Source organism: Sphingopyxis macrogoltabida, assembly GCF_001307295.1.
GTDB classification, from domain to species: domain Bacteria; phylum Pseudomonadota; class Alphaproteobacteria; order Sphingomonadales; family Sphingomonadaceae; genus Sphingopyxis; species Sphingopyxis macrogoltabida_B.
The window spans coordinates 855,246-912,916 of record NZ_CP012700.1 but is presented as its reverse complement, the minus strand read 5'-3'; the positions used below and the strand labels follow the sequence as shown (position 1 = coordinate 912,916).

Annotated in this window: 46 protein-coding genes (2 of these 46 cut by a window edge); 21 read left to right on the top strand and 25 right to left on the bottom strand. The window is 66.7% G+C overall.

The window, feature by feature from the left end; all coding sequences use genetic code 11:
• Positions 1–635 carry the 3' portion of an NADP-dependent isocitrate dehydrogenase gene (locus AN936_RS04205; RefSeq protein ID WP_054587037.1) on the top strand. Its footprint begins 580 nt before the window's first position, so the window shows 635 of its 1,215 coding nt (coding positions 581–1,215); its start codon lies beyond the left edge, outside the window; it ends in the stop codon at positions 633–635.
• 76 nt (positions 636–711) lie between these two features.
• Positions 712–2,493: a cation:proton antiporter gene (locus AN936_RS04200; protein WP_054587036.1), complete on the top strand. Its 1,782-nt coding sequence runs from the start codon at positions 712–714 to the stop codon at positions 2,491–2,493.
• Positions 2,494–2,520: 27 nt separating this feature from the next.
• On the opposite strand, the gene AN936_RS04195 is transcribed toward AN936_RS04200, so the two are convergent.
• The gene (locus tag AN936_RS04195; protein ID WP_054587035.1) at positions 2,521–5,493 is read right to left on the bottom strand and encodes a M16 family metallopeptidase; all 2,973 of its coding nucleotides are present in this window, start codon (positions 5,491–5,493) and stop codon (positions 2,521–2,523) included.
• Positions 5,494–5,592: 99 nt separating this feature from the next.
• Between AN936_RS04195 and AN936_RS04190 the strand changes: the two genes are divergently transcribed.
• Positions 5,593–6,450 carry a carbon-nitrogen hydrolase family protein gene (locus AN936_RS04190; protein WP_054587034.1) on the top strand — a complete coding sequence of 286 codons (858 nt, stop codon included), beginning with the start codon at positions 5,593–5,595 and terminating at the stop codon, positions 6,448–6,450.
• A 125-nt stretch (positions 6,451–6,575) separates the two neighbouring features.
• On the opposite strand, the gene AN936_RS04185 is transcribed toward AN936_RS04190, so the two are convergent.
• Both AN936_RS04185 and AN936_RS04180 read right to left on the bottom strand, forming a co-directional pair.
• A complete protein-coding gene (locus tag AN936_RS04185; protein ID WP_054587033.1) occupies positions 6,576–6,809 on the bottom strand; it encodes a hypothetical protein in 234 nt (77 codons plus the stop codon).
• A gap of 174 nt (positions 6,810–6,983) precedes the next feature.
• The gene (locus AN936_RS04180; RefSeq protein ID WP_054590100.1) at positions 6,984–7,781 is read right to left on the bottom strand and encodes an NUDIX hydrolase; all 798 of its coding nucleotides are present in this window, start codon (positions 7,779–7,781) and stop codon (positions 6,984–6,986) included.
• Positions 7,782–7,885: 104 nt separating this feature from the next.
• Here AN936_RS04180 and AN936_RS04175 point away from each other — a divergent pair, with 104 nt between their 5' ends.
• The 3 genes from AN936_RS04175 to AN936_RS25290 all read left to right on the top strand — a co-directional run bounded on the left by AN936_RS04175 (position 7,886) and on the right by AN936_RS25290 (position 11,476).
• A complete protein-coding gene (locus AN936_RS04175) occupies positions 7,886–8,542 on the top strand; it encodes a DUF4126 domain-containing protein (RefSeq protein WP_054587032.1) in 657 nt (218 codons plus the stop codon).
• 202 nt (positions 8,543–8,744) lie between these two features.
• A complete protein-coding gene (locus AN936_RS04170) occupies positions 8,745–11,156 on the top strand; it encodes an autotransporter domain-containing protein (protein WP_201782963.1) in 2,412 nt (803 codons plus the stop codon).
• Positions 11,120–11,476 carry an autotransporter domain-containing protein gene (locus AN936_RS25290; RefSeq protein WP_234715741.1) on the top strand — a complete coding sequence of 119 codons (357 nt, stop codon included), beginning with the start codon at positions 11,120–11,122 and terminating at the stop codon, positions 11,474–11,476. The genes AN936_RS04170 and AN936_RS25290 overlap by 37 nt, the downstream gene beginning before the upstream one ends.
• Before the next feature lie 3 nt (positions 11,477–11,479).
• Here AN936_RS25290 and AN936_RS04165 read toward each other — a convergent pair whose 3' ends face one another.
• The 10 genes from AN936_RS04165 to AN936_RS04120 all read right to left on the bottom strand — a co-directional run bounded on the left by AN936_RS04165 (position 11,480) and on the right by AN936_RS04120 (position 24,222).
• Positions 11,480–12,703 (bottom strand): NAD(P)/FAD-dependent oxidoreductase, encoded by a 1,224-nt coding sequence (locus AN936_RS04165; RefSeq protein WP_054587031.1) that lies wholly within the window; start codon positions 12,701–12,703, stop codon positions 11,480–11,482.
• Positions 12,704–12,846: 143 nt separating this feature from the next.
• Entirely contained in the window at positions 12,847–13,437 is a 591-nt protein-coding gene (locus AN936_RS04160; RefSeq protein WP_054587030.1) for a methylated-DNA--[protein]-cysteine S-methyltransferase, read from the bottom strand.
• Positions 13,438–13,504: 67 nt separating this feature from the next.
• A complete protein-coding gene (fahA, locus tag AN936_RS04155) occupies positions 13,505–14,815 on the bottom strand; it encodes a fumarylacetoacetase (protein WP_054587029.1) in 1,311 nt (436 codons plus the stop codon).
• 98 nt (positions 14,816–14,913) lie between these two features.
• A complete protein-coding gene (locus AN936_RS04150) occupies positions 14,914–15,804 on the bottom strand; it encodes an ROK family protein (protein WP_054587028.1) in 891 nt (296 codons plus the stop codon).
• Between the two features lie 161 nt (positions 15,805–15,965).
• Entirely contained in the window at positions 15,966–16,910 is a 945-nt protein-coding gene (locus AN936_RS04145; protein WP_054587027.1) for an alpha/beta hydrolase fold domain-containing protein, read from the bottom strand.
• A 4-nt stretch (positions 16,911–16,914) separates the two neighbouring features.
• Positions 16,915–20,142 (bottom strand): amidohydrolase family protein, encoded by a 3,228-nt coding sequence (locus tag AN936_RS04140; protein ID WP_149037587.1) that lies wholly within the window; start codon positions 20,140–20,142, stop codon positions 16,915–16,917.
• A gap of 45 nt (positions 20,143–20,187) precedes the next feature.
• The gene (gene proC, locus AN936_RS04135; protein ID WP_054587026.1) at positions 20,188–20,964 is read right to left on the bottom strand and encodes a pyrroline-5-carboxylate reductase; all 777 of its coding nucleotides are present in this window, start codon (positions 20,962–20,964) and stop codon (positions 20,188–20,190) included.
• Positions 20,964–22,232: an amidohydrolase family protein gene (locus AN936_RS04130; RefSeq protein ID WP_054587025.1), complete on the bottom strand. Its 1,269-nt coding sequence runs from the start codon at positions 22,230–22,232 to the stop codon at positions 20,964–20,966. Before AN936_RS04130 ends, proC begins: the two co-directional genes overlap by 1 nt.
• Positions 22,233–22,234: 2 nt before the next feature.
• Complete coding sequence (locus AN936_RS04125; RefSeq protein WP_234715740.1) at positions 22,235–23,620, bottom strand: amidohydrolase family protein; 1,386 nt, start codon at positions 23,618–23,620, stop codon at positions 22,235–22,237.
• The gene (locus tag AN936_RS04120) at positions 23,620–24,222 is read right to left on the bottom strand and encodes an FMN-binding negative transcriptional regulator (RefSeq protein ID WP_054587023.1); all 603 of its coding nucleotides are present in this window, start codon (positions 24,220–24,222) and stop codon (positions 23,620–23,622) included. The genes AN936_RS04125 and AN936_RS04120 overlap by 1 nt, the downstream gene beginning before the upstream one ends.
• Positions 24,223–24,451: 229 nt before the next feature.
• Here AN936_RS04120 and AN936_RS04115 point away from each other — a divergent pair, with 229 nt between their 5' ends.
• The 7 genes from AN936_RS04115 to AN936_RS04085 all read left to right on the top strand — a co-directional run bounded on the left by AN936_RS04115 (position 24,452) and on the right by AN936_RS04085 (position 34,197).
• Positions 24,452–25,894, top strand: a complete 1,443-nt coding sequence (locus tag AN936_RS04115; RefSeq protein WP_234715739.1) for a PLP-dependent aminotransferase family protein — start codon at positions 24,452–24,454, stop codon at positions 25,892–25,894.
• A 94-nt stretch (positions 25,895–25,988) separates the two neighbouring features.
• Complete coding sequence (locus AN936_RS04110) at positions 25,989–26,486, top strand: hypothetical protein (protein ID WP_054587021.1); 498 nt, start codon at positions 25,989–25,991, stop codon at positions 26,484–26,486.
• The gene (locus AN936_RS04105) at positions 26,444–28,150 is read left to right on the top strand and encodes an amidohydrolase (RefSeq protein ID WP_234715738.1); all 1,707 of its coding nucleotides are present in this window, start codon (positions 26,444–26,446) and stop codon (positions 28,148–28,150) included. The genes AN936_RS04110 and AN936_RS04105 overlap by 43 nt, the downstream gene beginning before the upstream one ends.
• 164 nt (positions 28,151–28,314) lie before the next feature.
• Positions 28,315–30,489, top strand: coding sequence for a TonB-dependent receptor (locus tag AN936_RS04100; protein ID WP_054587020.1), 2,175 nt, complete (start codon positions 28,315–28,317; stop codon positions 30,487–30,489).
• Between the two features lie 140 nt (positions 30,490–30,629).
• Positions 30,630–31,721 carry a PepSY-associated TM helix domain-containing protein gene (locus tag AN936_RS04095; RefSeq protein WP_084758165.1) on the top strand — a complete coding sequence of 364 codons (1,092 nt, stop codon included), beginning with the start codon at positions 30,630–30,632 and terminating at the stop codon, positions 31,719–31,721.
• 2 nt (positions 31,722–31,723) lie between these two features.
• Positions 31,724–33,001: a putative porin gene (locus tag AN936_RS04090; RefSeq protein WP_054587018.1), complete on the top strand. Its 1,278-nt coding sequence runs from the start codon at positions 31,724–31,726 to the stop codon at positions 32,999–33,001.
• Positions 33,001–34,197 (top strand): carbohydrate porin, encoded by a 1,197-nt coding sequence (locus tag AN936_RS04085; protein ID WP_084758164.1) that lies wholly within the window; start codon positions 33,001–33,003, stop codon positions 34,195–34,197. Before AN936_RS04090 ends, AN936_RS04085 begins: the two co-directional genes overlap by 1 nt.
• A gap of 9 nt (positions 34,198–34,206) precedes the next feature.
• Here the strand turns inward: AN936_RS04085 and AN936_RS04080 are convergent, their stop codons facing one another.
• The 4 genes from AN936_RS04080 to AN936_RS04065 all read right to left on the bottom strand — a co-directional run bounded on the left by AN936_RS04080 (position 34,207) and on the right by AN936_RS04065 (position 38,484).
• On the bottom strand, positions 34,207–36,240 hold the full coding sequence (locus AN936_RS04080) for a TonB-dependent receptor plug domain-containing protein (protein WP_054587017.1): 2,034 nt from the start codon (positions 36,238–36,240) through the stop codon (positions 34,207–34,209).
• Between the two features lie 140 nt (positions 36,241–36,380).
• Positions 36,381–37,487, bottom strand: a complete 1,107-nt coding sequence (locus AN936_RS04075) for an HlyD family secretion protein (RefSeq protein WP_054587016.1) — start codon at positions 37,485–37,487, stop codon at positions 36,381–36,383.
• Complete coding sequence (locus AN936_RS04070; RefSeq protein WP_054587015.1) at positions 37,484–37,900, bottom strand: PaaI family thioesterase; 417 nt, start codon at positions 37,898–37,900, stop codon at positions 37,484–37,486. The genes AN936_RS04075 and AN936_RS04070 overlap by 4 nt, the downstream gene beginning before the upstream one ends.
• Positions 37,897–38,484 carry a TetR/AcrR family transcriptional regulator gene (locus tag AN936_RS04065; protein ID WP_054587014.1) on the bottom strand — a complete coding sequence of 196 codons (588 nt, stop codon included), beginning with the start codon at positions 38,482–38,484 and terminating at the stop codon, positions 37,897–37,899. The genes AN936_RS04070 and AN936_RS04065 overlap by 4 nt, the downstream gene beginning before the upstream one ends.
• A 55-nt stretch (positions 38,485–38,539) precedes the next feature.
• Here AN936_RS04065 and AN936_RS04060 point away from each other — a divergent pair, with 55 nt between their 5' ends.
• From AN936_RS04060 to AN936_RS04050, 3 genes are all read left to right on the top strand, one after another.
• Positions 38,540–40,153: a DHA2 family efflux MFS transporter permease subunit gene (locus AN936_RS04060; RefSeq protein WP_054587013.1), complete on the top strand. Its 1,614-nt coding sequence runs from the start codon at positions 38,540–38,542 to the stop codon at positions 40,151–40,153.
• A gap of 98 nt (positions 40,154–40,251) precedes the next feature.
• Positions 40,252–42,024 carry a tetratricopeptide repeat protein gene (locus tag AN936_RS04055; RefSeq protein ID WP_149037586.1) on the top strand — a complete coding sequence of 591 codons (1,773 nt, stop codon included), beginning with the start codon at positions 40,252–40,254 and terminating at the stop codon, positions 42,022–42,024.
• A gap of 238 nt (positions 42,025–42,262) precedes the next feature.
• A complete protein-coding gene (locus tag AN936_RS04050) occupies positions 42,263–42,691 on the top strand; it encodes a hypothetical protein (protein ID WP_054587011.1) in 429 nt (142 codons plus the stop codon).
• A gap of 142 nt (positions 42,692–42,833) precedes the next feature.
• Here AN936_RS04050 and katG read toward each other — a convergent pair whose 3' ends face one another.
• Entirely contained in the window at positions 42,834–45,026 is a 2,193-nt protein-coding gene (gene katG / locus AN936_RS04045; protein WP_054587010.1) for a catalase/peroxidase HPI, read from the bottom strand.
• A 352-nt stretch (positions 45,027–45,378) separates the two neighbouring features.
• Between katG and AN936_RS25000 the strand changes: the two genes are divergently transcribed.
• Positions 45,379–45,534 (top strand): hypothetical protein, encoded by a 156-nt coding sequence (locus AN936_RS25000; RefSeq protein WP_156343991.1) that lies wholly within the window; start codon positions 45,379–45,381, stop codon positions 45,532–45,534.
• 271 nt (positions 45,535–45,805) lie between these two features.
• Here the strand turns inward: AN936_RS25000 and AN936_RS04040 are convergent, their stop codons facing one another.
• Positions 45,806–48,346, bottom strand: a complete 2,541-nt coding sequence (locus AN936_RS04040) for a TonB-dependent receptor (protein WP_084758163.1) — start codon at positions 48,344–48,346, stop codon at positions 45,806–45,808.
• 94 nt (positions 48,347–48,440) lie between these two features.
• Positions 48,441–48,611, bottom strand: a complete 171-nt coding sequence (locus AN936_RS23965; protein WP_084758162.1) for a YezD family protein — start codon at positions 48,609–48,611, stop codon at positions 48,441–48,443.
• A gap of 190 nt (positions 48,612–48,801) precedes the next feature.
• Here AN936_RS23965 and AN936_RS04035 point away from each other — a divergent pair, with 190 nt between their 5' ends.
• The 4 genes from AN936_RS04035 (at position 48,802) to AN936_RS04020 (ending at position 53,442) form a co-directional block, all read left to right on the top strand.
• Positions 48,802–49,806 (top strand): NAD(P)H-dependent flavin oxidoreductase, encoded by a 1,005-nt coding sequence (locus tag AN936_RS04035; RefSeq protein ID WP_054587009.1) that lies wholly within the window; start codon positions 48,802–48,804, stop codon positions 49,804–49,806.
• A 32-nt stretch (positions 49,807–49,838) separates the two neighbouring features.
• A complete protein-coding gene (locus AN936_RS04030; RefSeq protein ID WP_234715737.1) occupies positions 49,839–50,591 on the top strand; it encodes a hypothetical protein in 753 nt (250 codons plus the stop codon).
• Positions 50,592–50,656: 65 nt separating this feature from the next.
• Complete coding sequence (ptsP, locus tag AN936_RS04025) at positions 50,657–52,951, top strand: phosphoenolpyruvate--protein phosphotransferase (RefSeq protein ID WP_054587008.1); 2,295 nt, start codon at positions 50,657–50,659, stop codon at positions 52,949–52,951.
• An 80-nt stretch (positions 52,952–53,031) separates the two neighbouring features.
• The gene (locus AN936_RS04020; protein WP_054587007.1) at positions 53,032–53,442 is read left to right on the top strand and encodes a GFA family protein; all 411 of its coding nucleotides are present in this window, start codon (positions 53,032–53,034) and stop codon (positions 53,440–53,442) included.
• A 158-nt stretch (positions 53,443–53,600) separates the two neighbouring features.
• Here the strand turns inward: AN936_RS04020 and AN936_RS04015 are convergent, their stop codons facing one another.
• The 5 genes from AN936_RS04015 to ybeY form a co-directional block, all read right to left on the bottom strand.
• Positions 53,601–53,954: an MmcQ/YjbR family DNA-binding protein gene (locus AN936_RS04015; RefSeq protein ID WP_054587006.1), complete on the bottom strand. Its 354-nt coding sequence runs from the start codon at positions 53,952–53,954 to the stop codon at positions 53,601–53,603.
• Positions 53,954–55,276 carry a replication-associated recombination protein A gene (locus AN936_RS04010; RefSeq protein ID WP_084758161.1) on the bottom strand — a complete coding sequence of 441 codons (1,323 nt, stop codon included), beginning with the start codon at positions 55,274–55,276 and terminating at the stop codon, positions 53,954–53,956. The genes AN936_RS04015 and AN936_RS04010 overlap by 1 nt, the downstream gene beginning before the upstream one ends.
• A 7-nt stretch (positions 55,277–55,283) precedes the next feature.
• Complete coding sequence (locus AN936_RS04005; protein ID WP_054587005.1) at positions 55,284–56,441, bottom strand: glycosyltransferase family 4 protein; 1,158 nt, start codon at positions 56,439–56,441, stop codon at positions 55,284–55,286.
• 63 nt (positions 56,442–56,504) lie between these two features.
• Positions 56,505–57,449, bottom strand: a complete 945-nt coding sequence (locus AN936_RS04000; protein WP_054587004.1) for a hemolysin family protein — start codon at positions 57,447–57,449, stop codon at positions 56,505–56,507.
• 17 nt (positions 57,450–57,466) lie between these two features.
• On the bottom strand, positions 57,467–57,671 hold the end of the coding sequence (gene ybeY, locus AN936_RS03995) for an rRNA maturation RNase YbeY (RefSeq protein ID WP_054587003.1). It continues 302 nt past the right edge of the window; 205 of the gene's 507 nt are visible here — the last part of the coding sequence; its start codon lies off the right edge, out of view; it ends in the stop codon at positions 57,467–57,469.

Here is a 57,671-nt window from a genome sequence, read left to right as displayed (position 1 = left end):
GCCTGAACTATGGCCTCGCGCGCCAGTGGCCGGTGTATCTGTCGACCAAGAACACGATCCTGAAAGCCTATGACGGCCGCTTCAAGGACCTGTTCGAGGAAGTGTTCCAGGCCGAGTTCAAGGCGCAGTTCGATGCGCTCGGCATCGTCTACGAGCACCGCCTGATCGACGACATGGTCGCCTCGGCGCTCAAATGGTCGGGCAAGTTCGTCTGGGCCTGCAAGAATTACGACGGCGACGTCCAGTCGGACACCGTGGCGCAGGGCTTCGGCTCGCTCGGCCTGATGACCAGCGTGCTGATGACCCCCGACGGCCAGACGGTCGAATCCGAAGCCGCGCACGGCACGGTCACCCGCCACTACCGCATGCACCAGCAGGGCAAGGCGACGTCGACCAACCCGATCGCGTCGATCTTCGCCTGGACCGGCGGCCTCAAGCACCGCGGCAAGCTCGACGGCACCCCCGAAGTGGTGAAGTTCGCCGACGACCTCGAAAAGGTCTGCGTCGCCACGGTCGAAAGCGGCAAGATGACCAAGGATCTCGCGCTGCTGATCGGCCCCGACCAGAACTGGCTGACCACCGAGGGCTTCTTCGAAGCAATCGTCGAGAATCTCGAAGCCAAGATGGGCGCCTGACGGCAAACATAGTTTAGCGATTTAGTCGATATGGGCGACTAGCCAATCGGGGCCGGCCTGCATAAGGTCGGCCCTTATGGTATCGGAAACAGAAACCTCCCTCATCGGCGACGCGCTGGTGGTGCTGGGCGCTGCGGGAATCGTCATTCCCGCCTTCGCCCGCTTCCGCCTGCCGCCCGTGATCGGCTTCATCCTCGTCGGCCTGCTCGTCGGCCCGTCCGGCCTGGGATCGCTGACCGGCGATTATCCATGGCTGCGCCACGTCACCATCGGATCGGCCGAGGAAATCGCCCTGTTCGCCGAGCTGGGCATCGTGCTCCTGCTCTTTTCGATCGGGCTCGAGCTGTCGTTCCGGCGCCTGTGGCAACTGCGCAAGCTGGTGTTCGGCATCGGTGCCGCCGAACTCGGGCTGGGCGGGCTGATCCTCGGTACCGCATTGCTCCTGCTCGGCGACCTTTCACCCGCCGCCGCCTACGGCCTCGGTATCGCGCTCGCCCTCTCCTCGACCGCCCTCGTTCTACCTATTGCCGGCACCAAGTCGGCCGTAGGAAAATCGGCCTTTTCGATGCTGCTGTTCGAGGATCTGGCGCTCGTCCCGATCATCTTCATCCTCGCCGCCCTGTCGCCGACGGCGTCAGGCGACAGCGCCGAATTGCTGCTGACGACGCTCTGGCAAGGCGTCGTCGTCGTCGCCGGACTGGCGATCGGCGGCTGGTTCCTGTTGCCGAAAATCTTTGCCCAGGCCGCGCGCGCCAAGGATCCCGAACTGTTCCTCGCCGCCAGCCTGCTTGTCGTCATCGTCGCCGCGCTGGCGACGGCGGCCGTCGGCCTGTCGCCGATCGTCGGCGCGCTGCTCGCCGGCCTGATGATCGCCGAGACCGAATATCATGAAGAGGTCGAGGCGATCACCGCGCCCTTCAAGGGTCTCGCGCTCGGGGTATTCCTGATCAGCGTCGGCATGGGCCTCAACCTCAAGACGATCGCCGCGCTGTGGCCGCAACTGATCGGCGCGGTCGTCGGCGTTGTCGTGGTCAAGGCGGTCGTCACCGCCGCGTTATTACGCTTTTCGGGCGTCGTCCGGCGCGGCACCGCCGCCGAAGTCGGCCTGTTGATGGCGAGCCCGTCGGAAACCACCCTGATCGTGCTCGCGACGGCCCTGCAGGCGCAACTCATCAGCCGCGACACCGCGGAGTTCTGGCAGCTCGTCACCGCGATCGGGCTGACGATCACCCCGCTGCTGGCGCGCGTCGGCCACGATATCGCGCGGCGGATCGAGCTGCGGACCGGCGACGCGCAAAGCGAAGAAACCCCCGAAGGCCGCACCGTCATCGTCGGCTTTGGCCGCGTCGGCCACACCGTCGCCGAGCTGCTCCGCGAACATGGGCGTCCTTACGTGGCCGTCGACGCCGATATCGACACCGTCGCCGCAGCCCGGCGCGACGGCTTCGCCGTCCGCTTCGCCGACGTCGCGCGGTCCGGCAGCCTCGACAAGCTAGGCATCGAGAATGCGAAGGCGATCGTGCTGACCATGGACGATCCGGTCCAGCAGCTCAGAATGACCCGGCAGCTGCGCCAGAAATATCCCGAGCTGCCGATCATCAGCCGCGCGCGCGATGCCGACCATGCCGCGGCACTCTATCAGGCCGGCGCCTCCGACGCGGTGCCCGAAACGCTCGAAAGCTCGTTGCAGCTCGCCGAGGCGGTGCTGATCGACCTTGGCGTCGCCATGGGGCCGGTGATCGCGTCGATCCACGACGTCCGCGCCAAGATGCGGCAGGACATCATGACCAAGGGCAAGCTCGACCACGAACCGCGGATCCGCCGCACCCGGCGGCACGCGACGGGCAGCGACAGCTAGAAGTAGCCGCCCGCCGGGCGCAGCAGGTCAGCGCGAGGCGGCAACCGGCGCCGAGGCCTGCGATCCGCCCGCGGCGGCCGCCCCAGCCGCCGAGGCATCGGCCAGCGTCATCCCCTTGGGCAGGATCGCCAGCGACCATTGGCGTGCCGGCGTCAGGTAGAGCTTGGCAAGGCGCTGGATATCGGCGGCGGTCACCGCTGCGATATCGTCCTGGATCGACAGCGCCGCCGCGGCGACCCGCGGATCGCGCGTCGCGCCTTCGAGCAGGAACATCCAATAGACATTGCCCGTCGAGGCGCGCGCGACCTGCTCGCGGATCGGCCCGGCGTTGCGCGCGAGTTCGTCGGCGGTGACCGGGTTGGCGACGAGGTCGGCCGCAATATCTTTCGCGATGCCATAGAAACGGTCGATGTCCTTCGGCGCCAGCAGGCTGCCGACGAGCAGATAACCGCCGCTATTGTCGAACCCCGTCGGCCAATGGCTGTCGACGACGGGGCCATAACTGGCCCCCTGCTCGGCGCGCAGCCGGTCGAACAGGCGGTCGTTGAAGATCGCCGCCAGCACTTCCAGACCCCGCGCATCGCGCGGGCTGGCGAGGCCGCCGCTCGTCGGCCAGGCGGTCATCGCCGCGGCCTGCCCCTGCTCGCCGCGATGATAGGCAACTTCGGGCACGGTCACATGCTTGGCAAAGGCGACCTTCTGGCCGCCCGCCGGCGCCAGCGGGGCGCGCGGCGACAGGGCGCCGAACGTCTCGGCCAAGATCTTGCGATAATCGATCGACGCCATATCGCCGAACAGCTGGACCTCGATCGGCCCGCTCGCGAGGCGCGGTTCCCAGAAGGCGCGAAACTTTGCCGGGGTCAGCGCCTCGATCTCGGCCTTGTCGGGCGCCGACCAGCGCGCGTCGTTGCCCGAAAGCCAGCCGCGCAAATTGCGGTCGAGCACGGCATTGGGGGTCGCGTCGTTGAGGTCGTAGCCGGTGAGGAAGCCGACGCGCAGGCGGTCGACGGGCGCCGTATCCCAGCGCGGCGACGCCAGCTTGGCCGCCAACAGCTTCATCTGGTCGGCAAGGTCGGCAGGCTTGCTTTCGGCCGACAGCTCGAACGCATCGTCGTCGATCGCGAAATTCATCTGGATCTGACGCCCGTTGGTGAGCTGATCGATCTCGTTCTGACCCCACGGGCCGATGCCGCTCGCGATCAGGGCATAATCGCCCGTCCACAGCAGGTTGGGTGCGTCGGCGGCGACGCTGCGGTTGCCGGTACCGAAGCGGACGTTGACGCGCACCTTGCCGGGTTCGACCTTGTTGTTCGAGACGAGCGCCGTCACGCCATTGGCGAATTCGATGCGCTCGGCGCGCAGCCCGGGGACGAGAGTCGTCGATGCGATCGTGCCGGGCTGGCCGATCGCCGGTAGCTGGCTGAAATCGGCCTTGATCGTCGCCAGCCGGTCGTCGCGCACCAGCGCCGGCGCTGCGAGCGCCGCCAGCAACGCGCCGTCGCCGCCCTCGATCGCGGTCGGCGTCGTCAACACGACGCGCGTCACCGGCGCACTGAAGATCGCGCGGCTGATCTCGAGCATCGCCTGCGGCGTCGCCGCAGCGCGGATCGACCGGAACATGTCGACCTGGCCCTGCGGGCTGGTGACCGTTTCGCCGATGTCGACCGCGCGCACCATGTCGTCGGCCAGCCGCGCGCCCGGTTCGTTGCGCGCGTTTTCGAGTTCCTTGCGCAGGAAGGCTTCGATCTCGTTCGCCTCGCGGTCGATATCGGCCTGCGACGGCGGCGTTTTCATCGCATCGGCGATCACCCCGCGCACGTCGGCGAGCGCCGGCTTCCAGTCGCCGAGCGGCACGATCTGCGCCATCGTCACGTCGACGCTGCGGCTGACATATTCCTGCTCGACCGTCGCGACGAGATAGCTGCCGCCTGCGCGGGCGCGGTTTTCGAGGCGGCGGTTGACCAGCGCCTGCGCAAGAAACTCCATATAAAGCCGCCGGGTATTTTCGACCGTGTCGATCCGTTTCTTCCACGGCCGGACCATCGCCAGCGACAGCGCGACCGGCTGGTTCGCCTCGACGATCGCCCGCGCCACCGGCGCCTTGGGGTTCGGCTTGCCGAAATCGGGCTGCGCCGGATTGGGACCGGCGGCGCGCCAGTCGCCGTAATATTTCTCGATCAGCCGGGCGAATTCGGCGGGATCGCCGTCGCCGACGATGACGACCACGGCGCGGTCGGGGCGGTACCAGCGGTCGTGGAAGGCGGTCACCGTGTCGGCGCGCGCCGCGCCGAGCGATTCGACGGTGCCGATCGGCGAGCGGTCGCCGAGCAATTGCCCGGCGAACAGATGCGCACTCGTCGCGTCCGAAATCCGCTTTTGCGGACCGTCCGATTCGCGCAGTTCGGACATGACGACGCCGCGTTCGGCGGTCACCGCGGCGTCCGAAATCCGCGGTTCGCGGACCATGCCCGCGAGCAATTTCATGCTCTCGTCAAGGTTGGCCGACGTGATGCTGGGCAGGTCGAGCTGGTACACCGTCTGGGTCGGCGTCGTTTGCGCGTTCGAATCGCTGCCGAAAGTGACCCCGAACCGCTGCCAGATCCGTTTCGCCTCGCCGTCGGGGATATGTTCGCTCCCGCGAAAGGTCAGATGTTCGAGCAGGTGCGCAAAGCCGCGTTCCTTTTCGGTTTCGAACAGCGATCCGACGTCCATCCGCACGCGGATCGAAACCTGCCCCGGCGGCACGCCATTGTTGCGCACCGCATAGTGGACACCATTCGGCAGGACGCCAAAGGTCCATGCGGTATCGCGCGGGATATCACTGCCGACATAGAGCCAGTCGTCAGCCTTTGCGGTGCCGGCCGTCGTCTTGGCGGAAGGTGCAGACGTTCCGCCGGTCTGCGCCGCGGCAGGAGGCGCGAGCAGCAGGGCGGTCGCCGCACAGGCTGGAAGCAGAAATCGGAAAAGCGAGAGCGTGGTCGACGCGGGAGAATAGGACATCGGCCCATCTTATCGCCATCGAAGCTTGCTGGCCACTGAACTGTCGCGTCCCCCCGCGCGCCTCTTGTCCTGCCTGCGCCAGCGGACTAGCCAGACGCGATGGACAACATCTCTCCCTCACCCGTCGCTGCGCTGATCCAGATGACCAGCGGCATCGATCCGGACGCCAACCTCGCGACAATCGATCGCGCGATGGCCGAAGCCGCCGCGCGCGGCGCCGCAATGGCCTTCCTGCCCGAAATGTCGCTGCTGCTCGATCGCGACCGCGCGCGTTCGGCAGCGCATATCCTGCGCGAAGCCGACAGTCCGTGGCCCGCAGCGCTGCAGGAGATGGCGCGGCGGCACGGGCTCTGGCTGCATTCGGGGTCGATGCCGCTGCTCGCCGACGATGGTGAGCGCCGCGTCAACCGTAGCCATATCATTGCCGCCGACGGCAGCATCCGCGCCCGCTACGACAAGATCCACATGTTCGATGTCACCCTGCCGTCGGGCGAGAACTGGACCGAATCGGCCGCCTATGCCGGCGGCGATGCGATAACGGTTGTCGACACGCCGCTCGGACGGCTCGGCCTCAGCATCTGTTACGATGTCCGCTTCCCCGAACTTTATCGCGCCCTCGTCGACCAAGGCGCCGACATCATCGCCGTCCCGGCCGCCTTCACAGTATCGACCGGCGAGGCACATTGGCATGTCCTGCTCCGCGCCCGCGCCATCGAAACGGGTTGCCATCTCCTGGCGGCGGCGCAGAACGGCACGCACGCCGACGGCCGTGCGACCTATGGCCACAGCCTTGCCGTCGATCCTTGGGGTGCCGTCATCGCCGATGCAAGGAACGGAACGGCGACCAATCCGGGTTTCGATCTGGCGCTGGCACCGATCGAAAAGGACGCGGTCGTCCGGGCAAGGCAGGCGATCCCTCTGGCACGGTCACGCAGCGTGCGCGCCATCACGCTATAACAGGCCCGCCTAGAACCCGGCTTCGCGCCTCGGCGCCAGCTCGCAATTTTTTCGACTTCAGCGGACGCACAAAAGGCCCCGAGCAAATGCTCGGAGCCCTTTGGTATCTTTAGCTCGGCCGAAGCTTACGGGCTGGTCGGCGAGTCGTTGTTGTTGTCGACCAGGAAATAGACGCCCAGGCCGAAAGCAACCAGCGCCAGCAGACCGAGAAGCCAGCCATTGCCTTCCATCTCGTTCTGGTCGCTGACAACCGACGTCGCGCGAGCGCCGTCAAGGGCGGGCGCAGCCGACGCTGCAACCGGCGCAACGATCATCGATGTCGCCGCAAGGGAGACAGCGGCTTTCTTCAGCAGGTTCATCTTATTCTCCGTCCACTGGAACTTTGTCTTCTCGAATCACACCAGAGAATCGTCCCCGATCTGCTTCTGCGCAGCCGTCTTAGGGTTTGGTATTCGCAATTGCAATATATTTTGCGTCACTTATCGACGACTAGAAAACTGCAAAATTGGCGAAAAATTGACCCAGATCAAATTTTATCCCCGCCGCACACGTTCGAAGCTTTCGCTGGTCACCGGGTAGCCGAGATGGCCGGGTATGCAGAGGTGGGTCTCGCCTCCCCGCTCCTCGAGCCACGGCGTGACGAGCTCGACCGGAAACTGCCGGGAATAGGATGAAAACCCTTCAAAATCATCTGCTTGTGACAATTTCTCCAGATTGCGCTTGGTCGGGAAGATTACCGACACCTCGCCGTTTTCGGCCATCGCCAGCGTGTGCTTCGCGCTGGCCCAGAAAATATGGCTGTGCTCGGCCTCCTCGACGGTGAGTTCGTGGCCGTGCAACGGCGCCGCCACCGCATAGAAACGCGTGTCGAAGGTCCGCGCTTCCTTGAAATTGGGGCACCAGCGCGCAAAGGGCACCAGCGCGTCCAGTACGAGTCGCTCGCCGCGTTCCGCCAATATGTCGGACAGCAGGACGTCGCTGAGCAGCGCCTGCCGCACGCCTGCTACATCTGGCTCGGCCAGCCCCGGCCAACCGACCGCGAGTCCCGTTTCTTCGAGTGTCTCGCGGAGCGCCGCGACGCGCGCCGCGCCATCGGCCTCATCGTCGGCAAAGCCGTGCTGGCGCGCGACATAATAGTCGTCGGGATCGACTCGCCCGCCGGGAAATACGACGGCGCCCGCCGCGAAGGCCATGTTGCTCGAACGCTTCACCATCAGGATTTCGTCGGGCCCGCCGTCTTCGGAGGGGCGCATGATGACGAGGGTTGCCGCAGGGATTGCCCCGTCGGGAAGGCCCGCGACGGCGCCGGGCGATGAAGCTGTATCGGTCATGGCCATGGCGATAACTGGCCCGCGGCGGCTTGTCATCCGGCCATTGCAGCGACCCGCCCACCGGTGCAAGATGCCGGATCGCTGCAAGAACCGGGAGCAGGGCCATGGGGATTGTCGAGATTTTGGGCGTCGCGGGCAGTCTCAGCCTGCTGGCCGGTTGGCGGCTCTACCTCACCATCCTGGCGACGGGTATCGCGATGCATTTCGGCTGGCTGCCGCTTCCCGAACATCTCGCGGCGCTCAAGGTGCTCGCCAATCCCTGGGTACTCGGCGTCGCGGCGATCGGCACGGTCGCGGAATTTACCGCCGACAAGATCGCGTGGGTCGATTCGGCGTGGGACACGGTGCACAGCGTCATCCGCCCGCTCGGCGGCGCACTGCTGGCGCTGGCGCTCGTCGATTCCTCCGACCCGGCGTGGCAGGTCGTCGCCTTCCTGCTCGGCGGCGGCGGCGCCCTGCTCAGCCACGGCGCCAAGGCGACGACGCGGGCGGTCGTCAACGTCAGCCCCGAGCCCTACAGCAACGCGGTGGTTTCGACGGGCGAGGATGTCGCGACCGGCGGCCTGCTGGCGCTCGCCATCGCCTTCCCGCCGCTGGCGATCGCGATCGCCATCGTCATGGCGGTCGCCGCCGTCGTGGTGATCATCGCGCTGCGCCGCCTCCTCCGCAACATCAAGGCGACGCTGAAAAAAGCGCTCGGCGATGCGCCTGCATCTCCGGCAGCTGAATTGCCGCAGGCCGGCACCAGCGCTCCGGATTAGCGATTTGGCAACCACTGCCGCATAGGCAGCTATTTGCAAACCGCGCATTTTTCCACCGAACGTTTGCGGAAAACAGGGACCAGGCTGCGCCCCGCACGAAGGGAAGCCTATGCCTCGGAAATCGAAAACCCCCGCATCCCGTCGCGTATTCGGCGCGGCGCCGTCCTCGCAAACCCGCCGGCGGCTGCTCCTTTCGTCGGCGATGGCGCTTGCGCTTGGACAGGCGGCACCGGCGTTCGCGCAATGCGACCTCGTGCCGACCCCGAGCGACGACAGCTATATCTGCGACAGCGGTACCGCGCCGGGCGGCCTTGCCGATCCCGGCGGCAACAACCGGCTCGACCTGCCGTCCGGCGGGACGGGAATTATCGACGGCGACGTGACCTTTGGCGCGGGCACGGACGTCTTCGTCATGGGATCGGGCGAAATCCGCGGCATGGTCGATCAGGACAATGGCGACGACCGCTTCGAGATTACGGCAGGCACGGTCACCGGCAATGTCCAGCAGGGCGAAGGGCTCGACGACTTCCGGATGACGGGCGGCGAGATGGGGTCGCTGAACCAGGGCGGCGCGCTCGACAGCTTCTTCATGTCGGGGGGCCGCATCGTCGATGCGTTCGACGACGGCGACAGCGCCGTGATGACGGGCGGGCGCATCGGCCGCGTGAACATGAAACTCGCCGACAATCTGTTCGACATGTCGGGCGGCACGATCGACCGCAACCTCGTCACCGGTTTCGGCAACGACACGATCATCCTGTCGGGCGGAACGATCGGGGGCAATATCAGCGTTTCGGGCGGCACCGACAGCGTCACGGTCACCGGCGGTTCGGTCGGCGGCGAGGTCCGGATGAGCAGCGGCACCGACAGCTTCGTGTGGGACGGGGGCGGTGTCATCCACGGCGCCATCGACCTCGGCGACAATGACGACAGCGCCCGCCTCGCGAATCTCACCGCCGCGAACATCGGCGCGACGCCGGCTGTCGGCGGCGGCGACGGCACCGACGCGCTGACCTTCGACAATGTCACGACGGACGATGTCGGACGCTTCACCGGATGGGAGACGATCGATGCCGTCAACGACACCGAATTGACCTTCGGCGATGTCCTGACCCTCGGCGATGCGGGCACCGGTACCGGCACCTTGCGGATCGACGCGTCGAGCACGATCTTCGGCGGCGGCGCGCAAGGCGGCGTTATCGCCTTCACCGCCGGCCAGCGCGCGACCGTGATCAACGCCGGCCGCATCGACCTGACCAACGGCGGCAACCTGCCCGGCGACAGCTTCACCATCGCCGGAGACTATGTGGGCAATGGCGGGCTGCTGCTCATCGATACGGTGCTCGGCGACGATGCTTCGCTGTCGGACAAGCTGGTGATCGATGGCGGCTCCGCTTCGGGAACGACCGGGGTGACGGTGCTGAATGCCGGAGGAACCGGCGCCGCGACGGCGCAGGACGGGATCCTGATCGTCGATACGCTGAACGGCGCGACGACGGCAAGCGGCGCCTTTGCCCTCAATCACCGCGTCGCGGTGGGCGCGTTCGAATATTATCTGTTCCGCGGCGGCGTTTCGGCCGACAGCGAGGAAAACTGGTATCTGCGTTCGACGCTGGTCACGCCGCCCGCCACGACACCGCCGCCGCAGCCCGCGCCCGCTCCGCCACCGCTCGAACCCGCGCCGCCGCCGCCTCCCCCGGTGGCGCCCGAACCGCCGGCGCCGCCGCATCCCCCCGCGCCGCCCCCGCCACCCTTGCCCCCCGAGCCGACCCCGGCCGATCCCGACCCGGTCGACCCGGCGCCGCCGGTGGTGATCGGCGATCCGGCGCCGCCCGGAGAGCCCGCCCCGCCGCCCGCGCCCGAACCCGAGCCGCCGGCACCACCCCCGGCACCGCCGACCGCGCCCGCCCCGGTTCCGGTGCCCGATACACCGACGCCGCCGCCGACGCCCGGCGCGACGCCGGTGATCGCCGAGGTCGTGCCGCTCTATCGCCCCGAGGTTCCCGCCTATGTCGTTGCCGTACCCGTCGCGCATTATCTGGCGACCGCAGCGCTAGGCACCTTCCACGCGCGGCGCGGCGAACAGGCACTGCTGCGCGGCGGCAAACTGCTCCCCGCGACATGGGGCCGCATCCTCGGCGAGGATACGGAGCTCAAGTGGCAGGGCGACGTCGCGCCGTCGTTCGACGGCGACCTCAAAGGGTTCCAGATCGGGCAGGACCTGTTCGGTCAGGGCGACGCCGACGGCACGAACGTCCGCGCCGGTATCTTCATCGGCCGCGCCGAAATGGACGGCACGACGCGTGGCCGGTCGCTCGGCTGGAACGACCTGACCGTCGGCCGGATCGAGACCCGGAGCACCAGCTTCGGCGGTTATGCAACGCTGACCGGTGCGGACGGCTGGTATGTCGACGCCGTCGTCATGCATAGCTGGTTCGACGGCAAGGCGTCTGCGGACAGCGGCCTTGCCATCGACATCGACGGCACCGGCTGGGCCGCGTCGTTCGAAGCAGGCTATCCGCTGGCGCTATCGGGCGCTGGACGCTCGAACCGCAGGCCCAGATCGTCTGGCAGAAGGTGTCGCTCGACGATCGCGCCGACATGTTTTCGATGATCGATTTCCGGGCGGACGACGCCCTGACGGGGCGCTTCGGGCTACGCCTGCACGGCGATTTCGGAAGCAAGAACAGTCGCTTCCAACCCTATCTTCATGCCAGTTTACGCCATGGCCTGTCGGGATGGCAGACGACCCGCTTCGGCGACGACCCGATCCGCACTGACCTCGGCCGCACCGAATTCGAGGCCGGCGCAGGACTGGTTGCCCGCCTCGGACAGAATGTCGCCCTTCACCTGAAGGGCGATTATGCGATCAACGCCGACGGCCCGCGCAGCCGGCGGCTGGGCGGGACGGTCGGCCTGACCATCAACTGGTAGCGCTCAGGCCGGTAGCAACGCCTTGAGCGGCGTTTCGGCATCGGCAAGCTGCTCGGCGGTCGCGACGAGACCGGCGGTGACGATCATGCGCCCCTGGACATAATCCTTGGTCGCGTTGACGCAGTCGATCGCGATCACCTTGCCGGACTTTAGATAGACGACCGAGAAGCTGCGCGTCGCGGGATCGCCGCGCAGAACTGCCTGATCATGGCCGGTCGACAGGCCTGCGGTCTGGAGCTTGAGGTCATATTGGTTCGACCAGAACCACGGGATGGCGTGATAGGGCGCCTCGTCGCCGACGATGCCCTTGGCGACGACATTCGCCTGGTCGTTGGCATTCTGGACCGATTCGAGCCGGATGCAGGCGCCCTCGGCAAAATGATTCTCATGCGCCGCGCAGTCGCCGATCGCATAGATATCGGGCAGGCTCGTCTTGCACAGCCCGTCGACGAGCACGCCGTTGCCGCCCTCGGCGCCCGCCGCGATCAGCGGTTCGACCGCGGGGACGATGCCGATGCCGACGATGACGAGGTCGGCGGGGATGACCTCGCCGTCCGCCAGCCGCACCCCGGTGACACGCCCCTCGCCCTCGATCGCCGCGACCGACACGCCGAGCCGCAGATCGACGCCATGGTCGCGATGCTCCTTTTCATAGAAGCGCGACAGTTCCTCGCCCGCAACACGCGCGAGCACCCGGTCGAGCGCTTCGAGCAGCACGACCTTCTTGCCCGCCTTGGTCAGCACCGCTGCCGCCTCGAGCCCGATATAGCCGCCGCCGATCACGACGATCTGGCCCGCGGTCTCCGACGCCGCCTTCATCGCGTCGGCATCGGCCCTGGTCCGCACGCCCTGCACGCCGGGCAGGTCACCGCCGGGGATCGGCAGCATGCGCGGAGCGCCGCCGGTCGCCCAGACGAGCTTGCCGTAACCGATCGTCTCGCCGCCGTCGGTCGTGACATTGTGCGCCGCCGGATCGACCGACACGACGCGCTTGCCGAGCAGCATCGTCACCTCGCGCTCGTCCCAATATTTGGCAGGGCGGAGCTGGATGCGTTCGAATTCCTTCTCGCCCGCGAAATATTCCTTCGACAAGGGCGGACGCTCATAGGGAAGCTCGGGCTCGTCGCCGATGATCGCAATGCTGCCTTCGAACTTCTGCGTCCGCAGCATCACCGCAACCTGCGCCCCGCCATGCCCAGCACCAACGATCACAACGTCGAATCGCATTATCCTTGCCCTCTCGCGTCTCTTGCCGATTTGCGAGCGCGTCCCTCGCACGCGCGGCCCCGCGATGGCAAGGGACCTTGGCCCGGGATTTTCCACCAGGCCGTAACGGCGATCGGCCGGACCGATACGCGCATCGCCGGTCATTAGAAGTCGAAACCGGTCTGAGCATCGTCCCGACCGCGCGGCGTCTTTTTCGAGGGTACCGGCGGCGCGACCGTCACCCCTTCGAGTTCGAGCATCCGTGCTTTCGACAACGATCCGCCGGGCGCGGAAAAGCCGCCGATCTTGCCGCCGGCACCGGTCACGCGGTGGCAGGGGACGATCAGCGGGATCGGGTTGCCCGCCATCGCCTGTCCGACGTCACGCGCAAATTCGGGACCGGCGCCGAGCGCCTTTGCGATGGCGCCATAGGTGGTCGTCTCGCCCCACCCGAGATCGCGGACGCGGGCGTAAACCTGCCGGAAAAAGGGCTCCTGCTCGCCCATGTCGACGGGCACAGCGGCGAAATCGACTTTCTCTCCGGCGAAATAGCGTTGGACAGCGTCGACGATGGCCGCGACCGGCGGCGGCGGCGCGGACCGCAACGCGCCGGGCAGGCGGCGGAGCAGCGCCCGCTCTGCCTCACCCGCACTGGCGGCGGGCAGGCGAAGCGCCGAAATCCCCTGATCGTTCCAGCCGAGCGCGACGAACCCAGCCACGGTTTCGAACAGGTGATAGAAGTTCTGCCTTGTCATTCGGCCTATATTTTATCGCCGCCGGCCGAATGCAACACCGGCTCTGACCGGCGCGCGGTGCCGCTTGTCAGCCGACCGCCGGCAACACCACCGCGCGGCAACTGCCGAAACCGATCGGGGCGTAGCCGTCCTTGCGCGCGCGCGCCGACAGCAATATCTCGTCGCCATCCTCGACAAAGCGCCGCGTTTCGCCGTTCGGGAGCGCGACCGGATCGCTGCCGCCGTGCGTGATTTCGAGCAGGCTGCCGAACCCGTCCCTGTCGGGGGCCGAGATCGTCCCGGTGCCAAGCAGGTCGCCGGCGTTGAGGTTGCAACCGCCCGAAGCATGATGCGCGACCATTTGCGCGACCGTCCAGTACATGTTCGATGCCGGCCCGCGGCTCAGCCGGTGCGGTGCCAGACCGGCGGCGCGCATCGCCCCGGTCAGCAAAGAGACTTCGAGTTCGAGGTCGAGCGCCCCGCCCGCCTGATCGGCCTCATCCCACAGATAGGGCAGCGGCTGCGGGTCGCCCGCGGGGCGCGCCGGCTGCGCGCAGCGAAACGGCGCCAGTGCCTCCGCCGTCACCACCCAAGGCGAGATCGTCGTCTGGAAATTCTTGGCGAGGAAGGGACCGAGCGGCTGATACTCCCACGCCTGGAAATCGCGCGCCGACCAGTCGTTAAGCAGGCAGAAGCCCGCGATATGCTCGGCCGCCGACGCGATCGGGATCGTCGTGCCGAGCGCATTGCCCGCGCCGATCCACACCCCCAGTTCGAGTTCGTAGTCGAGCCGCTGCGACGGCCCGAAAGCGGGCTCCGCCGCATCGGGCGCCTTATGCTGGCCGAGCGGTCGCACCACCGGCACGCCAGAGGGCCGGACCGACGAGGCGCGGCCATGATAGCCGATCGGCACATGCTTGTAATTGGGCAGCAGCGGATTGTCGGGACGGAACAGCGTTCCGACATTGGTCGCATGATGGATGCCGACATAGAAATCGGTGTAATCGCCGATCATCGCAGGCAGGTGCAGTTCGCAGTCGTCCGCCGGATGCAGCGCCGGTTCGACGGCGGCGCGATATTGCTCGTCGGACAGTAGTTCCGATAGCCGCCGGCGAAGTGTCACCCGCATGGCGCGCGGCAGCGCGAACAGGGCGTTCAGCCTGTTCCCGCCGCACGCCGGGACGACGTCGGGGGGCAGCATCGCCGCGACTGCCGCGAGGTCGAGAATCTGGTCGCCGATCGCCACCCCCGCGCGCGCCGCGCCGTCCCGTGGCGAGAAAATGCCATAGGGCAGGTTCTGGACCGGGAAGTCCGGGTGGCCGTCGGCGCCCGGCACCCAACTCGTCCGCCGGGCGTCATGGGTCTCGTCGATCGCGTGGCGATCGGCTGCATCGATCATGTCAGTCGCCTATTTAGTTTCAATTGAAACCATATAGGCGGGCCGTGAAACGCGTGTCAACGACCGCGTACAGGGTTGGCGTGTGGCGGCGTTGCGGCCTATTTGCCCGCTGCGGCCCGCGCCATCAGCATCGCGCCCTCGAGCCCCGCGTCGGCGAGCGCCGCCGGCACCAGATAGGTCGCCGGATCGATGTCGGCGGCGGCGCCATAGGTGCCGAGTTGCGCCTGCAATTCGGTGCGGACGGCATCGATAAGGCCGTGGGCGCGAAGCACGCCGCCACCCAGTACGATGCAATCGGGCGACCAGGCGAGCGTCAGCGTCGCGCAAAGCTGGGCGAGATAATCGGCGGCCAGCGCCAGCACGTCGGGCGCATCGGCAAGATCGGCGATATCGCCCAGCCGGCGCCGGATCGCGGGCCCCGCAACCAGCCCTTCGGCGCAATCGGCATGGAAGGGGCAACTGCTGGCGAAGGCATCGCCCGGACGGCGAACCAGCCGGATATGCCCGATTTCGGGATGCGGATTGCCCTTGAGCGTTTCGCCCGCGATCGACAGCCCACCCCCGATGCCGGTGCCGACCGTGACATAGGCGACGAGCCGCTGGCCGCGCCCGGCGCCGACCTGCTGTTCGGCGAGCGCCGCCGCATTGACGTCGCTGTCGACCAGCACGGGAGCGCCAAGTTCTGCCGCAATCGCGCCGCGCAGGTCGTAGCCCGACCAGCCGGCCTTGGTGGTGGCGAGCATCCGGCCGTAGCGCGGGCTCGCCGGATCGACGACGATCGGGCCGAAACTCGCCACCCCGACCGCAGCGAGCGCCACGCCGGGGGGCATCGCCTGGCGAACCGCGCCGGCCAGCAGGGCAACCGAGGCGTCGGGCGTCGCGGTATCGAACCGCCCTTCCCCGATCACCGCGCCTTCGGCGTCGGCCAGCCGATAGAGCAGCTTGGTGCCGCCGGTCTCGATGGCCGCAATGAGATGCTTGTGGGTCATAGCGAAGCGGGGCGCGCGCCCGGATCGCGCGGGAAACCGAGCGGGGCAAAGTTCATATCCGCATCATCCTCGTCCGTGGGCTCCGGCATCGCCGCTACGCGATAAAGCGTTTCCCGTCCACGAAACGGCGATGGTGCAACCTTCTAATGCCGATGGGCAAATCAGCCCAGCCGGTCGCGAATGAAGGTGGCGCCGTCGCGGATCGCTTCGCGCGCCACCGCCGCGACCGACATCGCCTCGAGGAAGCTGTGCGTCGCCCCGGCATAGATTTTCGCCATCGTCGCGACGCCCGCCTGCTCGAGCCGCGCTTCCATCGCCAGCGACTGTTCGGTCAGCAGGTCGCATTCGGGGATGACGAGGAACACGGGCGGCAGACCGGCAAGGTCGGCATGGATCGGACAGGCGAAGGGATCGCGCTGGCCCGCGTCCCAGTCGGCGAGGTAATTGACGTAATAGCTCTGCGCCTCGGCGCGATCCATGATCGAACCCGGACCGCCGAAGCGTTCCTCGGCGCGATCGGAGACCTCGGGCGTGAAATAGCCGTAGTTGGCAAGGATCGCCCGCACGAGGCCGCCTTCGCCGCGCTCGCGAAGGCGAAGCGTCGTCGCAAAGGAGAGATTGGCCCCCGCGCTGTCGCCGCCGAGCGCGAGCCGCGCCGCATCGACGCCAAGCTCGCCGCCATGCGCCTTCAGCCACAGCAACAGCGCCTCGATGCGATCGAGCGCGACGGGATATTTATGTTCGGGCGACAGCGGATAATCGACGCCGATCACCACGAACCCGCCCGCCGCCGCATATTCGCGCATCAGCCGGTCGTGCGTGTCGATCGAGAAGAGCGTGAAGCCGCCGCCGTGCAGGTAAATGAGCGCCGGGGCGGGCCTCGCGGCGCCTGCGGGGCGATAGACCCGGATGCGAAGTTCGCCCGCCCCGGGATCGAAGGTCCGTTCGAGCGTCTCGGCCATCGCGGGGCCGCCCTCGGTCCAGCGCGCCCGCACCTTTTCGGACACGGCGCGCTGTTCGGGAAAGCCGAGGTCGCCAAAGGGCGGGTGCGCCGCCCAGCGCCGCTTCATTTCATCGAGAAAGGCCTGGATTTCCGGATCGATCACCGCACTATTTCCCTTCCGCCACCGGCAGCCAATGGCTTGGACGCTGTTCACCCGCGAACCAGCTCGGCGGCGACTTGCGCGCTTCGGGCCACAGTTCATCGAGCGTATCGGCATCGAACAATTGCCCGCCGCGCATCACCAGCTTGACCGACCGTGTGTTACGGATGTCGGCCAGCGGATCGCGTTCGAACACGACAAGGTCGGCATATTTGCCCGGTTCGAGCGTTCCCATGTCGCCGAGGCGGCCGATCGTCTCCGCCGCGCCCGCGGTCGCGGCATGGAGGACCGCCATCGGCTTCATGCCGCCGAGGGCATGCGCTTCGAGCTCGTAATGATAGCCGATACCGGGGTCGTCGCCGTGCGACCCTATCCCCACCAGGGCGCCGTTTTCGGCGAGCCGCGCGGCGTCCGCCGCCAGCGCCGGCAGGCGCGAGGCATCGAGCGAGCTCCATTCGCGATGCGCCAGCTTGTGCGCGATCGCCGGCGGCGACCAGAAGCGCTTGACCTTGGCATCGAGCGCCGGGTCATATTTGGCGACAAAATAATGGCGCGCCGACGGCCCGTTGGTGTCGATGAGCAAAGTCGCGACATAGCTCGTCCGCATGAGCCGGTAGAGGGTCAGCACATCCTCCTGGAACGGCGAGATCGGCAGCGCATGCTCGTTGCCGGCATAGCCGTCGATGGCCTGGGTCAGCATCAGCTTGGGGTTGAGGCTGCCCTCGGTCGTCGGCAGCAGGCCGAGTTCGCGCGCGGCGATCGCGATCCACTGACGCACCGTCCGGCTCTCGCCGCGATATTGCTTGATGTTGCGCAGCCCCCAGGCGTCGCGATAGCGGCGCAGCACATCGCGCACCTGATCGAGCGAGGTAAAACGCTCCTTCGAGAAGAGCGCCGGCCCCGTGGAGCGGAGCCGTGGCCCCACGACCAGTCCGGTATCAATCAGATCCTGATAGGCGATCTGGTCGATGCCCAGCGTCGAGGGATCGAAGGAGGTCGTAACGCCGAAGGCCAGCCGCGCCCGCAGCCCCCATTCGTCATAGCCGATGACGTTGCGGCGGACGCCGCCGATATGGTCATGGTCGTCGATGAAGCCGGGCCCCACCGTCTGGCCACCGAGTTCGCGAGTCGGAGTTGCGGCCGGAATCTCAAAGCTGCCGCGCGGCCCGATCGCCGCGATCCGGTCGCCCTCGATCAGGATATCGGCGTCGTCGATCACCCGGTCGCCGTCCGCCATGGTGAGCGCGCGGGCGCCGCGCAGCAGCAAGCGACCCGTGGGCCGCGCCCGCGGCAGTTCGGCGACCAGTTCGATCCGGTCCTTGGGCGCCGCCGCGGCGCCGGGTCCGGGCAATATCTCGACATAATTGCCGACCGACCAGAGCAGGCTGCTGTCACGGCGCCAGTCGAAGAAATCGGCGCCCATCGTCGTGACCTTGCGCGCCGGGTTGCCGGACGCCGTCAAGTCGATCGTCCCGCCTTCGGACGGCGGCACGGGCATCACATAAAGCTGTTCGCTAGTCTGTGCGGCAAGCCATTTTGCGTCGGGGCTGATGCGAATGTCATCGGCGGCCGCGAGCTGGTCGGTGAAATAATAGCCCTGCCCCTTCACCGATGCGACGGAACGCCGGGCGCCCGAAGCCAGATCGATGGCGACGAGACCGGTGTCACCGAGCAGAAAGGCGGTGCCGTCCTGACCGTCGACGAAATGCGGGCGGCCGCCGAGCTGTCCCGACGCAACGACGCGCGCCGTTCCGCCACGCGCCGGAAGGGCGACCAGTTCGGCAGGCCGTATCGTCCCGAACTCGAAGCTCGTATGCTGGCGCGCCGCGGCGGGCGAGCGCACTGCAAGGATCGACCGGCCGTCGGGGGTGAAGGCCGGATGGGTATAGAAGGCGGGGATGTCGCTGATCTTTGCGGCTTCCCCCGATCCGTCGGCAGCGATCGTCCAGATCGCGCCGCCCGCCGTCTCGCTCCAAGTCACATAGGTCAGGCGCTTGCCGTCGGGGCTCCACGCCGGCAGCGACGCCGGATCGCCGCTGATCGGCAGGCGCAGCGCCTTGCCGCCATCTAGCGGCTGGACATAGAGGCTGCCGAGCGCGGCAAAGACGACGCGCGCCCCGTCGGGTGACGGCGCGGTTCCCTGCGGCAATTTCGCGCGCACCGCGCCCGTTTCCTCGCGAAAGGCGATCCGCGTCGTCGGCCCGACCGCAAGCTGGAGCCGCGCGGTGAACGGAATGCGCGATGCCGCCGAGCCGTCGACCGGCCGGCGCTCGATCTTGCCGTCATAGGCGATCAGGACCGCCTTGCTGTCGGGGGTGAAGGCATAGCGCGGGATCAGGTCAAGCCACGCCGCGCCGTTCATCAGGTCGAGCGGCGCCGGCCCGAGATCGCGGTCGATGCCGGTCGCCAGCTCACGGACGCGCAGGTTTGTCCGCGCCATCTGCCGCGTCGCATAGGCAAGCAGCTTGCCGTCCGGCGAGATCGCCGGGCGGAAAAAGGTTTCGCCGCCGGCTTCGCGTCCGCCCGAGCTCTCGATCACGGTCGTTTCGGCGCCGGTGGCGATGTCGCGACGGACGACCGTCCACGACACGGGTCCGTCGAACGAAAGATCGCCGGTCTGCCGCGCATAATAAAGATATTTGCCGTCGCGCGACGCCGAGGCGCCGAGCGTGCTTTGCCACGCCGAACGCGGCGCATCCTCGGCGGGCCTCGCAGGCGCGACGAGTTCGCCGGGCGATCCGTCGACCGGATGGCGCCAAAGTTCGTAACGGTCGATTCGGATGCGATAGCGGCTGACATAGACCGACTTGCCGTCGGCGCTCCATTCGGGCGAGGTGCGCACCTCGCCCTCGTCGCCGGTGCTGATCCGCCGCGCGCCGCTGCCGTCGGTGCGCGCGATCCAGACATTGTCGCCGCCCGACCGGTCGCTGACATAGGCGATCCATTTTCCGTCGGGCGAGAAGGTCGGCTGCACCTCGAACGCCATGCCGGTCGTGACCGGCACCGCGCGGCCGCCCTTTGCGGGCATCGCGTAAATCTCGCCGAGCATGTCGAAGAGGATCGTCTTGCCGTCGGGCGAGACGGCGAGCGACATGAAGGTGCCACTCGACACTTCATAGTCGAGCGTGCGGGCGGGCTGCATCGGCAGGCCGCCGCCTTCGTCGGCATGCAGGGCGGGAACCGCTAGCGCGAATGCCGCCGTGAGCCCGCACATCGTCCGAACCATGTTCCTCATCTCGCCTCCCCGTCCAAGCCCGGTGTCACCGAAGGACCGCCGTCATCAACCCGCAAGTTCGCGCGACCGCGTTGCCGCCGCGTCGACGACCGCACGCAGCAGCCGATCGATCGCCTCCTTCGCATCCATCTGCGCCAGTCCGGCCGCGGTTGTCCCGCCGGGGCTGGTCACCTGTTCGCGGAGCCCCGCCAGCGGCGACGGATCGGCATCGGCCAGCGCCGCCGCGCCGGTGAAGGTGGCGCGTGCGAGTTCCATCGCGAGCGGCGCCGGCAATCCCGCCGCTGCTCCGGCGGCCGCGAGCGCTTCAGTGAAACGGAAGAAATAGGCGGGACCGCTGCCCGACACGGCGGTTACGGCATCGATAAGCGCTTCCTCGTCGAGCCAGACGACCGCGCCCGCAGGCGCGAGCAGGCTATCGACCGCCCCCTGATCTTCAACCCGCAAATCGGGGCCCGGTACCACCGCGCTGATTCCCCGGCCAATCGCGGCCGGCGTGTTCGGCATCGCCCGCACGACGCGGCCGGTGCCGAGCGCCGTTTCCAGTCGCTGAAGTGTGATCCCCGCCATGATCGAGAGAAAAAGCGCGCCGCGCTCGGCGAGCGGCCGCAGCGCCTCGGCGACCGCATCGAACGTCTGCGGCTTGATCGCAAGAACGACCGACAGCGGTCCGTCGATCACGATATCGGCGAGCGATGCGACGCGCTCGGCTCCGTCGGGCAGGTCGGCAGCGAGCGGATCGTGGACGAGCACGCGGCGACTGCCGACCCAGCCGCGCGCCATCGCGCCGCCCATGCGTCCGCAACCGATAAGGAGAACCGTCATCAGCGAACCTCCCGATACCGCTCGGCGAGCTGGTCCTGCCGCGACCGGATCGCCGTCTCGCGGCCTTCGACGATCACCGAGCGCGCGTTGGTCGAGGGCTCGAGCGGGTCGCCGTCCCAGATCACGAGATCGGCGTCGGCGCCCGGCGTGAGCCTGCCGCCGCCGCAGCCCCATATGGTGAGCGGATTGACGGTGACGGCCTTCAGCGCCTCCACATAAGGCAGGCCGTTGGCGACCGCGATCCCCGCCCCCTCGCGAAGCCCCATGCCGGCATTGTAGTTGGCGTGAATCACCCCGCCAGCCTGCCCCACCGCAACCATGACACCGGCTTTGGCGAGCAGCGCCGCATTATCCTGCCGCGCGCCGAGCTGGTCGAAATTGAACGGCAGGTTGACCTGCGGGTCGACGATCACCGCCACCTTGGCGGCGGCGAGCTGGTCGGCGACGCGCCATGCCTCTGCCCCGCCGACGATAATGACGCGGATACCGAAATCCCCGGCAAGCGCCGCCGCCTGACGGATGTCGGACTCGCGATGCGTCTGGATCGCCAGCGGCACCTCGCCGCGCAGGACATCGGCAAGCAGCTCCTCGCCGCCATGGCGTCCGCCGGGCCCGCCGCGCGGCGGCGGCGATGGACGCTTGCGATCCTTCTTACCCCCAGCGGCGGGGGGACCATCGGCTTTGCGTTTCGCCTCGGTGAGAGCGTTGCGAAGACTGTCCCACTGCGCGGCGCGCGACCCGATCCGCTCCCATGCGCCGCCACCGATCACCGTATAGACCCCGACGTTGGCGACATCGAGGATATCGACGCCGTCGCGAAGCCGCGCGAGGGCGGGTTCGCCGTTGAACGGCGCGCGCCGCGACGGCGACGGATAGACGAGCGCGCGCGTCAGACCGTCGGCGCGCGCGAGGCTGACCAGCGTCGAATTGCCGTTGAGCGCGCGGCTGACGTCATAGCCCGGATTGCGATCGTCGGCCGAACTCGTGTCGACGGTATCGGATGAGCCCGCGACCTCGACGAGGCCGATCTGGGTCGCGCCGTTGACGAGGCCGGGGGTCACCGGCTTGCCGTGCGCATCGATGACGCGCGCGTCTGCCGGCGCCGCACCGCCCGCCGCGACCGATACGATACGGCCGTTCTCGATGACGATCGTCGCGTCCTTCACCGGCGCGTCGCCTTCCATCGTCCACGCCTCGGCATGGGTGACGGCGAGCGTCTGCGCCGCGGCGGGCATGGCGACGGTGAGCGCAATCAGGCTGACGAACATCTTCACGGCCGTGCTCCCCCACGCCCGAGTTCGAAGTCCGAAACCGGCCCCGCCGGCGGCTTCGCGCGATCCCACGCCACCGCGCCGCCGATCAGGACAAGGTCGGCGTGCGTGTAGATGCTGAACGGGTCGCCCGACCACAGGACCAGATCGGCCTGCAATCCCGGCGCGATGGTGCCGACCTGCTTGTCGAGCCCGAGCAGCTTCGCGGGGTTACCTGTCGTCCATTTGATCATCCGTTCGGGCGGGATGTCGACGCCGATGCGGCGGCCGGCAGCGGCCGCCTTTGCTGCGGCAATGTTGAGCCGCTGGCCGTCGGCGGGCGAGTCCGAATGCATCATCACGCACACCCCCGCCTGTTCGAGCAACGGCGCCTCGGCACGGATCGCGTCCTGCGCCTCGACCTTGAACCCCCACCAGTCGGCCCATACCGCCGCGCAGGTGCCCGCCTCGCGCAGCAGGCCGGGGATCTTGTACGCTTCGGTCGCATGATGGATCGCACCGATGCGAAAGCCGAATTCCTTCGCGACACCCAGCGACGCCGCGATATCGCCGGCGCGATAGCAATGAAGATTGACGCGGACGTCGCCCGCAAGGATGCCGGCCAGCGTCTCGAGCTTGAAATCGCGCGGCGGCATCGCCCCCGCTCCGGCGCGCGCCTGCTCGACCGCGCGCTTGTAGCGCTGCGCGTCGGCGAACTGCTGCCGCATATAGGCGATGACGCCCTGCCGGCTCGTCGGCCCTTCATTGTCGTCGTCGGCGCCCCAGCTCTTCGGATTCTCGCCGCACGCCATCTTGAAGCCCTGGATTCCGCCGGCCGCCTTCATGCCCCACACGGTCGGCGCGCGGACCGGCTTTACGACGACCGAATGGCCCGCGAAGATCGGCGTCGATCCGGGGAGGATCTGGAGCGTCGTCACTCCGTTCGCCAACGCCCGGTCGAACGCCATGTCCTGCGCATTCACCGCCGTCTCGATCCACGTGTCGGCGCTGTTCGGTGTCGCGACTTCGGCGACGTCGGAGGCTTCGCTGTCGATTTCGGTCAGCGGCAGGACATAGGTTCCATCGTGGCTGTGCACGTCGATCACCCCGGGGGTGATCCAGCGGCCGGTGGCATCGACCTCGGGCACGCCGGGGTTCGCCAATTGCTTGCCGACCGCCGCGACCTTGCCGCCGCGGACAAGGACGTCGCCGCCGTCGATGCGCCCCCCGGCGCCATCGAGGATGGTAGCGCCGCGGAGCAGCATGTCGCTGGCCACCGGGGCCTGATAGCGGCTCGGATACGGATCTTCCTGCCAGGGGAGCGGCGCCGATCGCTGCGCATCTGCCGGCGCTGCGAACAGCAATGCGCCCACCATGACCGAGAGACCGAGCTGCCGCATCCTCATCATTCCCGCCCCTTGTTGAACCGCCGCATCCATGCCGTCGTCGGTGCGTCGGGCAGCGTCGCCACGATCGACGCGAATGTTTCCGGCTTTTCGTCCTGCCCCAGCTTGAACTTGCCCGACAGCGAGGTCACCGAGGCTCGGAAGCCGATGATATGCCCGAGCATCGCCTGATATCTTTTGCCGAGTTCTTCGACGTTCCACGGCTCGGCACGCTCCGCTTCCATCGCCTCGACGAGCAGTTCGAGCGACCATTCGGTGAGCGCGATATCGAAGCGGACCTCGGCGCCGATCCTGAGCTGCGCATAATTCCAGGTCGGACCCCAATTTTTGAGCCCGGCATGTTCGGGGCTGACATAGGCGTCGGGTCCCTTGAACAGGATCGTCGCGCGCGGGTCGGCCTCCAGCGCCGTCAAAAGCGGATTGGAGCGCATCAGGTGACCGACCAGTTCGACGAGCCGGCCGTCCGCATCGAAGACACCGACCAGCGGCAGCAGGCTTGCCTCGACCGCGCCTGCCGGCCCGCCGCACACCCAGGCGAGCGGATATTGCTCCACCAGCGCGCGAACGTCGGCATTGTCGAATGTGTCGAAGAGCCCCACCATACCCCCTGAAAAATCATGCGAAACCGAAAATCATCGCCCGCCTGCGGGCACACCGGTCCCGGCACCGATACGCTGATTGTTCCCCAGCCTTGGCACTCCGGCAAGCACCAAAAACGAAAAGCGCGGGGGACCAGTGACGGTTGCAGCCCGGAAAATATCGCGATAGACTTGGCCCCATCGTTCACGAAAATTTTCCGGTGAGACAGGTCCAATGCTGCGTCCCTTACAAGTGAGCCTGGGCGAACGGATCGATCCGTCGCGCGACGTCCCCATCTATATGCAGATCATCCAGGCGGTGATCCGCGACATCGAACGCGGCCGGCTGGCATCGGGCACCTATCTGCCGAGCAGCCGCGAACTGGCGCAGACGCTGGGGGTCAATCGCAAGACGGTGGTGATCGCCTATGAGGATCTGATCGCGCAGGGGTGGCTCGATTCGGCGGGCACCCGCGGCACGATGGTTGCCGCCTCGCTTCCCGATCCGGTCATCCGCCACCATGGCGAGGCCGAAGCGACGATGAGCAGCGCCGTCATCGACTATCGCTTTGCCATGCCGCCCGAACGGCCGCTCGCGGTACCGGGCGGGCCGGGGCTCAAGGTCGACGAGGGCGCTCCGGACGGCCGCCTCTTTCCCGTCGAGCTGCTGGCGCGCGCCTACCGGCTGGCGGCGCTCCGCGCGTCGCGCGACAATGGCTTCCAGTATCGCGATCCGCGCGGATCGCCCGCGCTGCGCGAAGCGATCGCCGCGATGCTGCGGAGCCAGCGCGGCGTGCCGGTCAGCGCGGAAAATATCTGCATCACGCGCGGCAGCCAGAACGGCATATTCCTCGCGGCGCAGGTCCTGCTCGGGCGCGGCGATTCGGTGATTGTCGAGAAACTCACCTACGAACCCGCGGTCGCCGCATTCCGCGCGCTCGGCGCCAATATCGTGCCGGTGGGGCTCGACGAGGACGGCATCGACATCGACGCGGTCGAGCATGCCTGCCGCCGCAACGCGGTGCGCGCGGTCTTCGTGACGCCGCACCACCAGTTCCCGACGACGGTGTCGCTGCGCCCCGAACGCCGGCTGCGTCTTCTCGACCTCGCCCGCCAGTTCGGCTTTGCGATTATCGAGGATGATTATGATCACGAGTTCCACTTCGAATCGCAGCCATTGCTGCCGCTCGCGGCCTATGGTCCCGGCCATGTCCTCTACGTCGGTTCGATGTCGAAGCTCCTCCTGCCCGCGCTGCGCATCGGCTATGTCGCTGCGCCGCCCGCCGTCGTCGAGGCCATTGCGCACCGCGTGTCGCTGACCGACGGCATGGGCAATGCGCTGACCGAGGATGCCGCCGCCGAGTTGATCGAAAGCGGCGAACTCCGCCGCCACGGCCGCAAAGTGCTCCAGATCTATGCGAAAAGGCGCGCCAATTTCGCGGCCGAAATCGACCGCACGCTGGGCGACATCGCCGAATATCGCCTGCCCGACGGCGGCCTTGCCTTCTGGCTCAAGGTCAACACCGACCTCGACAAGATGGAAGTACGCGCCGCGGCGATGGGGCTTCGCTTTGCCTCGTCGCGGTCCTTCATGACGACCGACGATGCGCCGCGCGGCCTGCGCATCGGTTTCGCCAGTCTCAATGCGCACGAAGCGCGCACCGCCCTGTCGGCGCTTCGCGAGGCGGCGGGATAGTTCTTCCGACTGGCCCCCTCCCTCTCCCGCTTATTGGATGTTTTGCGATCCACCCCGGAAGCGGATCGTGCGGCCGGTTCAGGAGGGAGATATCATGAAATACGCATTCGCCTTGACGATCGCCGCAGCGGCCCTGCCGTTCTCCGCCGGCGCGCAACAGACGCCCGCCGCCGCCGCGACCCCGGCCGCGGCCGACGCGCCCTGGCCCGAAGCGTGGTTCGAAATCTTCAAGCTGGCGCCGGGCAAGCAGGAACAGTTCATCCGCGAACTCGCGCTCGCCGACGAAGTCGCCGCCGCCGGCGGCTTCCCGCCGACGCAGCTCTTCTTTCATGAAAATGGCGCCGACTTCGACGTCATCCTGTTCAAGCCGGTGACCGGCGTCGAACCGACCCCCGAACAGGCGGCGGCGATGGAGCGGAAAAGCAAGGAACTCGGCCTGCCGAGCGGCCCCGCCTATTTCGTCAACATCCGTGCGCTTGTTGCCGAACACACCGATTCAAAGACCTATGGGCCCCTGTCGGCCGCCGTCTGGCTCGCAAGGCTCGACACATGGCGCGCCGCGAATCCGCCGCGCAAGCCGGCGGGCAAGTGATGCTCGGCCGCCGCACGCTCCTCGCCCTCGCCGGCGGCACCGCTGCGGCGGCCGCCACGCGCGCCTTCGCCCACGCCGAGGGCGACCTCGACGCCGCCTATATCAACGCGGCAGTATGGACGGGGGCCGGCCCCACGGCGCGCACCGATGCGATCGGCATCATCGGCGACCGGATCGCCGCGATCGGCGCCGACGCGGTGCGCGCGCGGACCGGCAAGCGCACGCAAATCGTCGACCTTGCCGGCGCATTCGTCACACCGGGCTTTATCGACCCGCACGTCCATTTCGTGACCGCGTCGACGATGCTGTCGCAGCCTTCGCTACGCGACGCCGCCAATCCGCAGGAATTCGTCGCCCGCATCGCCGCGGCGGCGAAAGCGCTGCCCAAGGGCCAGTGGCTGGAGGGCGGCAACTGGGATCAGGACCGCTGGTGCGGCGAGATGCCGCACAAGGACTGGATCGACGCCGTCACCCCCGACACACCCGTCGCGGTCATCCGTTACGACCTTCACATGCTGCTGCTCAATTCGCTTGCGCTGAAACTGGCCGGAATCGACCGCAACACCCCCAACGTCCCCGGCGGCGTGATCGAACGCGACGCCAAGGGCGAACCGACCGGCATCGTCAAGGACGCCGCGAAGGATCTGGTCGTACGCGCGATCGGCGCACCTTCCGAAGCGCAGATCGACGCCGCGACGCGCAAGGGTATCGAACTTGCGCTGAGCAAGGGCGTGACGCAGGTCCATCCGACCGAACTCGAAACGATCAGCTTCGATTCCACCCGGCGGCTGCGCGCGCTCGGCGAGACGGGGCTGCGCTTCCGCCATTATCTGCCGCTCAAAGACTGGGAGGCGCAGGTCGCGCTCATCGCGGAACAGGGGCGCGGCGACGACTGGGTGCAATGGGGGGCGTGCAAGGTGGTGTTCGACGGTTCGCTGGGATCGCGAACGGCGCGCTTCTACGAACCCTATAGCGACGATCCGACGACGCGCGGCATCGTCGTCACCGACCCCGCCGATCTCCGCCGCTGGATCGAAGGCGCCGACAAGGCCGGGCTGCAGGTGACGGCGCACGCGATCGGCGACGAAGCGAACGATATCGTGCTCGACACGATGGCGGCGGTGGCCAAGGCCAATGGCCCGCGCGACCGTCGTTTCCGCATCGAACATGTGCAGCATATGAAACCGCATGCGATCGGCCGTTTCAGGGAACAGGGCATCATCGCGTCGGTGCAGCCCTATCATGCGATCGACGACGGCCGCTGGGCGGTGCGACGCATCGGCGAGGAACGGCTGAAAACCAGCTTTGCCTACGGATCGCTCGTTGGCTCGGGCGCGCATGTCTGCATGGGCTCTGACTGGCCGGTCGCGCCGATCGATCCGCTCACCGGGCTCGACGCCGCGGTCAATCGCGAAACGCTCGACGGCCAGAATCCGCAAGGCTGGCACCCCGAACAGCGGGTCACTCTCGCGCAGGCGATGCACTGCTACACACAGGAAGGCGCCTTCGCCGGGTTCAACGAAAAGAAGCTCGGCCTGATCGCGGCTGGCTTTCTCGCCGACTTTGTGGTCTGGGATAGCGATCTATTTGCTATCGATTCGCATTTACTTGTGAAGACCAAGGCATTGAAAACGGTCGTCGGCGGGATTGTCCGGTTCGGATAGTCCGGTCGCAAACCGAAAACTGGACCCGCCTTGGTCCCCAGTCGCTACGCAAATTGGATGTTTTACGGCCCAACCAGGTCAAACATGTTACGGTTCTGATTATGGGCTTGGCAACCGCCTCGCTCGATCGGACGGGAATTCGGACACCATTCGGGGGAAATATCATGGTTGCAATTCGGGGCATCGTTCGGGGGACCAGCCTCCTGACGCTGGGCGCTACGCTGGCGGTTGCCGGGCCGGCTTTCGCGCAGGATGCGGCGGACAGCGAAAGCATCGTCGTCACCGCGCAGCGCAACAACCAGACCAAGGTGACCGGCGGCGGCAATGTCGGTGTCTTCGGCACCAAGGCCGCCGAAGATATCCCCTTCAACATCCGCAGTTACAACGAGGCGCTGATCCTCAACCAGCAGCCCGACACGTTGGGCGAAGTGCTGGAAAACGACCCGACGGTCCGCACCACGCTGGGCTTCGGCATCGCCGGCGAAGTCTTCGTCATCCGCGGTTTCGAACTGGATGCAAGCGACGTCGGCTTCGACGGCCTCTACGGCATCACGCCGCGCCAGCTCGTCGCGCCCGAACTTTTCTCGTCGGTCCAGGTCATCAACGGCGCGAGCGCCTTTCTGAACGGCGCCGCGCCCGGCGGCAGCGGTATCGGCGGCAGCGTCAACCTGATCCCCAAAATGGCCGAGCGCGACATGACCCGCGCAACGCTCGGCTACACATCCGCCGCGCATTTCTCGGGTGCGGTCGACGTTGCCCGCCGCTTTGGCGCCAACGGCGAATGGGGCCTCCGCGTCAACGGATCGGCGCGCCGCGGCGATATCGCGATCAACGACGAATTCCACTCGAGCTATGTCCTCGGCGCCACGCTCGATTACAACAATGGCCCGCTGCGCAGCTCGCTCAACCTCAACTACCAGCGGCTCAACCAGTCCTATTGGCGCGGCCAGGTGGGTATCGGCGCGGTCATCCCGCGCGTGCCCGATGCCGACACCAACTATTCGCAGCCGTGGAGCCAGATTCTGACCAAGGATTTCTTCGGCACCTTCAGTCTCGAATATGACGTGTCCGAAGAAGCGATGGTCTATGCCAAGGTCGGCGCCCGCGACGGGCGCGAGGATCAGACGACCGCCAGCATCACCGTGCTCGACGCAGTGACCGGTGCCGCCACCGGCGCCGGCTCCTACGTCCCGCGCGAGGACAATAATGAATCGGCCACCGCCGGCATCCGCATCAAGCTGGAAGGCGGCGGCATGAGCCACGAGGTCAACGCCGGCGTCGCGGTAAGCTGGCAGGTCAATCGCAATGCCTATGATTTCGATTTCATCGGCTATGCCACCAACCTCTACGATCCCGTCGTCGCACCGCGGCCCATCCCCAACCAGTTCGTCGGCGGCGACCTCGACAATGTGTTCCCGATCGGCCGCACCCGCGTGTCGAGCGCCTTTTTCTCGGACACGCTCGGGCTGTGGGACGACCGCATCCTGATCACCGGCGGCCTGCGCCTGCAGGAGATCAAGACGACATCCTATTCCTACGCCGACGGCTCGCGCACCGGCGGCTACAAGGAATCGGCGATAACCCCGGTCGTCGGCCTCGTCATCAAGCCCGTCGAGGGTCTGTCGATCTACGGCAACCGGATCGAGGGTCTGCTGGCAGGCTCCACCGCGCCGCCGACGATCGACGACGGCCAGGGCGGCTTTCTCCCGGTCGTCAACGGCGGCGCCGTGCTGCCGCCTGTCAAGTCGACGCAATATGAAGTCGGCGGCAAGCTGAACTTCGGCCGCTTCAACGCGGGTCTCGCGCTGTTCCGGATCGACAAGCCGAACAGCTTCGTCGACCCGGTCACGCTGATCTATGGCAATTACGGCGTGCAGCGGAACCGCGGCATCGAGCTCACGCTCGACGGCGAGCCGGTCGACGGCCTGCGCATCATCACCGGCCTGACCATCAACGATGCCAAGCTGCGCCGGACCGAAGGCGGCATCAACCAGGGCAATGACGCGATCGGCGTGCCCGAAGTGCTCGCCAACGCCAACGTCGAATGGGACCTGCCGTTCCTGCCCGAACTGACGCTGGTCGGCCGCGTGGTCTACACCGGCAAGCAGGCAGCGAATGCGACGAACACGCTCGAACTCGATAGCTGGACCCGCTTCGATCTCGGCGCGCGCTATGTCGCGCTGGTCGGCGAAACCCCGCTGACGCTGCGCTTCAACGTCGATAACGTCGCCGACAAGCGCTACTGGGCTTCGGCCTATAACGTCTTCAGCGCCTTCGGCACCCGGCTGCTGCAGGGCGGCCCGCGCACCTTCAAGGCATCGGCCTCGATCGAATTCTGATCGGACATCATCGATGTTCCAAAGCCCGGCCGGCAACAGCCGGGCTTGTTCTTTGCCGGGCCAAGCATAGATGCTTGGACCCATCGACATAGCGAAAAGTGGATGTTTTTTGGACCGCGCCGGCGCGGCAACAAGCGAGGATGACCGAAACATCCCGCACGACGCGACCGCCGCTTCGCCGGCAGATATTGACGGCGCACCGATGGCTCAGTCTTGGCGCCGCCCTCTTCTGGCTGCTCCAGGCGCTCACCGGCATCCTGATCGTCTTTCACTGGGAGATCGGCGACGCGGCGCTGAGCGATATCCACCGCAAGACCGATCTCGCCGCGATCGAGCGCCGCATCGATGCGATCGCACCTGCCGGCGGCGACAGGACGGTGACGACGATCTGGACAACCGCCGGATTGCCCGACCGCTACACCGTCTATTTCGACGAAGCGGGCGGCGATGGCGGCAAGGTCCGCATTGCCGGCGACGGGACGGTGATCGACATGCCGAAGCCGGACGAAACGACGCTGATCGACTTCCTCGTCGGTTTCCATCACGACCTGCTCGGCGCATGGGGGAGCTGGATCGTGTCGATCAGCGGCCTGCTGCTTTGCTCCAACCTCGTCCTCGGCCTCGTCGCCGCATGGCCGCGGCGCGGGACGTGGCGCACCGCGCTCATCCCGGCGCGGCGCGGTCCGGCGGCGGCGCGGCTCTATTCCTGGCACCGCGCGGTCGGCCTGTGGGCGGTGGTTCCGGCGCTCGTCATCGCCGCGACCGGCACGATGCTGAAATTCGAAGACGGTGTCGGCACCGCGCTCGGCGCCGAAAGCGTCGCCATGGCCGCCAATCCGCAGACCGGCGCCCGGGTCGGCTTCGCGGCGGCGGCCGGCGCGGCGCTCGGGGCGATCCCCGGCAGCAGCCTGACCCAGGTCGCCTGGCCCGAAGCCGACGACGCCACCTATCGCATACGCGTTCTCGCGCCCGGCGAAATCCGCCGCGCCTATGGCGGCAGCATCGTCCTCGTCGATGCCAATGACGGCGCCGTCCGGGGGGTATTTCCAATCGCCGAAGCCGAACCCGCCCGCGCTTTCATGAGCGCATTGTTCCCCATCCATACCGGCGAAGCGGGCGGCCTGATCGGACGGCTGCTGTCGGTCGGGATCGGCCTGTGGCTGGTGACGATGATCGTCGCCGGCCTGCTGCTTTGGTTCAAGCGCCGCAAGCCGGCGACAAGGAAGAATTGATCATGAAAATCCGCGCTCTCCTCCTCGCCGCGACGGCGCTGTCGATCGCGCCTGCGGCCCAGGCGCAGGAGGACCGGATCGGCGCGCTCGAACGCAAGCTCGCCGAGCAGCAGCAGCGGATCGAGCAGCTTGAAAGCCTCGTCGCGCGGCAGTCGCAGATGCTCGAGCAGGTCGGCACGACCGCCCCAGCACCGCCGGTCGCGCCGCCACCCGTCGCGGCGAGCACGCCGGCCGCAACCGCCGCACCGGCGGCGCGCGACGAGTTCGGCATCGCGGGCCTCGACGTCAGCGGCGACATGCGCGTGCGGCAGGAGTGGAATTACGGTACTGCGCGCGACCGGTCGCGCAGCGCCGTCCGCGCCCGCCTCCGTGCCACGTACAAGATCGACGACCATTTCGCGGTCGGCACGCAGATCGCGACGGGCGATCCCGACGACCCCAATTCGACCGACGTGACGCTGGGCAATTTCGTCGACGACTTTGCGGTCGCGCTCGATCAGGCGTGGGTGCGCTACACCAATGGCGGCCTCACCGCCTATGCCGGGAAATTCCCGCAGATATTCCAGCGCACCGACATGCTGTGGGATGGCGACGTCTCGCCGCAGGGCGTCGGGGCCAGCTATGGCGCCGGCCTCGGCGGCGCGCGTGTCGACGCCCGTGGCATCTGGTTCGTCATCGATGAAGCCGCAGTGGCACGCGACAGCGACATGCTCGGCGGTCAGCTCGCGCTCTCGGCGCCGCTCGGCGCGACGCTGAAGGCCGGGCTGACCGGCAGCTATTATCACTACCGCCTCGGCTCGGTGGCGGGCGCCGATGCCGGGGATTTCCGCGGCAACCTCATTTCGGGGGGCCGCTACCTCTCCGACTTTCACCTGATCGAGGGCATCGGCACGCTCGGCTGGTCCGGCCTGTCCGAACGCTGGCCGCTGGCGTTCACTGCCGATTATGTGAAGAATCTGGGGGCAGCCGTCGCCGGCGATACCGCATTCAACCTCGAACTGGCTGCGGGACGGACTGCCAAACCCGGCGACTGGCGCATCGCCTATAATTATTCGGAAGTTCAGGTGGACTCGGTGCTCGCCGCGTTCAGCCACGACAATATCGACCTGTCGACCAACTACAAGCTGCACGGGGTCGGCATCGGCTATGTCCCGGCGCCGCATCTGCAGCTCGATCTGCTCTGGTATCATTACCGGCCGCTCGACCCGGCCTATGCCGGCGCACTGCCGCCGCGCGAGTGGCTCGACCGTATCCGCCTCGCCTTCATGGTCAGCTTCTGATGCTGGCGCTCGCACTTGCGCTTTCCAGCGCGCCGGCAGCCGATGCCATTGCCCCTCATGCCGCCGGCCACGCACCGCACGGCCATACCCATGCCGGTGGCGAGATCGACGAGGATCAAGGCCCGGTCCTGCTGCAACTGACCTACACCGGCGAAGTGATGGGCAATGTGTCGGGCGGCGTGCGCAAGGGCGCGCGCTATCTGGACAATCTCGACATCGTGTTCGAGGCCGATCTGGAAAAGCTCGCCGGCTGGACGGGCGCCCAGCTCCATCTCTACGGCCTCTACAACAACGGCCGGTCGATCAGCGCTTTCGCCGGCGACACGCAGGCGATCAGCAATATCGAGACCGGGGTTTCGGCGTTCCGCCTCTACGAGGCATGGATCGACCAGAAGATCGGCGAGCGCATCTCGGTGAAGGCGGGCCTCTACGACCTCAATTCGGAGTTCGACTCGCTCGATGCCGCCGGGCTGTTCGTCAGCAGCCCGCACGGGATCGGCACCGACTTCGCGCAAAGCGGCCGCAATGGCCCGTCGATCTTTCCGAGCACCTCGCTCGCCGCCCGCTTCCAGGTAGAGCCGGCCGAAGGCTGGGCGGTGCGCGCGGCGGTGCTCGACGGCGTACCCGGCGATCCCGACCATCCACGGCAGACCGCGATCAAACTCGGGAATGGCGACGGCGCGTTGCTGGTCGGCGAGGTGCAAGCGCCGCTGAAGGGCGGCAAGCTGCTGCTCGGGCACTGGCAATATACTGCGGCGTTCGAGCCGAACGACGGCGGCGCCGCGGCGACAGGCAATAGCGGCACCTATTTGCGCGGCGAGATGCCGATCGTCGTGCAAGGCGAACGCCGCGCCGATCTGTTCGCACGGGTCGGCACGGCAAAGGGCCGGTTCAACATGTTCGACGCCTTTGCCAGCGGCGGGATCAAGTTCGCCGGCTGGATCCCCGGCCGCGAGGAAGATGAATTCGGCCTCGCCGTCGCCGCAGCCTTCACATCGGACAGCTATCGCGCGGCGGCCGGTGCCAGCGCCTCGGAAATCGCGATCGAGGCGACCTATCGCGCGCCGCTGACATCGTGGCTGACGCTCCAGCCGAGCCTCCACTATATCCGGCGTCCGTCGGCCGACCCGACGATCCCCGATGCCTTGGTCATCGGCCTCCGCGCCGAGACAAGCTTCAGCCCGATCGGGTTCTGATCCCGCGGCTCAGCCGCCGAAGCTGCGCTGGATATTGATCCCCGCATAGCGGCCGCTGCGCAGCGTGCGGACTTCGCGATAGCGAAAGGCGCTGTCGCCGCGAATGCCGGTATAGATATCGCGCGTCCGCTCCGCGGCGCTGTCGGTCAGGTTGCGGCCGAAAAGGCGGATCGTCCAGCGCGCGTCGGGCTTATATTCGACGAACAGATCGAGCCGCTCGCCGAGCCGCTCGGTCTCGATCTCCTCGATCTTGAAGCTGCGCTCCTCTTCGGCGACGACAAAACGGCCGCCCCACCGCAAGTGCCAGGCGGGGAGGTCGTGCGTGAGGCTGATCTTCGCCTCGATCGGAACATCTTTCGAGATACGCCGCCGTTCGCCGGTCGACGGATCGGTCGCGCGGCTCCGCCGCGCCGTCGCATCGGCGGTGACGAGGACATCCTTCAGCCCCGCCGCGTCGAGCGGCAGTTTGAGCGATGCTTCCAGCTCGTCGCGGCGCGCGCTGCCGATATTGCCGACCCCGTCATAGATGGCCCCATCAGCGAAGATCGGAAGCTGGTCGACCAGATCCGATATCCATTCGCGGCGCGCCGTCAGCACGACCGAGCCGGCGCCGAAGCGATGTTCATAGGCGGCCTCGGCACGCCACAGCGTCTCGGGCTCGAGGTCGCGGTTGCCGGCGCTGATCGTCCCCGCGTTGAGCGACGCCGCACCGACGAAATCGTCGAAGTCGAGCTGCCCGACCTCGCGTTCGACGAGGAGCCGGATTTCGTCATGGGCGCCCGGCGCCCAGTTCAGCTGCGCGCGCGGTTTGATGAACGCCAGCGATTTGGCAAGATCGCTGTCGCCTTTCTGCGCGAGGCGCGAGATTTCGTAGCGGATGCCGGCCTCCGCGGTCAGGTGCGGGCCGAGCGTCCAGCTCGAATTGGCGAAGAATTCGCCGCGATGCTCCTCGACGCGCACCTGCGCATTGGGGAGCGGCACCGCGACGTCATCCTCGAACAGCAGGTTGCGGCTGTCGAGAATATTGATCGCCCCTTCGCCGCCGATTTCGAGCGCCAGCGCGCCGCGATGATGCCGCCACGCCGCGCGCAGGATCGATTCGCTGCTTGTCGCGCGCTCGTCCGCCAGGTCGCTCGACGTACCCGAGATTTCGCGATCGATCCCGGTTTCGCGTTCGGCGCGATGGTTGGCGACCAGTTCGATATCGTCGGCCGCGCCCAACGCGCGTTCGTAACGCAGCCCGGCTTCCCACGTGCGCGTGTGGTTGCGCTCGCTGCCGGTGATCGTTTCGGGTTCGGGAAAGCGAATGTCATAGCCGATATCGGCGAACATCCGCACATCCTTGAACAGGCCGTTGAGGCGCAGCGTGCCGCCGAACAGCGGCGTGCGATAGCCGGCGCTCGTTTTGATCACCGTCTCGCCTTCGGGCTGCGCATAGCCGGCCAGGCGCAGCGGCGTGCCATCCGCCGCGAAGCGGTCGCGGGTGCCGAAGCCATGTTCGTCGTCGATCGTCCGGTAAAGTGCGCCGAAGAAATTGAGGACATGGCCGCCACGGTCGAGATCGAGCTGCACCGACCCGCGCGGCGCGCTGTACCCATGGCGGTATAACGCATTTTCGGCCTCGACCCGGCCCGCAAGGCGGCTGTCCGAACGCAGGACGACATTGGCGAGCAATGCGAAGCCCTGCATGTCGATACCGGGCGTCCCGGGGCGAACGAGTTCGATGCGCGCGACACGCGCCGCCGGAATGCGCTTCAGCATATCTTCGAGCGTTTCCGCCTTGCCCACCGGACGCTGGCCGTCGATCAGGATATTGCCCGCTGCGCCCGAATAACCGCGAACGTCGGTATTGCCTTCGACGAGCCGGAAGCCCGGCAGAATCGCCAGCATGTCGAAAGCCGTCGTCGGTTGAACGCGCGCGAAATATTCGGGCGTATAGGCCGTGCGGCCTTCGCTCGTCGTATCCTGCGCGGCCGCGGGAAACGCCAGGGCGGGCGCCGCGAGCAGGATGCCCAGGGCAAAGGAGGCATGATGAAGGCGCACCGGCGGTTCCCCGTTCGTCGGGAGGACCGTCCTCCGCTGCGCGTTCTATGCAGCGATGTCGCTGACGGGAGGCCCGCGGACGATGTCAGGCTGGTGTCAGCTTCGCCCGCGCTCGGCCGCCGCCGGCCGGATCGCCCGCGCTATCTGAGCCGCACCTTAGCGGTCACCGACAGGCCGGGGCGGAGACGCTTCACCGCCTCCTGCCCGGGATCCAGGCGGATGCGCACGCCGACGCGCTGGACGATCTTGGTGAAATTGCCCGATCCGGGCTCGAACGGCAGCAGGGTGAATTCGCTGCCCGAACCGGGCGCAAGGCTCTCGACCGTGCCCGCCAGCGTCTGCCCCAGCGCATCGACATAGATGTCGGCTTTCTGCCCCGGCCGCATTTCGCGCGTCTGCGTTTCCTTGAAATTGGCGACGACATAGATCGAACGGAGCGGCACGACCGACAGCAGCCGCGAGCCCGGCTGGACATAATCGCCGACCTGAATGCGCCGGTTGCCGACGACGCCGTCGATCGGGGCGACGACTAACGTATGGTCGCGGTCGAGCCTCGCCAGCGCGAGCGCGGCGCGTGCCTTCGCCGCCTCCGCCTCGGCCGCCTTGACCTGCGCCGCGAGGATCGGGCCCTTGGCGCGCGTCACCGCCGCAGCCTCGACGCTGGCGCCGAGATCGGCACGCGAACGGCGCGCAGCCGATGCCGCGCCGACCGCGGTTGCCGCGACCTGTTCGGCATCGCGCTTCGTCACGAAACCATCGCCGAGCAGCGCATCGTAACGCCGCCGGTCCGCGGCCGCGCGGGCATATTCGGCATCGGCGGCGGCGATCTGCGTGTTCACCGAACGAATCTGCGCCGCCGCAAGCTTATCTTCGGCGCCGAGCGAGGCATAGGTGGCGCGCGCCGTGGCAACCTGCGCGTCGGCGTCGGCGACCGCTGCCTCGGCAGCCAGGACACGCGTGTCGTAATCGCGGATATCGATGCGGACGAGCGGATCGCCCGCCTTCACCGCCTGATTGTCGCGCACCAGCACCGCGGTGACCAGCCCGCCAACGCGCGGCGCGACCTCGCTCGCATCGGCTTGCAAATAGGCGTTGTCGGTCGATTCCGCCGTGCGCGGCGCGGTCAGCCACCAGATGCCGAGCGCCGCTAAAGTCAGCGCTAAGAGGCCAACTTTCCATGCCTTTTTCGGCAAAGCAATCCGGCGGGGGACCGCCGTATCGACCTCGATGGCGACCGGCGCGTTCATGCGCCCATAACCAGCAGCGTCGAGCTCGCGGTAGCGAGCAGCCGCCCCGCTTCGTCGGTCAGGCTCGCCTCGGTATAGGCAACGCGGCGCCCGATCGAGATCACCCGCCCCTCGGCACGCACCGTGCCGGTCGTACCCGTCATCGCCTTCAGATAGCTGGTCTTGAGTTCGAGCGTCGTCATCGCCTGATCGTCGGCAAGCTTCGTCACCACTGCGATGCCGCAGGCGGAATCGAGCAAGGTCGCGGCATAGCCGCCGTGCACGGTCCCCATCGGATTATAATGTTCGGGCCCCGGAACGCCCTCGAACGCCGCCCAGCCGTCGCCGGCATCGACAAGCCGGAAACCCAGCGTCTCGCCGATCGGCGGCGTACCGCCCGACGCAATCAACCCCTGCACCTTCGCGAGCGTCATTGCGCGGCCTCCAGACCGTAGCGGGCGACGATGCTGGCGTGCGTGTCGGCGAGCAACATGTCGGACAGCACCGGATCGCCCACCGCGCGCGCCAGCGCCACCCCGCCGACGAGCTGCGCCAGCAGCGCACGCGCCTCGCTCGCGGGATAGCCGAGCTGTGCCAGCGGCGCGGCAAGGCGGCCTGCGATCCCTTCGACCCCAGCGCCGAAACGCTCGCGCGTTGCCGGCTGTGCACGCGCGAAATCGCCCGACAGCGTCGGCAGCGGGCAGCCCCGGTCGCGGCTGTCGCGGTGCGCGGGCGACAGGTAAAAATCGACATAGGCGCGCAGCACCTGCCGCGGATCGCCCGCCGCATCGATCTTTTCAGTTCGCGCCCGCGCGTCGGCGAACATCGCCCCGATCGCTTCCTTCACCAGCGCGTCCTTCGACGCGAAATGGGCGTAGAACCCGCCATGGGTCAGTCCCGCGCGCGCCATGATGCCCGCCACCGCGACATTGTCGGGGCCCTTCGCCCGAATTTCCTTCGCGGCCTCCTTGAGCACGCGCTGCCGCGTCTCGGCCTTGTGTTCGGTTGAATAGCGCACTTGCGTCTCCTTTTATATGACGCATATAATATAAAGACGACAGGACACAAGACCCATGGCCTCCATCCCGCTTTCCCCCGCCGCCGCCCCGAATGACGACGCCGCGCCGTTCAACCCCGCGGCGATGCCCGACGCGCGCAAATATCTGATCTTCGCGGTGATGGCGTTCGGCCAGTTCATGGCGCTGATCGACATCCAGATCGTCGCCGCCTCCTTGAACGAGGTGCAGGCGGGGCTGAGCGCCGGGCCTGACGAGATCAGCTGGGTGCAGACCGCCTATCTGATGGCCGAACTCGTCATGATCCCCTTCTCGGCCTTCCTCGCGCAGGCGCTATCGACGCGCTGGCTGTTCGCCGCATCGGCGGGACTGTTCACGATCGCCAGCATCCTCTGCGGGCTCGCGTGGAGCATCGAATCGATGATCCTGTTCCGCGCCGTGCAGGGTTTCGTCGGCGGCGCGATGATTCCGACGGTATTCGCCACCGGCTACATGCTGTTCGAGGGCAAGCAGCGCGCGATGATCCCCGCGATCCTCGGCATGGTGTCGGTGCTCGCGCCGACGCTGGGCCCGACGGTCGGCGGCTGGATCACCGACGCGATGGGCTGGCGCTGGGTCTTTTTCATCAACGTCCTGCCCGGCGCGATGGTGACGCTCGCGATCCTTGCGCTCGTCCGCATCGACAAGCCAAATTTGCCGATGCTCCGCCGCATCGACTGGGTCCATCTCGCCTCGATGGCAGTGTTTCTTGCGGGGCTTGAGTTCGTGCTCGAGGAAGGCCCCAAGCACGACTGGTTCAGCGAGCCCGAAATCGCGATCGGCGCGTGGCTGTCGTTCGTTGCCTTCGGCCTCTTCCTCGAACGTTCCTTCCGTTCCGACGGGCCGATCGTGAAGCTCACCCCGTTCCGCAAGCCGACCTTCGTCTTCGCCTGCGTATTCAACCTCGTAATCGGCTTCGGCCTCTACGCCAGCACCTATCTCGTCCCGATCTTCCTCGGCCGGGTGCAGGGCTATAATGCCGCGGAGATCGGCACGACGGTCTTCGTTTCCGGCCTCGCGCAATTGCTCGGCGTTCCGTTCGCCGCCGCGCTGTCGCAGAAGGTCGACCAGCGCATCGTCATCACCTTCGGCCTCACCCTCTTCGCGGTCGGGCTCTGGATGTTCAGCTTCATGACTCCAGAATGGGGCTTCGCCGCCCTCTTCTGGCCGCAGGTCGTGCGCAGCTTCGCGATCATGCTGTGCATCGTGCCGTCGGTCGGGCTCGCGCTCGGCAATTTCGAGGGGCCCGAACTGCGCTATGCGTCGGGGCTGTTCAACCTGATGCGTAACCTCGGCGGCGCGATCGGCATCGCGCTCGTCAACACCTGGCTCGGGGACAATATGCGCCTGCACATGCTGCGTCTGTCCGAAGCGCTCGGCCGCTCGGCCGACGCCGCGAACGAGACGGCGGCGGGGCTGGCGCAGCATATCGGCCGCACCGTCTCCGATCCCGCTCTCGCGCAGCAAATGGCCGAGGGCGTGCTCGGCCGCATCGTCGGCCGCGAGGCGCTGACCCTCGCCTTCGACGACGTCTTCCGCCTGATGGCCTATCTCTTCCTCGCCGCGCTGGTGATGGTGCCCTTCTGCAAACCCCCGCCCATCGGCGGCCCGGCACCGCCGGACGCGCATTAACGGCCCGCCACGGCCCCGCGGGATCGGAGTTGGGAAACGGCCGGTTTCGTGGTAATCTCGCGCCGTTGTTTCTGGTTCGTCTTGGGGAGGGCAGGATTATGATACATCGACCCGGCCGCATCGCCGTCCTTGTCGGCATTGGCCTCTTCGCCGCTGGCGACAGCGCCTTGCCCGTCTTTCCGACTGCGACGCTCGAAGCGCTCGACCCGAGCCGCCTCGCCGGCTTCGTCTGCGGCGCGCGGCGTGCCGGCTCGTCGCTCGCGCAAAATCTGCTCGCGGCGGCCGCCTTCGCCACGCCCGCCAGCGAAGGCCGGCCCATCCCACTCTTTGCCGACCTCGCGAAATCGCCCTTCCCCGTTTCGACCGCGAACGGGCAGGCGCGGAGCTATTTCAGCCAGGGCCTGCTGATGAGCTATGGCTTCAACCATGCCGGCGCGGTCCGCTCCTTCCGCACCGCGCAGCGGCTCGATCCGGGCTGCGCGATGTGCTGGTGGGGCGAAGCGGTGGCGCTCGGCCCCAACATCAACGCGCCGATGGACGCGCGCGACCGCGATGCGGCGCTGGCGGCGATGGACCGCGCGATGGCGCTCCGCGACACGGCGACACCGCTGGAACGGGCGCTGATCGAAGCCGTCGCCCACCGCTATTCGCGCGACCCGGCGAGCGATCGCGCCGCGCTCGACGCCGCCTATGCCGATGCGATGCTCGACGTCGCGCGCCGTTTCCCCGCCGATGACGACGTCGCCGTGCTGGCGGCGGAGGCCGTAATGGATACCAGTCCCTGGAATTACTGGATGACCGACAAGCTGACGCCGGTGGGCCGCAGCGGCGAGGCAGTGCGCCTGATCGAAACCGTGCTCGCCCGCAACCCGGCCCATGTCCAGGCGAACCATCTCTATATCCACCTGATGGAATCGCGCGACCCCGCGCGGGCCGAGGCGGCCGCCGACCGGCTCGCGAGCCCCGGCGCGCCCAGCGCCGCGCATCTGGTGCATATGCCGGGGCACATCTACCAACTGCGCGGCCGCCATGCGGATTCGATCCGCGTCAACGTCGCCGCAGCGCGCGCCGACGAGGCCTATATCCGCCGCGCCGGCGACCAGGGGCTCGTGCGTTACGGCTATTATCCGCACAATGTCCATTTCATCGTGACCTCGGCGCAAATGGCGGGCGACATGGACACCGCGATCCGCGAGGCGAAGCGGCTGCGGACCCTGCTCGATCCAGAGACCTCGGCGTCGATCGGCTGGATTCAGGCGATCGACGCCGCGCCCTATTTCGCCATGGCGCAATTCGCCACGCCGAAGGCGATATTGGCGATGCCGGCGCCCGACGCGCGGCTCGGCTATCCAACGGCGATGCGGCACTATGCCCGCGCCATAGCCTACGCCGAGTTCCGCGACCGCAACGCGTTCGACCGCGAGATTGCCGCGATGGCGGGCCTCCGGGCCTCCGGTGCGCTACAAGGCTTAGTCGATCAGGGCATGCCCGCCGTCGATCTCGTCATGCTGGCCGAACGCGCAGCGCAAGGCCGCTTCGCCTCAGCGCTCGGCCGCCATGACGAAGCGATCGGCTTCTACCGGCAGGCGGTCGAGATCGAGACCCGCCTTCCCTATCAGGAACCGACCTACTGGTATTATCCCGTACAGCAATCGCTGGGTGCCGCGTTGTTCAAGGCAAAGCGTTATTCCGAAGCGAGCAACGCCTTCCGCGCCGCGCTGACGCAGGCGCCCAACAATGGCTGGGCGCTCTACGGGCTGGGGCAGAGCGAAGCGGCGCAGGGCAAGAAGCTCGAAGCGGCCGCGGCGAACCGGGCCTTGACGAAGGCCTGGTTAGGGAACAGGCGCTGGCTGCGGATGGACCGGCTGTAGCGTTGGGGCCATCGGCTTTGGGGTGGATTCCTGACCGCCCTTTATTTCCGTTCGTGTCGAGCGAAGTCGAGACACCCGTCGGCCTTACGCCCAGCATGAGGGGCATCTCGACTTCGCTCGATGCGAACGGGTAAGGTTGGCCCAAACGGCAGCCTTCGGCCGGTAGCCGTCCTCCCGCCACCACGAAAGCACCGAAAAAGGCTTTCCTACATTATCCCGCCATGCTCCATACTGTCGGATGGAACACACCACTCCACCCGGCCCGCTGCTTGCGGATACCTGCCTCGCCTTTACCCCCGTTCCCGCGCAGCGGCGCCGCGCCGATGGCTGGACGCCCGAAACCCAGACCAATTTCATCCGCGCCCTCGAAGCGATGGGGTCCGTCGGACGGGCGGCGAAGGCTGTCGGCATGGGGCGGCGCTCGGCCTATCGCCTTCGCGACCGGCCTGACGCGGCGAGCTTCGCCGCTGCATGGGATCGGGCGATTTCGATGGGGCGCACCCATCAATTCAGCATCGCGATGGATCGCGCGCTTAACGGCGTTACGATTATACGCGTGCTGAAGGGCGGTGCGATCGACGTATCCGGCGGCCCCGACATGGACATTGTCCGTTCGGCGCTGCGCGAGGATGCCGCACCGCTTAAAGGCACAAAGGACACAGTTTGAACGCGCGCATGCGGGGTTTTTGTGGCTTTAAGGCCCAAAAAGAAGACCCGCTCCCAGGCCCATGTCCCCGGGAGCGGGCCGCGACCTGTCGTCCTGTGGCCGCATCCGGCCCCGCAGCATGATGCGGGACCGGCGCGCCGGATCAGGCGAGGTCGAAACGGTCGGCGTTCATCACCTTGGTCCAAGCCCTGACGAAGTCCTTCACGAATTTTTCGCCATTGTCGGACTGCGCATAGACCTCACCGACCGCGCGGAGTTCGGCGTTCGAGCCGAAGATCAGGTCGGCGCGCGTCGCCCGCCACTTCTCGCCGCCGTCCTTGCGGTCGGTAGCGATATATTCATCGTCGCCCTCGCCCGCGGCCTTCCAGACGTTGGTCATGTCATAGAGGTTGACGAAGAAGTCGTTCGTCAGCTGCCCCGAGCGCTTGGTGAAATGGCCGTGCCCCCGCTCGCCATGATTGGCGCCGAGGACGCGGAGGCCTCCGACCAGCACTGTCATCTCGGGCACCGACAGCCCGAGCAGCGAGGCGCGGTCGAGCATCATCTCCTCGACCTTCACCGCCAGCTTCTTCTTGCCGACATAGTTGCGGAAGGCGTCGGCCTCGGGCTCCATCACCGCGAAGCTGTCGGCGTCGGTCTGCTCGGCCGTCGCGTCGCCGCGACCGCCGGTGAAAGGCACCGCAACGCTGTAGCCCGCGTCCTTGATCGCCTTTTCGAGGCCGACGACGCCGCCGAGGACGATCGCATCGGCCATCGACAGATTGCCGCGCAGCCCGTCGAGCGTATCGAGCACCTTGGCGAGCATCGCCGGTTCGTTGACCTCCCAATCTTTCTGCGGCGAGAGGCGGACGCGCGCGCCATTGGCACCGCCGCGAAAGTCGGACTTGCGGAAGGTGCTGGCCGAGGCCCAGGCGGTCTTGATCAGCTGGCTGACGGTCAGGCCGCTGTCGGCGATCTTCGCCTTCACCGCCGCGACATCGGCGTCCGAGGGCATGCTGCCGGCGGGGATCGGATCCTGCCAGATCAGATCTTCGGCGGGAACTTCGGGGCCGAGATAGCGAATCTTGGGCCCCATGTCGCGGTGGGTCAGCTTGAACCAGGCGCGGGCAAAGGCGTCCTTGAACGCTTCATGGTCGTTCCGGAAGCGTTCGCTGATCGCGCGGAACTCCGGATCGCGCTTCAGCGCCATATCGGCGGTGGTCATCATCGTCGGGACCTTGATATTGGGATCCCACGCCGCCGGCGCCATATCCTCCTCTTTCTGGTTGATCGGCTGCCACTGGTTCGCGCCCGCGGGCGACTTCACCAGCTCATATTCATAGTCGAAGAGCAGGCGGAAATAATTCTCGGTCCACTCCTTGGGCGTGTTGGTCCACGCGCCCTCGATGCCGCTGGTCACCGTATGCTCGCCGATGCCGCCGCTTTCGTGGCTGCTGACCCAGCCGAAACCCTGTGCAACGAGATCGCCGCCCGAGGGCGCGTTGCCGAGCAGCGAGGCGTCGCCATTGCCGTGCGCCTTGCCGAAGGTGTGGCCGCCCGCGGTGAGCGCGACGGTTTCCTCATGGTTCATCGCCATGCGCGCAAAGGTTTCCTTCATGTCGCGCGCCATGCCCGCGTCGTCGTGCGGATTGCCCTGCGGACCTTCGGGATTGACGTAGATCAGCCCCATCTGGATCGCGGCGAGCGGGCCTTCCAGCTCGTGCATCCCATGCTCGGGGGCGATGCGCGTCTGGACGCCCTGGTTGACCCACTTGTCCTCGCTGCCCCAATAGATGTCGCGTTCGGGCTCGAACACGTCGGCGCGACCGCCGCCGAAGCCGAACACCGGCCCGCCCATGCTCTCGATCGCGACATTGCCGGTCAGGATAAACAGGTCGGCCCAGCTGATCTTGTTGCCGTATTTCTGCTTGATCGGCCACAGCAGGCGGCGCGCCTTGTCGAGATTGCCGTTGTCGGGCCAGCTGTCGAGCGGCGCGAAGCGCTGCTGCCCGCTGTTGGCGCCGCCGCGGCCGTCGGCGGTGCGATAGGTGCCCGCGGCGTGCCACGCCATGCGGATGAAGAAGGGCCCGTAATGGCCATAGTCCGCCGGCCACCAGGGCTGGCTGTCGGTCATCAGCGCAGTCAGGTCATCCTTCAGCGCCTGATAGTCGAGCGACTTGAACGCCGCCGCATAATCGAAGTCGTCGCCGAGCGGGTTCGACGACCCGTTGGGATTGAGGATCTCGGTCGCCAGCATTTCGGGCCACCAGTCCTTGTTGGTGCGGCCAAGCAGGGCGCGGACGCCGCCGGGTTGATGGACCGGGCAGCCGCCGCCGATGGGGGTCTGGTCGTTCATGCAGTCTCTCCTCTTTGTTATGGTTGGATGCTGGCGTGTCGGGATGACGGGCGCGTGACGCAAGCGCGGCCGCAAGGTCGCGGTGGACGGTCGGCGCGGGCTGGCGTCGAGTCGATGGCGTCATCCTTTCGTTCTGACTGGTCGAGGATAGGCCGCGCCGTCCAATCGACCTAAACGAATAAGCCGGATATAGTCATCGAACGAACCGATCATTGGCCGGTCCGGTTGCCGACCATGGCGTGGCCCGTCCCGCGTCCGCCACGCCTTGGCGAACATCGGCAACATGTTGATCTCTTGGGGGTTGCTCCATCGTCGCGGCATGATGGCATGACGTGACAAAAGGAGATGGAAAGTGGCTAACACCCCCAACCAGCAGAATGAGAAAAAGCCGCAGGCGGATCGCGACGAAGAGCAGCGCCGCCAGCAGCAACAGCAGGGCGGTCAGAACCGCCAGCCCGGCAGCGATCAGCGCCCCGGACAGGGCCGCGAGAACCCGCAGCAGCGCTGACCCACGTCAACCTGCATGAGAAAGGGCCGCCCCCTCGAGGGAGCGGCCCTTTTCTTTTGGCGGTCATGGCGGAAGCAGCCTCCAGACCGAATGACGGTTTTAGGGTGGGGAGCGGACATAGCTTCCTTCACTTCGTCATCCCGGACTTGATCCGGGATCCACTGCGGCACCGAAGTCATGGACCCCGGATCAAGTCCGGGGTGACGAAGAGAGGTAAGACCTAAATCGGCCGCTACCAGACCCCGGCCCCGGCTTTCGCCGGGGCACCGTTTCAGAAGTTGAACTTCACCGTGCCGCCCCAGGTCCGCGGGTCGCCGACGGTGCCGGCGATCAAGCCGGTGTTGCCGGGGGCGACCTGCAACAATTCGATATAGTTGACGTCGAAAGCGTTGCGTACCCAGCCGAAGACGTCGAAGCCCTCGGCCCGGAAGCCGACCCGGAAGTTGGTCAGCGCATAGCCCTTGACGTTGGTGTAGATCGACGGCGACGCATTCGAATTCCAGTGCGAGCGATAATTGCCGTCGACGCCCAGATAGACCTGCCCTTCCTTCGCCAGCAACGTCACTGGAACATTGGTCTCCGCACCATAGGAAAAGGCCCATTTCGACACGCCCGGCAGACGCTGGCCGGAAATGTCGCACTGCCGCGGACTGAGCGCGCCGGGAACGCCGGGCTGCGAATAATCGGGTTCGGCGCCGTCCGGCTGGAGCGTGCCGCCCGACAGTTCGGGCGGGCATGGCGCGTTGGTGAACTTCTTGTACTTCGCGTCGGTATAGGCGCCGTTGGCATAAGCGGTGAAGCGATCGCTCGCGACGATCTTGAGGTCGGCTTCGATACCCTGCGTCCGGACCTTGTCGGCGTTGGCGAGATAGCCGCGCACCGTGCCGAACTGGCCGCCGTTCACCGTCGCCTGGAAATTCTTGATGTCGGTGCGGAACGCCGACAGGTTGAAGGTCGCCCGGCGATCGAGGAACTGCGTCTTGAGCCCCACCTCGAAGTGGTTGATCGATTCGGGCTTCACCGTGCTCGCGTCGTAGTTGACGCTATTGTCGGCGTTGAGCGGCAAGCCGTTCTGGTTGATGCCCAGCGTCTTGAAGCTCTTGGCATAGGTCGCATAGGCAAGGATGTCGGGCGCGACCTTGTAGTTCACGTTGAAATCGTAAGTGAAGTTCCAGGCACTGTCCGACGGCGTGCTGAGCTGCGGCTGATAAACGCCGCACTGCGCCGAAAATCCTGCCACCGTGCCGGGCGCCGGAATGGGCGTACAGCTGATGACCTGGCCCTGACCGTTGGTCACGACGCGTTCGTAAAAGCCCGACTTCTTGTCATAGTTGACGCGCACGCCCGGCTGGATGGTCAGGGCGTCGGTCACCTTCCAGCTAAGCTGGCCGAACAGAGCGGCGCTGGTGCTCTTGAGATATTGCGTGTTGGTGGCGGTCAGCCCTTCGAGGATGGCCGGATTGTCGGCATTGGCGCCGGTCAGGCTCCACTTGCTGGCGTCCGCACCCTGCTGCTCGGTCCCCTGCGTATCGATCCGCTGCTTGAAGCCGAACAGGCCGACGACGAAGTCGAGCTTGTCGCTTTCGTAGTTGTAACGGAACTCCTGGCTGTACTGGTCCTGCTGCGACGGATTTTGCGATTTCGAGACGATCGAGAGACCGGTGAAGTCGCGGTCGTTCTCGGGCTGCCAGTCCCAGAAGCGCCATGCGGTGATCGAGGTGAAGGTGCCCGGACCGACGTCCCACTTCACCCGCGCCGAAACGCCGCCGATCTTGTTGCCGGCATTGAGGCTGGCGTCGAGATCGGTCAGGCGGTCGTATGGATTGGTGCTCGGCACCGCATAGTTGCGACCCGGATTGGCGGCGTTGATCGCGGCGACCAGCGCGTCATATTGGCGGCCGGGCGCACGCTGCGTCGCACCGACGCGGACATAGGTCGTGCCGCAGCATTCGGGATCCTGCCGGCTGTAGTCGCCCGCAAGCGTGATGCTGAGATCTTCGTTGGGCTGGAACAGGAGCTGGCCGCGCAGGCCCAGATTATCCTGTTCGTTGATCCAGCGGTCGCTGGTGACGTTGTAGAGCGTACCGCGCCGGCTGGTCGCGGCGATGGCGATGCGCGCGGCGATCTTGTCGGTCAGCGGGCCCGAGATGGCGGCCTTCGCCTGCCGGTAGTTGAGGTTGCCGACGCTGACCTCGGCCCTGCCCTCGAAATCGAAGGTCGGCTGATTGGTCGTGATATTGATCGCGCCGGCGGTGGTGTTCTTACCGTAGAGCGTGCCCTGCGGACCGCGCAGCACCTCGACCTGCTCGACATCCAGAAAGTCGAAGGTCGCGGCGGCAACACGCGAATTATAGACGTCGTCGACATAGATGCCGACGCCCTGCTCGAAGCCATCGCTGGTCAGGCCGAACGGCACGCCCATGCCGCGAATGTTGACCGACGTGTTGCGCGGGTTCGAGGTATAGACCTGCAACGTCGGCGCGAGTTGCTGAAGCTTCACGACGTTGAAATTGCCCGTCGCCTCGATCGAATCGCCCCGAATGACCGAGATCGCCACCGGCACTTCCTGCGCGGTTTCCTGGCGGCGGCGGGCGGTGACGATGATCACGTCGCCGCGGCTGGCATCGTCGTCGGCCGCTGCAGAGGCATTAGCCGTAGCGGCGGTGGTCGTGGCAAGGGCCACACCGTTCACTGCACTGTCGGCGGACGCTTCTTCGGCCGCGGCCGGGGTCGCGCCCAGCGCCAGCAGAAGCGAAAGGGTGACGGAAGACGCCTGCACACGGCGGCGGACGGACGGGTATTTCGCGGTCATGGTTATTTCCTGTTGCAAGAGAAATCACCACATCCGGTCGTCCGGTCTGCAGCAGGTTGCGGAGGACGCCTGCCCCCCGTTGGGAGTTTTGAATTCAGTTGGGGTAGCGGTGGCGCTCTGTCACATCGACCTGCACCAGCCGGCCCTCGTGGACGGTCAGCTGGATCGCCCCGAAGCGCAGCTTTTCGAGCGCGTCGAGCACGGTCTGCACCGCGCGCGGCGTCGCTTCCTGCGCGCTTTCCGCTTCGGTTTTCGGATGGGTCATCTTGTCCTTCCCTTCGTTTTTGAGTCGACGCGCAACCTATATCAAGTTTTTTAGTAGACAATGATTGATTTGCTTTCTGCGCCGAAAGGTTCGGTTGCTGCGCCAAAGCGATTCAGGGGTGCGACGGGTCGACAAGGGTGCGAACGCCGGGGATTGCGCGCGAGTCCCAGTGCTGGCAAAGGCGGTTTCAATGAGCAAAATTAATGATCTGATGGCGCGCGGAACCGCGCTTCTGGGCAGTGATTACGCGATCCTTTGCGGCGCGATGAGCTGGGTTTCCGAACGAAGCCTTGTCAGCGCGATCAGCAATGCGGGCGGTTTCGGCGTCATCGCCTGTGGCGCGATGACGCCCGAACTTCTCGATACCGAAATTGCCGCGACCAAGGCGCTCGCAACGCGCAATTTCGGCGTCAACCTGATCACCATGCACCCGCAGTTGTTCGATCTGATCGACGTGTGCGCAAAACATGGCGTCGGCCATGTCGTGCTCGCGGGCGGGCTGCCGCCCAAAGGCAGCCTCGAAGCAATCAAGGCATCGGGCGCGAAGGTAATCTGCTTCGCCCCGACCCTCGCGCTCGCCAAGAAGCTCGTCCGCTCGGGCGTCGACGCGCTGGTGATCGAGGGGATGGAAGCAGGCGGCCATATCGGCCCGGTGTCGACCAGCGTGCTCGCACAGGAAATCCTGCCCTCGCTCGCGGACGAAGTGCCGATTTTCGTCGCCGGCGGCATCGGCCGCGGCGAGGCGATCGCCGCCTATCTGGAAATGGGTGCGTCGGGCGTCCAGCTCGGCACGCGCTTCGTCTGCGCGACCGAAAGCATCGCCCACCCCAATTTCAAGAAAGCCTTCATGCGCGCGTCGGCGCGCGAAGCCGTGGCGAGTGTTCAGATCGACCCGCGCCTGCCGGTGATCCCGGTTCGTGCGCTCAAAAATGCGGGGACCGAGGCATTTACCGCCAAGCAGCGCGAGGTCGCGAACCGCCTCGACGGCGGCGAGGTCGACATGGCGGAGGCGCAGCTCGAGATCGAGCATTATTGGGCGGGAGCGCTTCGCCGCGCGGTGATCGACGGCGACGTCGAAAACGGTTCGTTAATGGCAGGGCAATCTGTGGGTATGGTAACGCAGGAAGAGAGCGTCGCCGATATCATCGCGGCTTTAGTGCAACAGGCCGAAGCCGCCTTGCACGCTCGGGGTTGAGGCCGCATGCTGGTGCGGTTGGGGAGAATATGATGAATTTGTCGCGTAAGATCGTTGTGGCCGGGCTTTTGGCGAGCGTCGCCGCCTGCGCACCCAAACCGCCGCCGCCACCTCCGCCCCCGCCGCCCCCGCCGCCGGTGATCGTCGTCCCGCCGCGCCCGATTCCGCCGGGCAGCGCTGCGCTCACCCAGATCCTGCCGGGACGCGGGATCGACGGCCGCTTCGTCACCGCAAACAGCCACATGACCGGCGACCGCGCCTTCTGGCAGATGAAAATCGGCCTCAATGTCGCGGCGATCGGCTGCCGCGGGCTCGAGGAAGCAACTTTGGTGTCGGCCTACAACAATATCATCAAGGCGCATGCCAAGGTGATCAAGGCGACCGAAAAGACGGTGATCAAGGATCTCGGCAAGGAAAACGGCAACAACGGCATCGCGCCGCGCGATCGCCTGTCGACGCAATTGTTCAACTATTTCGCCCAGCCCCCCGCGCAGCGCGAATTTTGCGCCCGCGCAAACGAGATCGCGCAGATCGTGTCGTCGACACCGAGCGCGCAGGTCGTCGAGCAGGCGCCCGCGCATCTCGCGCGGCTCGACCAGCCCTTCATCGATTTTTACGAAGCCTATGCGAAATATCAGGTCGATGTCGCGGCATGGGATGCCAAATATGCCGCGCCGCCGCCGGTGACCAGCGCCCCAGCCCCGCTGACGACGACGGTGCCGACCGATACGTCGGTGACCGTCGGACCGCCGGCGATCCCGCCGACGGGCGGCACCAACCCCTGAGCATCGTCCGACAAAATCACGTGCGGCCTTGGCGTTGACCCCCTGCTTCTGATAGCAGGGAGTCAATGACCAACGCCCCACCCCCGCCCTCGACCGCCGCCCAGTCAGCGCGCACGATCCTGACCCGGCTGCACGAAGTCATGGCGGCGCGGACCAATGCGCAAAGCAAGCTCAACCAGGTCGTCGGCATTATCGGCGAATGCCTCGATAGCGAGGTCTGCTCGATCTACCTGCTGCGCGACGGCTCGCTCGAACTCTATGCGACGCGCGGGCTGAAGCAGGAGGCCGTACATGTCACCCGGCTGGCGCTCGGCGAAGGCCTTGTCGGCACGATCGCCGACCAGATCGAAACGCTGAACCTCGACGAAGCGGCGGCGCATCCCGACTTTTCCTATCGCCCCGAAACCGGCGAGGAATTGTTCCACAGCTTTGCCGGCGTGCCGATCATCCGCCGCGAGCGCGCCGTCGGCGTGCTCTGCGTCCAGCACAGCGACCCGCGCCGCTATGCCGATATCGAGATCGAGACACTGCAGACCGTCGCGATGGTGCTGTCCGAACTGATCGCCAACGCCGATCTCGTCGACACCGCGGCGCGCATCGACGCCGCAGCGACCGACCAGTCGGCGCAGCGGCTGGCCGGACAGAAGCTCGTCGACGGCATGGGCGCAGGGATCGCGGTTTTCCACCAGCCGCGCATCACCATCGAGCACACCGTCGCCGACGACATCGAGGCGGAACGCCACCGCGTCTATGCCGCGTTCGACAAGATGCGCGAACAGATCGACCGCATGACCAGCCAGGCCGAGTTTGGCGTCGGCGGCGAACATGAAGAGGTCCTCGAGACCTACAAGATGTTCGCCTATGACGAAGGCTGGTCCCGCCGGATCAACGAAGCAATCGACAGCGGCCTGACCGCCGAAGCGGCGATCGAGCGCGTCCAGCAGCGCACCCGGATGCGCATGCGCCAGATCGACGACCCGCTGCTGCGCGACCGCATGCATGACCTTGAGGATCTGTCGAACCGGCTCATCCGGATCGTGTCGGGCCAGATGGGCACCGCCGCGCAAATGGGCCTGCGGCAGGACTCGATCCTGATCGCGCGCAACCTCGGTCCCGCCGAACTGCTCGAATATGATCGCCGCCGCCTGAAGGGCGTCGTGCTCGAGGAAGGATCGCTGACCGCCCACGTCATCATCGTCGCGCGCGCGATGGGAGTTCCCGTTCTGGGCCGCGTCCGCGACGTGCGCACGTCGATCCGCGAAGGCGATCTGCTGCTCATCGACGCCGGCGCCGGCACGCTGCAGGTCCGCCCGACGCAGGCGATCCAGGACGCTTTCGACGCCAAGCTCGAAATCTCGCAAAAGCGCCGCGCCAACCTCGCGACGCTGCGCGACCTGCCTGCGGTGACGAAGGACGGCGTGCCGATCGAGCTGATGATCAACGCCGGCCTTCGCGAGGATGTTGCGGCGCTGGACCTGACCGGGGCACGCGGCATCGGGCTGTTCCGCACCGAATTCCAGTTCCTCGTCTCGGCGACCCTGCCCGCGCGCGAACGCCAGCAGCGCCTCTATCGCGACGTGCTCGATGCCGCGGGCGACCGGCCGGTGATCTTTCGCACCGTCGACATCGGCGGCGACAAGGCGCTGCCCTATATGAACACCGACACCGCGCTGGAGGAAAATCCGGCGATGGGGTGGCGCGCGCTGCGCCTCGCGCTCGAACGCGAGGGATTGCTCAAGGTCCAGGCGCGCGCGCTGATGGAAGCGGCGGCCGGGCGGACGCTGAATGTGATGTTCCCGATGGTGTCCGAACCGTGGGAATATGAAGCGGCGCGCGACCTGTTCGTCGGCCAGCGCGCGTGGCTCGCAAGCCACAACAAGAAGTTGCCGGTCGCAATCCGCTATGGCGCGATGCTCGAGGTTCCGGGATTGGTCGAAACGCTCGACCTGATGCTGCCGCACCTCGACTTCCTGTCGATCGGCACCAACGACCTCACCCAGTTCCTCTTCGCCGCCGACCGTGCCCACCCGCGACTGGCGGAGCGCTATGATTGGCTGTCGCCGACGGTCATGCGTTACCTGTCGCGCGTCGTCAAAATCGTCGCGGGCAGCAAGGTCGCGCTGGGCGTATGCGGCGAAATGGGCGGGCGCCCTTTGGAAGCGATGGCCCTGCTCGGCGTCGGGATCGAGCGGCTGTCGATCACTCCCGCAGGCGTCGGACCGGTCAAGGCGATGATCCGCTCGCTCGACCTCGGCGCGCTGCGCGCCGCAATGCCTGCCATCCTCGCGCAGCCCTCTGCCGACCCGCGCGGCCAGTATCAGCAATGGGCGAGCGCGCATGGCGTCGATCTCGGCGATTGATCTGCGGCGATTGACCTTTCGGGTAATTGCCTTCGCGGAAATGTTTATGATATGTTCTCCAAACAGATGAGGAGAGCGACATGAGTGATTCTGCTGCCCGTGCGACCGGCCAATGCCATTGCGGCGCCATCCGTTATTCAATGCCGACCTCGGTCGAGCACCACGCCCTTTGCCATTGCCGGGACTGCCGCCGCCATGCGGGCGCCCCGATGGTGGGTTGGGGGCTGGTCAGCCGCAACGCACTCGAAATGACCGGCGAGCCGACGGTCTATGCCTCATCCGAACATGGCCGCCGCCATTTTTGCGGCAACTGCGGCACAGGACTTTTCTATACCAATGAAGCAATCTTTCCCGGCCAGATCGACGTCCAGACCGCGACGCTCGACGATCCCGACCTGATCCCGGCACAGGTGCAGATCCAGACCGCCGAACGCATCGGCTGGATGGAAAAGCTGGACCAGATGCCGGCGTTCGAGCGTTATCCGGGGTAAACTTCGTTCGGCAGAATTGATTTGCCTTCCCCTGTGCCCCTGCGAAGGCAGGGGCCCATCGCCTGTCATATCGTTTTTCATCGAGCGTGCTGAATGACGACGCGGTGGGAGATGGACCCCTGCCTTCGCAGGGGCACGGGTACGCTGAATATGTAAACTCAGGGCCGCTCGCCAAAGGTCTGCCGCTGCGCCTTCTTGGCCCGGTCCCACCAGGCGCGGCGGATGACGTTGGCGATACGTTCGGGATCGTCGGATCCGAAGCGGACGAGCAGCGCATGCCAGCCTTCGTAATGCGGCGTCTGCCAGAAAGTGGCGGGATCGGTTTCGAGCAGGATGTCCTTCTCGTCCGGCTTGCACATCACGGCAAAACTTCCCGCCTCGCGCCCGGGCGATGCCAGCGCCTTGCCGTTGAGCTTGGGACAGGGCGTACCGTAAAAGGGCAGCATCTCGACGTCGGGCAAGGTGCAGGCAAAGCGCACCACGTCGTCCCAACTGTCGAATTTCGGCACCATTATCCGCCCTTTACCCGCCGCTGCTCGTCCCACCAGGCGATCCGCTCGGCAATGCGCTTTTCGAACCCGCGGTCGGTCGGCCGGTAATAGATTTGCGCGCCCATGCCTTCGGGCCAGTAATCGGCGCCCGAGAACCCGCCCTCGGCATCATGGTCATATTCATAGCCTGCACCATAGCCGAGATCCTTCATCAGCTTGGTCGGCGCGTTGAGGATATTGGCGGGCGGCGCGAGCGACCCGGTGTCACGCGCCGAAGCAAAGGCCGCCTTTTGCGCGGCATAGGCGGCGTTGGATTTGGGTGCGGTCGCGAGATAGAGGCACGCCTGCACGATCGCGAGTTCGCCTTCGGGCGAGCCGAGGAACTGATAGGCGTCCTTCGCGGCGAGGCATTGCACGAGCGCCTGCGGGTCGGCGAGGCCGACGTCTTCGCTCGCGAAGCGAACAAGCCGCCGCAGCACGTAGAGCGGCTCCTCACCCGCGACGAGCATACGCGCCATATAGTAAAGCGCCGCCTGCGGATCCGACCCGCGCAGCGCCTTGTGGAGCGCCGAGATCAGATTGTAGTGCCCGTCGCGATCCTTGTCGTAGACGGGCATGCGGCGATGGAGGAACTGCGCCAGTTCAGCCGGATCGAGCGGCGTATCGATCGCGGCCGAAAACAGCGTTTCGACCTGATTGAGCAGGAAACGCCCGTCGCCGTCGGCGCTGGCGATCAGCGACCCCCGCGCATCGTCGGTGACCGGCAGCGCCCGGCCGACCTCGGCCTCGGCACGCTCGACCAGTGTCGCCAGCGCTGCCTCGTCGAGGCGGTGGAGCACCAGCACCTGCGCGCGCGACAGCAGCGCGGCGTTGAGCGCGAAGCTGGGATTCTCGGTCGTCGCGCCGACGAGCACCACCGTGCCGCGTTCGACATAGGGCAGGAAACCGTCCTGCTGCGCGCGATTGAAGCGGTGAATTTCGTCGACGAAAAGCAGGGTGCGCTTGCCCGCCGCCGCCATCTTCTCGGCATCGGCGAAGGCTTGCCGCAGGTCGGCGACGCCCGAAAAGACCGCCGACAGCGGCGCGAAGCGCATGCCGACCGCCTCGGCCAACAGCCGCGCGATCGTCGTCTTGCCCGTCCCCGGCGGCCCCCAGAGAATGATCGACGACAATTGCCCCGCCGCAACCATCCGTCCGATCGTCCCCTCGGGGCCGGTCAGATGCTCCTGCCCGACGACGTCGGCCAGGGCGCGCGGGCGCAGGCGTTCAGCGAGCGGCACCGCCCCCGTCGCGCCGCCGCCCTGCTCTGCAGGCGCGTCCTCGCCAAACAGGTCGCCGGCCATCGCGGGCTCAGCCCCCGTGCCGCTGTTTCTGACGGATCAGCCGCAAATAGGTGTCGGCGACCGTCTGGTTGATTGCATCCCACTGATAGGTTGCGCTCTCCTGCAGCGCCGCCGCGCCATGCGCCGCGCGCAGGGCAGGGTCGCGGCAATAGCGTTCGAGATCGTCGGCAAAGCTGGTGATCGATCCCGGCGTCACGAGATAGCCGGTCTGGCCGTGCTTGACGATGCTCGCGCTGCCCGTGGCGCGTGCGGCGACGACCGGAAGCCCGCACGCCATTGCCTCAAGCGTGACATTGCCAAAGGTCTCGGTAACCGAAGGATTGAACAGCATGTCGCACGACGCCAGCGCGCGGGCGAGGTTGTCGCCGCCCTGGAAGCCGACGAACTTGGCGCGCGGCAGCCGCGATTCGAACCAGTCGCCAGCCGGCCCCTCGCCGATCACGACGACCTCGTGCGGGACGCCGCGGCGGCCGAGCTGGTCGATCGCATCGGCGAAGACATCAAGCCCCTTTTCCATCACCAGCCGCCCGAGGAAGGCGATAGCCGGGACGTCGTCGGCCATCCCCCACGAGCGGCGCCAGGTCATGTCGCGGCGTCCGGGGTTGAACACATCGCGCTCGACCCCGCGCGTCCAGATGCCGATATCGTAGTTCATCCGCTGCTGGCGCAGCACCTGGGCGAAGCTTTCCGACGGGGCGATCAGCGCGTCGCACTTGCGATACAGCTTGCGCAGCCAGGCAACGATGACCGGTTCGAGGAAGGACAGGTTGTAGTAGCGGAAATAGGTTTCGAAGCGCGTGTGCACCGAACAGGCGACCGGAATCCGCCGCCGCCGTGCCCATGCCGCCGCCTGCCGCGACACCCGGTCGGGGCTGGAGATATGGAGGATGTTCGGGGCGAACCGGGTGATATCCTCCCGAACCCGCGACGAGAAATGGAGCGGGATGCGATATTCGGGGCGGTTCGGGATCGCCATCGACGGCACGCTTACCAAGTCGCCGGTCGGTTCGAAATCAGGGTTGGCAACGGTCGGCGAATAGACGCGCACCGCCGCCCCCTGTGACAGAAGATAGCCGACGAGGCGGTTCAGCGCCTTGTTCGCGCCATCGACCGTCATGTTGTAATTGCCGCTGAAGAGGGCGATGCGAAGGTCCGAAACGTCCATCCGGCCTCAGCTAGTCCGATCAGGGCTCAAAGGCAATCGGGCGCAGGCGTCCGCCCTCCCCGATCAATAATCCTCCGGCCGTTCCGGCGGCGCTTCGAGGTCGACCTCGACCGGCGGATGGAGGCGCAGGTGATGGACGCGGCGCTCGTCGGCCTCGGTCACCTCGATCCGCCAGCCGCTCGGGTGGAGCAATATTTCGCCGACCTCGGGGACATGGCCCGCAAGCACAGCAGCGAGGCCGCCGAGCGTGTCGACATCCTCGTCGACCTCGGCGAGCCGCGGGTCGATCGCCTCGCCGATATCGTCGAGTTCGGCGCGCGCGTCGGCCTCCCAGCACCCCTGTTCGCCCGCGACGATCAGGGGTTCGGGTTCGTCGTCATGCTCGTCCTCGATCTCGCCGACGATTTCCTCGACCAGATCCTCGATCGTCAGCAGTCCTTCGGTGCCCGAATATTCGTCGATGACGATGGCGAGGTGGGTCCGTTTGGCGCGCATTTCGGCGAGCAGGTCGAGCACGCCCATCGACTGCGGCACATAGAGCGGCTGGCGGATCAGGTCGAGCAGCGGCGGCGGCGTCCGCCCCTCGGCCATCACCGCGAAGACATCCTTGACGTGGATCATGCCGACGACCTCGTCGAGCGTCTCGCGATAGATGGGCAGGCGGCTGTGCCCCGCTTCGGCAAACAGCGCGACCGCCTCAACGAAGGTCGCGCTTTCGGGAATGGCGATGATGTCGGCGCGCGGCACAGCGACGTCGTCGACCGTCTGCTCGCCGAAATGGAGGAGGTTGCGCAGCATCTTGCGCTCGATCGGCGACAGGTCCCCGACGATGCTGCTCCCGCGCCGCTCCTGGCCTTCCTCCTCGGCCTCGTCGATGACGTCTTCGATCTGTTCGCGCAGCGACGGCTCCTTGTCGCCGCGGAACAACAGGTTCTTCAGCCCGGACAACAGTCCGGATTTACTACTGTCCTCTTCCGATCGGTTCGAAGACCCCTGGTCGTCGGGCATATATTGGCTTTTCCCTGTTAATCCTGCTCTGCATATGGATTGGCGATGCCCAGCGATGCAAGCGCTTTCACTTCCAGCGCCTCCATCGCCGCCGCGCTCGTATCGTCCATATGATCGTAACCGACGAGGTGGAGCGTGCCGTGGACGATCAGGTGCGTTGCATGATCGACGAGCGGAATTCCCTTCTCTTCCGCCTCGCGCGCGCAGGTTTCGCGCGCCAGC

Bases quoted from the DNA above. Each gene is read 5' to 3' on its own strand.
- AN936_RS04200 (WP_054587036.1), top strand. From the start codon at position 712: ATGGTATCGGAAACAGAAACCTCCCTCATCGGCGACGCGCTGGTGGTG.
- katG (WP_054587010.1), bottom strand. From the start codon at position 45,026: ATGAACGACCAGACCCCCATCGGCGGCGGCTGCCCGGTCCATCAACCC.
- AN936_RS04130 (WP_054587025.1), bottom strand. From the start codon at position 22,232: ATGTTCGTCAGCCTGATTGCGCTCACCGTCGCCATGCCCGCCGCGGCG.
- ptsP (WP_054587008.1), top strand. From the start codon at position 50,657: ATGACCAACGCCCCACCCCCGCCCTCGACCGCCGCCCAGTCAGCGCGC.
- AN936_RS04090 (WP_054587018.1), top strand. From the start codon at position 31,724: ATGAAAATCCGCGCTCTCCTCCTCGCCGCGACGGCGCTGTCGATCGCG.
- proC (WP_054587026.1), bottom strand. From the start codon at position 20,964: ATGACGGTTCTCCTTATCGGTTGCGGACGCATGGGCGGCGCGATGGCG.
- AN936_RS04030 (WP_234715737.1), top strand. From the start codon at position 49,839: ATGAATTTGTCGCGTAAGATCGTTGTGGCCGGGCTTTTGGCGAGCGTC.
- AN936_RS04095 (WP_084758165.1), top strand. From the start codon at position 30,630: ATGACCGAAACATCCCGCACGACGCGACCGCCGCTTCGCCGGCAGATA.
- AN936_RS04140 (WP_149037587.1), bottom strand. From the start codon at position 20,142: ATGAGGAACATGGTTCGGACGATGTGCGGGCTCACGGCGGCATTCGCG.
- AN936_RS04085 (WP_084758164.1), top strand. From the start codon at position 33,001: ATGCTGGCGCTCGCACTTGCGCTTTCCAGCGCGCCGGCAGCCGATGCC.
- AN936_RS04060 (WP_054587013.1), top strand. From the start codon at position 38,540: ATGGCCTCCATCCCGCTTTCCCCCGCCGCCGCCCCGAATGACGACGCC.
- AN936_RS04035 (WP_054587009.1), top strand. From the start codon at position 48,802: ATGAGCAAAATTAATGATCTGATGGCGCGCGGAACCGCGCTTCTGGGC.
- AN936_RS04120 (WP_054587023.1), bottom strand. From the start codon at position 24,222: ATGGTGGGGCTCTTCGACACATTCGACAATGCCGACGTTCGCGCGCTG.
- AN936_RS04005 (WP_054587005.1), bottom strand. From the start codon at position 56,441: ATGGACGTTTCGGACCTTCGCATCGCCCTCTTCAGCGGCAATTACAAC.
- AN936_RS04170 (WP_201782963.1), top strand. From the start codon at position 8,745: ATGGCGCTTGCGCTTGGACAGGCGGCACCGGCGTTCGCGCAATGCGAC.
- AN936_RS04180 (WP_054590100.1), bottom strand. From the start codon at position 7,781: ATGACCGATACAGCTTCATCGCCCGGCGCCGTCGCGGGCCTTCCCGAC.
- AN936_RS04190 (WP_054587034.1), top strand. From the start codon at position 5,593: ATGGACAACATCTCTCCCTCACCCGTCGCTGCGCTGATCCAGATGACC.
- AN936_RS04015 (WP_054587006.1), bottom strand. From the start codon at position 53,954: ATGGTGCCGAAATTCGACAGTTGGGACGACGTGGTGCGCTTTGCCTGC.
- AN936_RS04070 (WP_054587015.1), bottom strand. From the start codon at position 37,900: ATGACGCTCGCGAAGGTGCAGGGGTTGATTGCGTCGGGCGGTACGCCG.
- AN936_RS04020 (WP_054587007.1), top strand. From the start codon at position 53,032: ATGAGTGATTCTGCTGCCCGTGCGACCGGCCAATGCCATTGCGGCGCC.
- fahA (WP_054587029.1), bottom strand. From the start codon at position 14,815: ATGATCGATGCAGCCGATCGCCACGCGATCGACGAGACCCATGACGCC.
- AN936_RS04075 (WP_054587016.1), bottom strand. From the start codon at position 37,487: ATGAACGCGCCGGTCGCCATCGAGGTCGATACGGCGGTCCCCCGCCGG.
- AN936_RS04040 (WP_084758163.1), bottom strand. From the start codon at position 48,346: ATGACCGCGAAATACCCGTCCGTCCGCCGCCGTGTGCAGGCGTCTTCC.
- AN936_RS04185 (WP_054587033.1), bottom strand. From the start codon at position 6,809: ATGAACCTGCTGAAGAAAGCCGCTGTCTCCCTTGCGGCGACATCGATG.
- AN936_RS04175 (WP_054587032.1), top strand. From the start codon at position 7,886: ATGGGGATTGTCGAGATTTTGGGCGTCGCGGGCAGTCTCAGCCTGCTG.
- AN936_RS04160 (WP_054587030.1), bottom strand. From the start codon at position 13,437: ATGACAAGGCAGAACTTCTATCACCTGTTCGAAACCGTGGCTGGGTTC.
- AN936_RS04150 (WP_054587028.1), bottom strand. From the start codon at position 15,804: ATGACCCACAAGCATCTCATTGCGGCCATCGAGACCGGCGGCACCAAG.
- AN936_RS04110 (WP_054587021.1), top strand. From the start codon at position 25,989: ATGAAATACGCATTCGCCTTGACGATCGCCGCAGCGGCCCTGCCGTTC.
- AN936_RS04105 (WP_234715738.1), top strand. From the start codon at position 26,444: ATGGCGCGCCGCGAATCCGCCGCGCAAGCCGGCGGGCAAGTGATGCTC.
- AN936_RS04050 (WP_054587011.1), top strand. From the start codon at position 42,263: ATGGAACACACCACTCCACCCGGCCCGCTGCTTGCGGATACCTGCCTC.
- AN936_RS04100 (WP_054587020.1), top strand. From the start codon at position 28,315: ATGGTTGCAATTCGGGGCATCGTTCGGGGGACCAGCCTCCTGACGCTG.
- AN936_RS04055 (WP_149037586.1), top strand. From the start codon at position 40,252: ATGATACATCGACCCGGCCGCATCGCCGTCCTTGTCGGCATTGGCCTC.
- AN936_RS04195 (WP_054587035.1), bottom strand. From the start codon at position 5,493: ATGTCCTATTCTCCCGCGTCGACCACGCTCTCGCTTTTCCGATTTCTG.
- AN936_RS04000 (WP_054587004.1), bottom strand. From the start codon at position 57,449: ATGCCCGACGACCAGGGGTCTTCGAACCGATCGGAAGAGGACAGTAGT.
- AN936_RS04125 (WP_234715740.1), bottom strand. From the start codon at position 23,620: ATGAGGATGCGGCAGCTCGGTCTCTCGGTCATGGTGGGCGCATTGCTG.
- AN936_RS04010 (WP_084758161.1), bottom strand. From the start codon at position 55,276: ATGGCCGGCGACCTGTTTGGCGAGGACGCGCCTGCAGAGCAGGGCGGC.
- AN936_RS04165 (WP_054587031.1), bottom strand. From the start codon at position 12,703: ATGCGATTCGACGTTGTGATCGTTGGTGCTGGGCATGGCGGGGCGCAG.
- AN936_RS23965 (WP_084758162.1), bottom strand. From the start codon at position 48,611: ATGACCCATCCGAAAACCGAAGCGGAAAGCGCGCAGGAAGCGACGCCG.